Origin of the sequence: Janthinobacterium sp. GW458P (assembly GCF_002127585.1) — a bacterium.
Lineage (GTDB): Bacteria > Pseudomonadota > Gammaproteobacteria > Burkholderiales > Burkholderiaceae_D > Janthinobacterium.
The window spans coordinates 1-51,971 of record NZ_NEGZ01000041.1; the positions used below are offsets into that span (position 1 = coordinate 1).

The following is a 51,971-nucleotide window of genomic DNA, read 5'->3' on the forward strand; positions in this document are numbered from 1 at the left end:
GCCCGCACCGGCACCCGCCGCCAAGGCGCCTAGCCGCTGGAAGGGGCTATTGGGCGGCGCACTGCTGGGCCTGGGCCTGGGCGCCTTGCTGTCGCATTTCGGCCTGGGCGGTGCCCTGGCCAGCATGATCAGCACCTTGCTGATGGTGGCTTTGCTGGCCGGCGCGGCCTTCTTCATCTACCGCATGGTGCGCGGCAAGCGCGACAGTAACAGCAGCGCCGGCAATGCGCCGTTTGCGGGCTTTGGCGGCAACCAGCCGGCACCGGTCAACAACGTGCCCGACATCGGTTCGCGCATCCCGCCGCTGCCGCCGCTGCAGCCCGTCTCGTCCGGCGTAGGCCTGGACAAGCCGGCGCCTGCGGCCGCGCCATGGGGCGTGCCTGCCGACTTCGACAAGGATGCCTTCCTGCGCCACGCGAAAAGCAACTTCATTCGCCTGCAAGCGGCCTGGGACAAGGCGGACATCAACGATATCCGCGAATTCACGTCGCCGGAAGTGTATGCGGAACTGCGCATGCAGATCCAGGAACGGGGCGCGCAGGCCGATTTCACGGACGTGGTCACCATCGACGCCGAATTGCTGGGCATCGAGACCAGTGTCAACGATTACCTGGCCAGCGTGAAGTTTACGGGCATGATCCGCTCCGCGCCAGGCGCGGCGGCGGAACCGTTCGCGGAAGTGTGGAATATGTCGAAACCCGTCAGCGGCAATAGCGGCTGGGTCTTGGCAGGTATTCAACAGTTGGGTTGATGATAATAGTTTCCTGAGTAGCAGCTTAAGCCCACGGTCAATTCGTGGTGCTTGAGGGATATTTCCTGCTGAACTGGTAAGATCGGAACCGCCCGCGTTGTCATACGGGCGGTTTTTTCTTTTTAAGGGCGCGCAAAGCGCAGCACATGATGGCACCACTTTCCGACATCTCCCTGATGACTCCCGTCATCGCGACGATCAACCATTTGCTGGCGCAGGAGCCATGGGCGCGCCAGCAGCTGGCCGTGCACGCCGGCAAGCTGGCCTGCATCGATGCGGGCGCCGTGGCCTTGCGCATGCGCGTCGACAGCGCCGGCCTGCTGGAAAACGCGCCGGCCGACGTGCCTGCCAGCGTCACCATCCGCGTGAAATTGTCCGATGTGCCGCTGATCCTGCAAAACCGCGAGCGGGCGTTTTCCTACGTGAAAATTGAAGGCGATGCCGAGTTTGCCAATGCGATTTCGCAATTGAGCCAGGGCTTGCGCTGGGAAGCCGAGCACGACCTGGAAAAGCTGCTCGGCCCCATCCTCGCCACGCGCCTCGTCGCCGGGGCCAGGGACGCCGTCGCGTTTGTCCGCACGGGCCAGCAAAAGCTGGCGGAAAACGTGGCCGAATACTTTCTGGACGAACAGCCCATGCTGATCCGTCCCACCACCTTGCACGACTATTCCGCCGGCGTGACGCGCGTGCGCGATGACGTCGAACGCCTGGCCAAGCGCCTCGCCCGGCTGGAAAAGGCGGCCGCCGCCGCCCAGCCGCAGCCCTCCTCACCGGATTTGTCTACATGATATTGAAATTCCTGCGCCTGTTTAAAATCATCCGTGTTTCCATCAAGTACGGCCTGGATGAGATAGCGATTTCTGGTCTGCAAGTTCCCCGCACCGCCAAGCTGATCGACACCCTGATTTTCTGGCGCGACCTGTCGTCGCCACGGGGCCTGCGCCTGCGCCTGGCGCTGGAAGAGCTGGGCCCGATTTTCGTCAAATTCGGCCAGGTGCTGTCGACGCGGCGCGATCTGATGCCGCCCGATATCGCCGAGGAACTGGCGCGCTTGCAGGACAGGGTCCCGCCCTTCGATTCCGACCTGGCCATCGCGCAGATCACCAAATCGCTGGGCGCGCATCCCGATCAGCTGTTTGCCCGCTTCGAGCGTGAGCCGGTGGCGTCCGCCTCGATTGCCCAGGTGCATTTTGCTACCTTGAAGGACGGCAAGGAAGTGGCCGTGAAGGTCTTGCGTCCAGGCATGAAAAAGCTGATCGACGAGGACGTGGCGCTGATGCACATCGCGGCCGGCTGGATCAGCCGCCTGTGGGCCGACAGCAAGCGTTTGAAACCGAAGGAAGTCGTGGGCGAGTTCGACAAATACCTGCACGACGAGCTGGACCTGATGCGCGAGGCGGCCAACGCCAGCCAGCTGCGCCGCAACTTCGCCAATTCGGACTTGCTGCTGGTGCCGGAAATGCACTGGGATTATTGCTCCAGCAGCGTCATCGTCATGGAGCGCATGTATGGCATTCCCGTGTCGCAGATCGACCGCCTGGTGGCCGCCGGCGTGGATTTGCGCAAGCTGTCCAGCGATGGCGTGGAAATTTTCTTCACGCAAGTGTTCCGCGACGGTTTTTTCCACGCGGATATGCACCCAGGTAATATTCTCGTGTCGATCGCGCCCGCATCGTTCGGCCGCTACATCGCGCTCGATTTCGGCATCGTCGGCACCCTGAACGACTACGACAAGGATTATCTGTCGCAAAACTTCCTCGCCTTCTTCCGCCGCGACTACAAGCGCGTGGCCGAGGCGCACATCGAATCGGGCTGGGCGCCCAAGGATACGCGCGTGGACGAGCTGGAAGCGGCCGTGCGCGCCTGCTGCGAGCCGATCTTCGACCGTCCGCTGAAGGATATTTCTTTCGGACAAGTTCTGCTGCGGCTGTTCCAGACCTCGCGCCGCTTCAACGTGGAAGTGCAGCCGCAACTGGTGCTGCTGCAAAAGACCCTGCTCAATATCGAAGGCCTGGGGCGCCAGCTGGACCCGGAGCTGGACCTGTGGCAGACGGCCAAGCCGTATCTGGAAAAATGGATGAGCAACCAGGTGGGTCCGCAAGGCTTCATGGAGCGCCTGCGCGCCGAGGCGCCCCGCTATGCGCACATCTTCCCACAACTGCCGCGCTTGCTGCACCAGGCCTTGACCGTGCATGGCGAACCGCGTGAAAACGATGTGGAACTGATGAAAACCTTGCTCGCAGAGCAACGCCAGACAAACCGCTTGCTGAGCTTTATCGTGTACTTCGTGGGCGCCTTTGCGCTGGGCGCGCTGGGCTTGCAAGTGTATATGCGCTGGCATCAATTGCCGTTTTAAAGGCTGAGGACGTAAGTGATGACTGACTTCCATAACCGCGATCCGCTGTCTCCCGCCTTCTGGGACGAGCGCTTCGAAAAGCAATTCACGCCCTGGGACCAGGGCGGCGTGCCCGCGCGGCTGCGCAGCTTCGTGGCAGGCAGCCCGGCGCCGCTGCGCTGCCTGATTCCCGGCTGCGGTTCCGCCTATGAGCTCGCTTTCATGCTGGATCACGGCTGGGATGCCACGGCCATCGACTTTTCGCCGGCTGCCGTGGCCGCCGCGCGCGGGCAACTGGCCGAACGGGCAGGGCAGGTGGAGGAGGCCGATTTCTTTGCCTGGCAGCCGGACGCGCCGCTGGACCTGATCTATGAGCGGGCCTTTTTGTGCGCCATGCCGCGCGCCATGTGGCCCCAGGTGGCGGCCCGCTGGGCGCAGCTGCTGGCGCCGGGCGCCATGCTGGCCGGTTACTTTTTCTTTGACGACAATGCCAAGGGACCGCCGTTCGGAATTTCTCGTGAGCAACTAAACGCCTTGCTGGCGCCGCATTTCGATTGCCTGGCCGATGAAGCCGTCAGCGATTCCATCGCCGTCTTTGCGGGCCGGGAGCGCTGGATGAGCTGGCGGCGCCGGGCGGACTGAGGCGGCAAAGGCCGCGGCCGGGCATTTTCCGCTGGGAATGGCGGAAAAGCTTTATAATTCAGGGTTTTGATGATTTTCTCGGAGTAGAGATGCCGATTTACGCTTACCGTTGTGACGAGTGTGGTTTTGCCAAGGATGTCTTGCAAAAGATCTCCGATCCAGTGCTGACGGTGTGCCTGTCGTGCGGCAAGCCCAGTTTCAAGAAACAATTGACGGCTGCCGGTTTCCAATTAAAGGGCACAGGCTGGTACGCGACCGATTTCCGCGGCGGCACGGCGCCCACCACGGCTATTCCGACGGGCCCGGCCGACAGCACCAAGCCGGCTCCTGCTGCCGAGAGCGCGCCCGTTGCTGCACCTGCGCCGGCGGCCGCCGCCGCTGCGCCGAAAGCGGACTGAAAAGCGCCGCCGAGACGATCCCTTACCGAGAAACCGATGCGTAAATACTTTATTACCGGATTACTGATTTTGGTACCGCTGGCCATTACGGCCTGGGTCCTGAATCTGGTCATCAGCACGATGGACCAGTCGCTGCTGCTGGTGCCCGGCAGTACGAAGCCCAGCGTCTGGTTCGGCCACCAGGTTCCCCCGCTGAGCACCATTCCCGGCCTGGGCACGGTATTGACGGTACTGATCGTGTTCTTCACGGGCTTGCTGACAAATAACCTGGTCGGCAATTACGTGGTGAAACTGTGGGAAAAATTGCTGCAACGCATACCCATCGTCAATTCCCTGTATTCGAGCGTCAAGCAAGTATCGGACACCCTGTTTTCCCCGTCGGGCAATGCCTTTCGCAAGGCCGTGCTGGTGCCGTATCCGCACCAGAACTCCTGGACCATCGCTTTCCTGACCGGCGTGCCGGGCGGCGATGCGGCGAACCACCTGGTGGGCGACTTTGTCAGCGTGTACGTGCCGACGACGCCGAATCCGACGTCAGGCTTTTTCCTGATGATGAAGCGCAGCGATGTCGTCGAACTCGACATGAGCGTCGACGCGGCGCTCAAATATATCGTCTCGATGGGCGTGGTGGCGCCTGCGGAAGTTGTTGCTGTACCGGCCCCGGCAGCCAAAGAATAAAGGCAGGCGTCCCGCGCGGGACGTGGCCGGATTGAACACTCACTAACCTGAACTGAGAATTTTATGTCTATGCGTACTGAATACTGCGGCCTCGTTACCGAAGCCATGCTGGGACAAACCGTCAGCCTGTGCGGCTGGGTACATCGCCGCCGCGACCACGGCAGCCTGATCTTCATCGACTTGCGCGACCGCGAAGGCCTGGTGCAAATCGTCTGCAACCCGGAACAAGCGGAAATGTTCAAGGTCGCCGAAGCCGTGCGCAATGAATTCTGCCTGCGCGTGACGGGTGTCGTGACCAACCGTATCGAAGGCACGATCAACAACAACCTGAAGTCGGGCAAGATCGAAGTGGTCTGCTCGGAGCTGGAAGTGCTGAACCCGTCCGTGCCCGTGCCGTTCCAGCTCGATGACGACAACCTGTCGGAAACGACGCGTCTGACGCACCGCGTGCTGGACCTGCGCCGCCCGCAAATGCAGAACAACCTGCGCCTGCGCTACAAGGTGACGATGGAAGTGCGCAAGTACCTCGACGCGCTGGGCTTCATCGACATCGAAACGCCGATGCTGACCAAGTCGACGCCGGAAGGCGCGCGCGATTATCTGGTGCCGTCGCGCGTGAACGCGGGCAACTTCTTCGCCTTGCCACAATCGCCACAGTTGTTCAAGCAACTGTTGATGGTTGCTAACTTCGACCGTTACTACCAGATCACCAAGTGCTTCCGCGACGAAGACTTGCGCGCTGACCGCCAGCCTGAATTCACGCAGATCGACTGCGAAACCTCGTTCCTGACGGAACAGGAAATCCGCGACCTGTTCGAAGACATGATACGCGTCGTCTTCAAGAACACGCTGAACATCGACCTGCCGAACCCGTTCCCGGTCATGGACTTCGCGACGGCCATGGGCCTGTACGGCTCCGACAAGCCGGACATGCGCGTCAAGCTGGCCTTCACGGACTTGACCGAAGTCATGAAAGACGTCGATTTCAAGGTCTTCTCCGGTGCGGCCAACATGCCGAACGGCCGCGTCGTCGGCTTGCTGGTACCAGGCGGCGGCGCCATGCCACGCTCGGAAATCGATGCTTACACGCAATTTGTCGCCATTTACGGCGCCAAGGGCCTGGCCTACATCAAGGTCAATGAAAAAGCCAAGGGCCGCGACGGCCTGCAATCGCCTATCGTGAAGAACCTGCACGACGCGGCATTGGCGCAGATCATCGAACTGACCAACGCGCAAGACGGCGACCTGATCTTCTTCGGCGCCGACAAGGCCAAGGTCGTCAACGACGCCATCGGCGCGCTGCGCGTGAAGATCGGCCACAGCGATTTCGGCAAGAAAGCCGGCCTGTTCGAGGACGTGTGGAAGCCATTGTGGGTGGTCGACTTCCCGATGTTCGAGCACGACGAAGAAGCGGACCGCTGGACGGCGACCCACCATCCGTTCACGGCGCCGAAAGACGGCCATGAAGACATGCTGGAAAGCAATCCAGGCGCTTGCATCGCCAAGGCCTACGACATGGTCCTGAACGGCTGGGAACTGGGTGGCGGCTCGATCCGTATCCACCGCGAAGAAGTGCAAAGCAAGGTCTTCCGCGCACTGAAGATCGACGCGGAAGAAGCGCAGCTGAAGTTCGGCTTCCTGCTCGACGCCCTGCAATACGGCGCGCCGCCGCATGGCGGCCTGGCATTCGGCCTGGACCGTATCGTGACCATGATGACGGGTTCCGATTCGATCCGCGACGTGATCGCCTTCCCGAAAACCCAGCGCGCCCAGTGTCTGCTGACACAAGCGCCGTCGGAAGTGGACGAGAAGCAACTGCGCGAACTGCACATCCGTTTGCGCGGCGCCGAGCCTAAAGTAGTGTAATGAAGCATGCGGCTGCCCCGGCGGCCGCTGTTTGATCCGCTATGCAAAAAAAGGCGCTGTCGTGGCGCCTTTTTCATTGTTGATATGACTCATAAAATTCCCGTTTCCGTGCTGGTCGTCATTCATACGGCTGATCTTGAGGTCTTGCTGATCGAGCGCGCTGGCCAGCCCGGTTTCTGGCAATCGGTGACCGGTTCCGTCGACGCCGTCGACGAACCGCTGCTGCAGACGGCCGCGCGCGAACTGGCCGAGGAAACCGGCATCGTCGCCGATGGACACGACATCGTGCTGCGCGACTGGAACTTGTCGAATGTGTATGAGATTTACCCGATCTGGCGCCACCGCTATGCGCCCGGCGTGACGCGCAACACGGAACATGTGTTCAGCGTGCAAGTGCCGCGCGACATCACCATCACCCTGAGCCCGCGCGAGCACCTGCAGTATGCATGGCTGCCGTATCTGGCGGCGGCCGACCGCTGTTTTTCTTCCTCCAACGCGGAAGCGATCCTGCAATTGCCGGCCATGACGGGCCTGGCGCGCCCCACCTAATTTCCCTAGAAAGCATTCCATGTTGAACTGGTTACATCTGACTGCGCAGCAAAAACTGCTGGGCACCCTGGGCATCGTTTTTTGCCTGTGCTTTATTTTCCTGTTGTTCAGCTCCACCGTGCCCGGCCGCACGCCGCCCATCGGCATGCCGCTGATGGCGATCGGCTGGCTGCTGCATCCGGGCGCCTTTGCCAAGGGCAAGCGCACGGTGGCCTGGCGCGGCGCACCATTGCTGGTCAAGATCGTCTGGGCGGCCGGTATTACGGCCTTGTGCGTGAGCGTGACGGCGGGCGTGGGCCGCATGCTGGCGTGATTGTGTGCGTTTAGGTGCGAACGCGCACCTACCGGGGCGCCGCGCGGGGGACGTCTGGGAGTAGAATCAATGCATGAAAATCCGCGTAGCAACTTATAATATACACAAGGGTGTCTCCTCCGTGCGAGGCCTGCCCCGCGTGCATGCTTTAAAACAGGCGATTGCCCTGTTCCATGCCGATGTTGTCTTCCTGCAAGAAGTGCAGGGCAAGCATGACCGCAATGCGGCCCGCTATGGTGCCGAGAAAAACGGCCACAAGCATTGGCCGGAAGCGTCGCAGCATGAATTCTTTGCCGGCGCGGAACACCATTCCGCGTATGGCATGAATGCCGTGTATGACCATGGTCACCATGGCAACGCCTTGCTCAGCAAATTTCCCATCGCCTCGCAAACCAACCACGACGTCTCCGACCATGCCTACGAGCAGCGTGGCATCCTGCATTGCGTGCTCAACACGCCGCAGGCGGACGTGCACTGCTACGTGGTCCACCTGGGCCTGTTCGAATCGGGGCGGGGACGGCAGACGCAGGCGCTGATCGACGCCGTAATGGAATCGGCGCCGAACGGCGAACCCGTCATCATCGCCGGCGATTTCAACGACTGGCGCAACACGCTCAGCGACAAGCTGCGCAATGCGCTCGGCGTGGTGGAAGTATTCGACCAGCGCGCGTCGAACTCGGCCCTGGGCGACCTCGTGCGCACCCTGGCGCGGCGCCAGACGAAAACACCCGTGCCCGTGCCGGCGCGCACCTTTCCCGCCGCCTTGCCGTGGTTCCGCCTGGACCGCATCTATGTGCGCGGTTTCCATGTGGAAGGCGCACAAGTGATGCATGGCACCCTGTGGGCGAAACTGTCGGACCACGCGCCGATCGTTGCCGCTTTGAAACTCGCGTAGACTGCCGGCATGCGATCAGTCAATTTCACCGCCCACAACGACATCCAGCTGCTGTATTGCGGCACTGATTACTTCCCAGCCTTGATCGCGGCCATCGACGGCGCGCGCACGGAAGTCTATTTCGAAACCTATATCTTCGCTGACGACGCCACGGGCACCCTGGTGCTCGACGCGCTCAAGCGCGCGGCCGCGCGCGGCGTGCTGGTGTGCATGATCACGGACTGGTTCGGCACCGGCAACCGCCGCGTCAATGCCATGCACGCGCAGCTGGAAGCGGCCGGCGTGCATCACCGCATCTTCAACCCGTGGTTCCGGCGCGGCATCACGCGCACGCACCGCAAGATCTGCGTCGTCGACTTCGAAGTGGCCCTGGTGGGCGGCATCAACATCAACGACGACATGTTTTGCGACTACGACCACAGCATCAGCCTGGAAGCGCCGCGCTGGGATTTCGCCGTGCAGGTGCGGGGCCCGCTGGTGGACGCCATCCATGAGGAAGCGCAGGCGCAGTGGGCGCGCCTGGGCAAGATGAACCTGGTGCGGCGTATCAAGCTGTATCGCAAGATGCGCGTGGTCAGCAAGGAACTGGCGAAGAACCCCGTCGTGGCCGGCTTTGTCGTGCGCGACAACCTGCGCAACCGCCGCACCATCCAGCGCGCCTACCTGCAGGCGCTGGGCCAGGCGCGCAAGAGCGTGATGCTGGCCAACCCGTATTTCGCGCCCGGGCACAAGCTGCGCCAGGCCCTGGCCCAGGCGGCCCAGCGGGGCGTTGACGTGGTGCTCCTGATCGGCGTGGGCGAGTTCCGCATGCAGGATGCCGTGGCGCACTCGTTTTATCCGAAACTGCTGGCCGCCGGCGTAAAGATCGTCGAGTACCGCAAGACGCAGCTGCACGCCAAGGTGGCCGTCGTCGACGATGACTGGGCTACGGTGGGGTCCAGCAATATTGACGCGCTGAGCCTGTTCCTGAACCAGGAAGCCAACGTGGTGATCAAGGACGTTGCGTTTGCGCAAAGCCTGCGCCAGCATATAGAACAGGGCATCGCCGACGGCATCGTGATCCACCAGGATGATTTCAAGCACATTGGCCGTTTCCGTCGCATCGGCTATGAGGCCGCCTTCCTCGTGTACCGGCTGGTGATGCGCATTTTTTCAGTAGGCAAGTACGCATGAATGAAATGACAACGGTCAGGCTGGACAAGTGGCTGTGGGCGGCGCGCTTCTTCAAGACGCGCTCGCTGGCCAGCGAGGCCGTCGACACGGGCAAGGTCAAAGTGGGCGGCGAGCGCGTGAAACCGGCGCGCAGCGTGCGCGTGGGCGACGAGCTGGCCATCGACAATGGCGCGGAGACGTGGGAAGTGGCCGTGCTGGGCCTGTCCGACAAGCGCGGCGCGGCTCCCGTGGCGCGCCTGCTGTATGGCGAAACGCCGGCCAGCGTCGCCCGCCGCGAGCAGCTGGCGCAGGAACGCAAGCTGTTCCGCGAGCCGGGCAGCACCATCAAGGGGCGTCCGACCAAGCGCGACCGCCGTCAACTGAGCAAGGCGGGCGACCTGTCCTGAGGTGCGCTTGTTGCTGTAAGGCAAGGGCGTCCACCGCTTTTGCCTGCCTGACATTGCCATAAACACTTGGCCTAAAAATGCTGCACCGCACCAATAGAACGCCGGCTCTAAAGTTCCCGTTTGACTTTTACGTGGTAGTGGATAATAGTACGAGCGTTCGGATTTTTTCGGAGCGTGCTTTTTTTACCCCGCGTTCCAGTCCGCCAGATCGGCAACATCACTTTTAGAACGGACCTCTTGAATACTTCAGTCAAATTCATGCGCAAGGGCGAACTGACCCGTGCCGCCATCCTCGACGTGGCGCTGGACCTGTCCAGCCGTGACGGCCTGGAAGGCCTGACCATTGGGCTGCTTGCGGACAAAATGAACATGAGCAAGTCGGGCGTGTTTGCCCACTTTGGTTCGCGCGAAGACTTGCAGATGGAAGTGCTGAAGCTCTACCACTACCGTTTCGAGCAAGAAGTCTTTTTCCCCAGCATGAAAGAACCGCGCGGCATCCAGCGTCTGCAATCGATGTTTGCGCGCTGGGTCAAGCGGGTCAGCGTGGAAATCGCTTCCGGCTGCATCTATATCAGCGGCGCCGTCGAGTATGACGACCGTCCCGGTCCCATCCGCGAGGCCCTGGTGGCCATGGTGCGGGCCTGGCAGGGCGCGTTGCTGCGCTGTGTCGAGCAATCGATCGCCACGGGCGACCTGAAGGCGGACACGGACGCGCAGCAGCTGGTGTACGAGATGTATGGCCTGATCCTGGCCCTGCATCATGATGCGCGCTTCCTGCGCGTGCCCGGCAGCATCGAACGGGCGCAGGCAGGCTTTGTGCGCCTGCTGGCGTCGTACCAGAATCCGGCCGCAGTCAGCAAGGAATAAGCAGTCCAGGAATTATCCGCAGCAACGAACAAGCAGTTCACAAGTAAAACACTTTAGCTAAACGCCTTCAGGAGAAAATTATGGGTCAATACGTCGCGCCAATCCGGGATATGCAATTCGTCCTGCACGAGTTCCTGCAAGTGGAAGAAGAACTGAAGCAAATGCCGTCGTACGCCGACGTCGACGCCGACATCATCAACCAGGTGCTGGAAGAGGGCGGCAAATTCACTTCCGAAGTATTGTTCCCGCTGAACCACTCCGGCGACCGCGAAGGCTGCCACCACGACCCCGTCACGAAGAGCGTGACCACGCCCAAAGGTTTTAAAGAAGCCTACAAGCAGTACGTCGAAGGCGGCTGGGCAGCACTGGCGTGCGATCCGGAATACGGCGGCCAGGGCTTGCCTGTCGTGCTGAACAATTCCTTCTATGAAATGCTGAACTCGTCGAACCAGGCCTGGTCCATGTACCCTGGCCTGTCGCACGGCGCCTACGAGTGCCTGAAGGAGCACGGCACCGACCACCAGAAGGAAGTCTACCTGCCGAAGCTGGTGTCGGGTGAATGGACGGGCACCATGTGCCTGACCGAACCGCACTGCGGCACCGACCTGGGCCTGCTGCGCTCGAAGGCATTGCCTGAGGCGGACGGTTCCTGGACCATCACCGGCAACAAGATCTTCATCTCCGCCGGCGAGCACGACATGGCGGAAAACATCCTGCACCTGGTGCTGGCCCGCGTGCCGGACGCGCCGGAAGGCTCGAAAGGCATCTCGCTGTTCCTGGTGCCGAAATTCCTGCCGAACGCGGATGGCACGGTCGGCGAACGCAACCCGATCACCTGCGGCGCCATCGAAGAAAAAATGGGCATCCACGGCAATTCGACCTGCCAGATGAACCTGGACGGCGCAAAAGGCTGGATCATCGGCCAGCCGAACAAGGGCCTCAACGCCATGTTCGTCTTCATGAACGCGGCCCGCCTGGGCGTGGGCATGCAGTCGCTGGGCCTGACGGAAATCGCCTACCAGAACGCGCTGATCTACGCCAAGGACCGCACGCAAATGCGTTCGCTGTCCGGCATCAAGAACCCGGAACTGCCGGCCGACCGCATCATCGTGCACCCTGACGTGCGCCGCATGCTGTTGACGGGCAAAGCCTACGCCGAAGGCGCGCGCGCCTTCACTTCGTACGTGGCGCTGCAGATCGACCGCGAACTGCACCACCCGGACGCCGACGTGCGCAAGGAAGCGGCCGACGAAGTGGCGCTGCTGACGCCCGTCATCAAGGCTTTTATTACCGACAACGCCTGGATCGCCACCTCGGACGCGATGCAAGTGTTCGGCGGCCACGGCTACATCTCGGAATGGGGCATGGAGCAGTATGTGCGCGACGCGCGCATCAACATGATCTACGAAGGCACGAACACGATCCAGTCGCTGGACCTGCTGGGCCGCAAGATCCTCGGCGACAACGGCGCCAAGCTGCGCAAGTTCGGCGAAAAAATCAAGGCTTTCGTCGAAGACAACGGCACCGATGAAGCGATGAGCGAATTCGTCACCCCACTGGGCGATTTGGGCGACAAAGTCACCAAGCTGACCATGGAAATCGGCATGAAGGCCTTCCAGAATCCTGACGAAGTGGGCGCGGCCTGCGTGCCTTACCTGCGCGTCGTCGGCCACATGATCTACAGCTACCTGTTCGCGCAGATGGCCAAGATCGCCCTCGAAAAAGAGTCCAGCGGCGACAAGTTCTACACCGCCAAACTGGCTACCGCACGTTTCTACTTCGCCCGCTTGCAGCCTGAGACGGCAACCCTGATCCGTCAGGCGCGTTCCGGTTCGGCCAACCTGATGGCACTCGACGCAGACCTGTTCTAAGACTTGAGGAAAATATGACCAATTTCATCGTTAAAAAAGTAGCCGTCCTCGGCGCCGGCGTGATGGGCGCGCAGATCGCCGCCCATTGCATCAACGCGAAAGTGCCGGTCGTGCTGTTCGACCTGCCTGCAAAGCCGGAGCATGTCTCCGGCGGGACGGATAAAAACGCGATCGTGCTGCGCGCCATCGAGAACCTGAAAAAGCTGTCGCCTGCGCCGCTGGGCAACAAGGATGACGCCGCGCTGATCCAGGTAGCCAACTACGAAGACAACCTGGACCTGCTGGCCGGTTGCGACCTGATCATCGAAGCCATCGCCGAGCGCATGGACTGGAAACACGACCTGTACCAGAAGGTGGCCCCGCACATCGGCCCGAACGCGATCTTCGCCTCGAACACCTCGGGCCTGTCGATCACCAAGCTGGCCGAAGGCTTCGACGCCGACCTGAAATCGCGCTATTGCGGCGTGCACTTCTTCAATCCGCCGCGCTATATGCACCTGGTCGAGATCATCCCGACCGCGTTCACCAAGCCGGAAATCGCCGACCAGCTGGAAGGCTTTTTGACCACCACCCTGGGCAAGGGCGTCGTGCGCGCCAAGGACACGCCGAACTTCATCGCCAACCGCGTTGGCGTGTTCGGCATCCTGGCCATCGTGCACGAAGCGGAAAAATTCGGCCTGTCCGTGGACGTCGTCGATGACCTGACCGGCTCCAAGCTGGGCCGCGCCAAGTCGGGCACCTTCCGCACGGCGGACGTGGTCGGCCTGGACACCATGGGCCATGTGATCAAGACCATGCAGGATTACCTGCCGAACGACCCGTTCGCCGCCGTCTACAAGACGCCGGCCGTGCTGGCGCAGCTGGTGGAAAAGGGCGCGCTGGGCCAGAAGAGCGGCGCGGGCTTCTACAAGAAGGTCGGCAAGGAAATCCAACGTCTCGATTTTGCCACCGGCGAATACGTGGCCGGCGGCGCCAAGGCAGCCGACATCATCGCCCGCATCCTGAAGGAAAAGGATCCGGTCAAGAAGATGAAGGCGCTGCGCGAGTCGACGAATCCGCAAGGCCAGTTCCTGTGGGCGATCTTCCGCGACGCCTTCCACTACATCGCCATTCACCTCGACACCGTGGCCGACAATGCGCGCGACATCGACTTCGCCATGCGCTGGGGCTTCGGCTGGAACGTCGGTCCGTTTGAAACGTGGCAGGCATCGAACTGGCTGCAAGTGGCCAACTGGGTCAAGGAAGACATCGACGCCGGCCATGCGCTGTGCAATGCGCCTTTGCCTGCCTGGGTCTTCGAAGGTCCGGTCGCTGAGAAGGGCGGCGTGCACACGCCGGAAGGTTCGTATTCCGCCGTATCGAACAGCTTCGTGCCCCGCTCCAGCCTGGCCGTGTACGACCGCCAGCCGTTCCGCGCGCCGGTCTTGGGCAGCGGCGCCATCGACGGCAAGACCGCCGGCACCACCGTCTTCGAAGACGAATCCGTGCGCGTCTGGCATACGGGCGACGACGTCCTGATCATCTCGTTCAAGACGAAGATGCACGTGATCGGCGAAGGCGTGATCAATGGCCTGAAACTGGCCCTGGCTGAAGCCGAGAAAAACTTCAAGGGCCTGGTGATCTGGCATGCCGACGCAGCCGAAGGCGGCGCCTTCTCGGCCGGCGCCGACCTGCAATCGGCCCTGCCGGCCTTCATGCAAGGCGGCGTGAAAGCCGTCGATCCTATCATCGCCGAACTGCAGAACACCTTCATGTCGCTGAAATACGCGAACGTGCCGGTGATCGCCGCGGTCGCTGGCCTGGCGCTGGGCGGCGGTTGCGAGCTGGCGCTGCACGCGTCCAAGCGCGTGGCCTCGATCGAGTCGTACATCGGCCTGGTGGAAGTGGGCGTGGGCCTGATTCCTGCCGGCGGCGGCTTGAAGGAAGCGGCGCAGCGCGCCTACAAGGAAGCCAAGGGTAACGACATCCTGCAATTCCTGAAAACGGGCTTTACCAACGCAGCCACCGCCAACGTGTCGAAATCGGCGCTGGAAGCGAAGAAGATGGGCTACCTGAAGGAAGACGACGTGATCGTGTTCAACGCCTACGAGCTGCTGCACGTGGCCAAGGTCGAAGCGCGCGCCATGTTCGACGCGGGCTTCCGTCCGCAACTGCCGTCGCTGATCCAGGTGACGGGCCGCTACGGCTGGGGCACCATCAAGGCGCAGCTGGTCAATATGCGCGACGGCGGCTTCATCTCGGCGCACGATTTCAAGCTGGGCGAGATGATCGCCGAGATCGTATCGGGCGGCGACGTGGACCAGGGCAGCTTCGTCAGCGAGCAGTGGCTGCTGGATATGGAACGCAAGGCATTCCTGGAGCTGTTGAACCATCCGAAAACCCAGGAACGGATCATGGGCATGATGCAGACCGGTAAGCCGGTACGCAACTAAGCACAACGTCGATGACGATCCTGTCCCTCGTATTTAAAGTACTGCTGCGCGTGAGGCCAAGCATGGTGTATGACCGTATCAAACAACAGATGATGGACACCTTGCCCTTCGTGCGGCTGCTGGGGATCAGCATCGACGAGATCGGCGCCGGCACCTCGAAGGTGTCGCTGCCGGACGATCCCAAACTGCATAATCACCTGGGCACGCAGCACGCGGGCGCCTTGTTTACCCTGGCCGAAACGGCTTCCGGCGCGGCCATGGCTGGCGGCTTTGCCGAGCTGATACTGGGCTTGCGCCCGGTGGCCAAGGAGTCGCGCATCGCCTACCAGAAGGTGGCCCGGGGCGCGACGCGCGCCGAAGGCCGCGTGCCGGGCGACCTGGCCGCACTGAAGGCGCAGCTGGCGCAGGACGGCAAGGTGGCGTTTCCCGTGGCAGTCGATATTTTTGACTGTGAAGGCACGCTGGCGGCACAGGTGACGGTGGACTGGTATTTGTCGCAGAAGCGATAAACCGCCACCCCGGACATTCGACAGAACACGAACCTCGTTCAACATCTTTGAAAGCATAAAATGAGCAAACAACTTCAAGACGCCTACATCGTCTCTGCAACCCGCACCCCGATCGGCAAGGCGCCGCGCGGCATGTTCAAGAACACCCGCCCGGACGACCTGCTGGTGCGCGTGCTGCAATCGGCCCTGGCGCAGGCGCCTGGCCTGGACCCGGCGCTGATCACCGACGCCATCATCGGCTGCTCGTTCCCGGAAGCGGAGCAGGGCTTCAATATCGCGCGTAACTCGGTGCTGCTGGCAGGCTTGCCGAAAACCGTCGGCGGCGTCACCGTCAACCGTTACTGCGCCTCGGGCATCACGGCCATTGCCATGGCGGCCGACCGCATCCGCGTGGGCGAAGCCGACGTCATGATCGCCGGCGGCATCGAATCGATGTCGATGGTGCCGATGATGGGCCACCACCCATCGATGAACCTGGACATGTTCAGCGACGAGAACATCGGCATGGCCTACGGCATGGGCCTGACGGCCGAGAAAGTGGCGCAGCAATGGAAAGTGTCGCGCGAACAGCAGGACGCGTTCTCCGTTGAATCGCACCGCCGCGCCATCGCCGCGCAGCAAGCCGGTTTCTTCAAGGCCGAAACGACGCCAGTGGAAATCATCACGCGCACGCCGAACCTGGCCACCGGCCAGGTTGATGTGAGCCGCCGCACCGTCGACACGGATGAAGGCGCGCGCGCCGATTCGTCGATGGAGTCGCTGGCAAAACTGAAGCCAGTGTTTGCCGCCAAGGGCAGCGTGACCGCCGCCAACAGCTCGCAGATGTCCGACGGCGCCGGCGCGCTCTTGATCGTCAGCGAGAAGATTTTGCGCGAGCATAACCTGACCCCGCTGGCGAAGTTCTCGTCGTTCGCCGTGCGCGGCGTGCCGCCGGAAATCATGGGCATCGGTCCGAAATTCGCCATTCCAGCAGCGTGCGCCGCCGCCGGCATCACGCAAGACCAGCTGGACTGGATCGAGCTGAATGAAGCGTTTGCCGCACAGGCGCTGGCCGTCATCGGCGACCTGGGCCTGGATCCATCGAAGGTCAACCCGATGGGCGGCGCGATCGCCCTGGGCCACCCGCTGGGCGCCACCGGCGCCATCCGCGCCGCCACCGTGATCCACGCGCTGCAGCGCACCAAGCAGAAGTACGGCATGGTGACGATGTGCGTGGGCGCCGGCATGGGCGCGGCAGGCATCTTCGAACGCGTTTGATGACACAGGCGTCGTGACGTCAGTGGTCAGATAAGATTAGTCAGAACCTGGGCGCTGGGGATATCTCGGCGCCCTTTATCTTTTGGAGACGACATGGATATTTTGTGCAGCAAGAGCGAGGGTGTTCTGACCCTGGAATTCAACCGCCTGGAACGCAAGAATGCGATCACGGGCGCCATGTACCAGACCCTGGCCGACGCGCTGGTGGCGGCGGAGACGGACGATGACGTGCGCGCCATCCTGATCTGCGGCAAGCGCGAGATTTTCACGGCCGGTAACGACCTCGATGACTTCATGAAGACGGCGCGTCCGAAGGATGGCTCGCTCGACCATGACCGCCCCGTGTTCCAGTTCATGCGCGCCCTGTATGGCAGCAGCAAACCCGTGGTGGCGGCCGTCTCCGGCCCCGCCATCGGCATCGGCACGACTTTGCTGATGCACTGCGACCTCGTCTACGCGGCCGACAACGCCAGCTTCTCGATGCCGTTCACGCAGCTGGGCCTGTGCCCGGAATTCGGCTCCAGCCTGCTGCTCACGCAACTGGCCGGCTATCCGCGCGCGGCGGAAAAGCTGATGCTGGGCGAAGCGTTCCCCGCCAGCGAAGCGCTGGAAATGGGCCTGGTGTCGAAAGTCGTGCCCCTGTACGAGCTGATGACGTTCGCGCAAGGCCAGGCCGCCAAGCTGGTGGCATTGCCAGCCGCGTCCATCCGCGCCACCAAGCGCCTGATGAAGCAAAGCCGCATGGAGCCGATGAAGGCAGCTATCGCCGACGAAAACAAGCTGTTCAGCGCCATGCTGGGCGGCGCCGAGGCGAAGGAAGCGTTTACTGCCTTCTTTGAAAAACGCAAGCCGGATTTCAAGAAGTTCAATTAAGCGCTTGTGCGCATGCCGGCCAGGATCAGAGAAATCGAGGCGTGCCACCGCGTCTCGCCGGCCGGCCTGCCCGCCAGCGCATAGCCGTGCAAAAAATCGACGAGCGCATCGCGGCCACGCAGCTGGATATTTTGCGGCAGATCAAGGCCCTCCAGGGCCAGCTCGAACAGCGCCGTAAACCGCTCTGCCACGTCGGCTTGCGTCACGAGTCCGCGCGCCATCAGGCGCACGAAATACGGCGTGGCGCTGACCAGTTCCAGGTACAGTGCGCACAGCGCGAGCAGGCGCCGCTGGGGCGTTTGGCGCCGCGTAAACGGCGGCTGGCGCGGATCGAGCGCGGCAAAACGCTGCGCCATCAAGGCCAGCAATAATTCATCTTTCCCCGCATAGTAGTGATACAGGGCCATGGCGTCGACGCCCAGGCTTTGCGCCAGCGCGCGCATGGAAAACGCTTCGCCTTGTTTTTCCAGCAGAGCCAGGGCAGCCTGCAGGATGGTATCGCCGTCCAGCGCGGGCGCGGCGCGGCGGGGGCGGCCCGCGCGGCGCGCGGGATTTTCAATGGCTTGAAGTTTTGTCGATTTCATTGGCATAATTCTACACTGTAGAATTAAATGAAGGCACACCCATGAAAAAAACTTCTGTCAGCGTTTTTCTCGGCATCAGCATCGACGGCTGCATCGCGGGAGAAAACGGCGACCTGTCCTGGCTGGCCGAATTGGCGCCCGATACGCCCGAGGCCACCGGCTACACGGCCTTGATGGCGCAGGTCGATACCTTGCTGATCGGCCGCACCACCTATGACGCCGTGCTGGATTTTTCGCCGTGGCCGTATGCGGGCAAGCGCGTGGTGGTGCTGAGCCACCGCGATTTCGCGCCGCGGCATGGCGAGCAGCGCCGCGAAGGCAGTGTGCGGTCAGTACTGGAGGAACTGGCAGGGGAGGGTTGCCGCCACGTGTATCTCGATGGCGGCGCCGTCATCCGCGCCGGCTTGCGCGAGGGCGTCATCGACAGCCTGATTCTGTCCGTGCTGCCCGTGGTGCTGGGGCGCGGCGTGCGCCTGTTCGAGGACGGCTTGCCGCGCAGCGACTGGCGCCTGGACGGCACGCGCCAGCTGCCCAGCGGCGTGGTACAGCTGCGCTATCGAAAAAATTAAACCGCGCTGGCGATGTCGACGATGAAGCCGGAATCGTAGCGTTCATTTTCCGGCGTGCCGTCGGGACGCTTGTAGCCGCAGGGGTTGCAGACGACGCGGCATTCGCCTATCTGGTAGTCGAGCGAGGCATGCATGTGGCCATGCACCCACAGGTCGGCCTGGGCTACCAGGTCGTCGAGCTGCGAGGCGAAAGCGGGCGAACCGAGGTTCGTCGCATATTGCGCGTCCACCGACAGCATCGATGGCGCCATGTGCGTGATGACGACTGTCTTGCCGGCGAACGGTTGCGCCAGCTGCCGCTCCAGCCAGGAGCGGTGCTGCGCGTGCAGCTGCGCCGTATCGCTGGCGCACAAGAGGCGCGGCGCGTCGCCGCCCGTGCTGATGCGCTTGTAGTCGGGCATGTAGGCTTGCGCCGCCTGCATGGCTTCTTCCTGGCGCTCCGCACCGAAGAGTAAAAAATCCGTCCACAGCGTCATGCCGAGAAAACGCACGCCGTCGAGCACTACGGCGTCGCCGTCGAGCAGGCCGATATTGGCGCCATGGGCATTGGCGCTGGCACAGGCGTCGCGCACGGCGTCCTGCATGTGTTCGAGCTGGTGCCCATAGCCCTCGTGATTGCCGTGCACGTACAGCACGGGCAGGGCGCCGAAAGTGCGCGCGGCCCAGGCGATGGCATTGCTGCCCGTGTCGATGTCGCCGGCCAGGATCACCGCGTCGGGGCGGCTGGCGGCAAGGTCGATGGCGGGCGTGTCGGCACCCCAGACTTCCAGGTGCAGGTCGGACAGGATCAGCAAACGCATGGCAAGAAGGCGGCAGGGCGCGCGGCAGTATAGGGGCCTCTATCGTAGCGCAAGTCGCTGCGCCCGTCCGCTTGACCGCGCGAGGGTAGCGACGTTACCCTGTGGCATCTATTCATACCGCCTATCTTCCTGGAGCCGCATGCCGCCTTTCTTCCTTCCCAAGACCTTGCTCAGCATCGCGCTGGCCGCCATGGCGCTGCCGTTGACGGCGCATGCCGCTACGCCCCCCGTCGATCCGTTGACGCAGCCGATCGCTTCTCCGTATGCGGCGCAGTGGAACCGCCCGCAGCAGCCGGCGCGCATCCACGGCGACACGTATTATGTGGGCGTGGGCGGCTTGAGCGTGGTGCTGATCCACACGCAGGCGGGGCTGATCCTGATCGACGGCGCGCTGCCGCAGTCGGTGGCCGCCATCAAGGAGCATCTCCTCGAACTGGGTTTTCGTGTGGAGGACATCAAGTTCATCCTGAGTACGGAAGCGCATTTCGACCATTCGGGCGGCATCGCCGCCTTGGCCCGCGACAGCGGCGCGCAAGTGGTCGCCAGTCCGCTCGGCGCGCAGGCGCTGCGCGCGGGCTCGGTACTCGCCATGGACCCGCAAGCGGGCGAAATCGACCCCATGCCGGCCGTGGAAAACGTGCGCGAGATCGCCGATGGCGAAACCCTGCAACTGGGCGAGGTGACCATCACGGCGCACTACACGCCCGGCCACACGCCGGGCAGCACCAGCTGGACCTGGGTCTCGTGCGAGGATGCCGAGCGCGAGGAATGCCTGAACGTGGTGTTCGGCGCCAGCCTCACGCCCGTGGCGGCCGACGATTTTCACTACCTGGGCGATGAACGCCATGGAGACCTGACGCCGGCCTTCCGCCGCGTCATGCAGGACTTTGCCAGACTGCCGTGCGACATCCTGATCTCGGCCCATCCCGACCACTCGGGCGGCGACGGCAAGCTGACGCAGTTGCTGGAAGGCGTCACGCCGAACCCCTTCATCGACGCGCAGGCGTGCAGCAACTACGCTGCCAGGAATGAAGCGAAACTCGATGCCCGCATCGCGAAGGAAAAAGAAGCTGCGACAAAATAACAACGTTGGCGTCTTCGCCATGAAAAGGGATTGACGCACTGCAGCATAAGGTGCAGAATCAGCATCCGCAGTTCAGATTAACCAGACAAAAGAAAGGAAACCCATGTTCGAGCAGGCTGGCAGCAAGTTGTACTACCACTAGCCCCGTGCATGACGCTCGGGGCCATCGGCACATTGCCGATCCCGAGCCGGTGTCCTTCAAAACCCCGGTGAGGAAACTCGCCGGGGTTTTTTGTTTTAAACGACCCCGGCATAACGACAATACCAAGGAAGACGTTATGCCCATTCATCAGACACTGCGCGGCGCCCATGTGCCCGTGCATATCTTTACCGACGATATCGACGCGCAGGCGCTGCGCCAGCTGCACAATATTGCCAGCCTGCCCATCGTCCATCCGCATGTGGCGGCCATGCCCGACGTGCATGCCGGCATCGGCGCTACCGTCGGCAGCGTGATTCCCACGCGCGCCGCCATCATCCCGGCCGCCGTTGGCGTCGACATCGGCTGCGGCATGAACGCCGTGCGCACGACCCTGACGGCCAGCGACCTGCCCGACAACCTGGCGCGCCTGCGCAGCGCCATCGAAGCGCAAGTGCCCGTCGGCTTCGAGCAGCACGAATGGAGCCGCGTGCAAGGCTCGCGCCAGGCGCGCGCCGTGCGGCCCCTCGGCGACCGCCTGGCGCGCATCGTCGAGCGCCACCGGGGCATCGCCAAGATGCTGCGCCAGTTCGAGCGCACGTGGATTTGCCAGGCCGGCACCCTGGGGGGCGGCAATCACTTCATTGAAATCTGCATCGACGAGGAGCAGCGGGTGTGGATCATGCTGCATTCGGGTTCGCGCGGCATCGGCAACGTGATCGGCCGTTATTTTATCTCCGCCGCGCAGAAGGATATGCGGCGCCACCAGCTGCAGCTGCCGGACGCGGACCTGGCGTACCTGAGCGAGGGCTCCACGGTATTTGACGACTACGTGGACGCGGTGGATTGGGCGCAGGATTACGCGCTGCTCAACCGCAGCGAAATGATGCGCCGCGTGCTCGACGTGCTGGCGCAGTTTGCTCCGCCGTTCCGGCTCGACGGGGAAGCCATCAACTGCCACCACAACTACATCGCGCGCGAAACGCATGGCAATGAGGATTTATATGTGACGCGCAAGGGCGCCATTTCGGCGCGACAGGGCGAACTGGGCATCATCCCCGGCAGCATGGGCGCGCGCAGCTTCATCGTGCGTGGCAAGGGCAATCCGGAATCGTTCTGCTCCTGCTCGCACGGGGCGGGGCGTAGCATGAGCCGCAGCGAGGCGAAGCGCCGCTTCAACCGCTTCGACCTGGCCGAGCAGACGGCCGGCATCGAGTGCCGCAAGGATGGCGGCGTGATCGACGAAATCCCCGCCGCCTATAAAAATATCGACGCCGTCATGGCGCATCAGCGCGACCTGGTGGAAGTGGTGCATACCTTGCGCCAGGTCGTCTGCATCAAGGGCTGAAAGGAGTGGCCATGAAGATCAAAGTGAAAGCCCCGTCCAAGCCGCGCAATCCGCTGGTGGCGGCCGCCAGGCTGCGCGGCGGCGCCGGCGCGCACCAGTCAGAGGCGTCGCCAAGGGCCGCGCGGCGGGCCGGCAAGCACCGCCTGCAGCAACTGCTGGCGGGGCGTCTGAAGCCCGAGGATTAGCGCGGGGCCAGTTCGACGATGAAGTTCGGATCAAAACGGGGATTTTGCGGCGTGCCGCTGCGCGTCTTGTAGCCGCAGGGGTTGGCTACGACGCGGCACGGGCCGATGCGGTAGTCGCGCGAGACGTGAATGTGGCCATGCACCCACAGGTCCGCCTGCGCGGCCAGCTCGTCCAGGCGCGAGGCGTAGGCGGGCGCGCAGCCCTCGCTGCCGTAGGCGTCGTCGACTGACTGCAGCGAGGGCGCCATGTGGCTGATGACCACCGTGCGGCCGTCGAAGGGCTGCGCCAGTTCGCGCGCCAGCCAGGCTTTTTGCTGCGCATGGAACATGGCCGTGTCGGCCGCGCGCAGCTTGCGAAAGCCCATTTTGGCCAGGCGGATGCGCCTGTAGTCGTTCATGACGGCTTCCGCGTCGCGCATGGCGGCCAGGCGCGTATCTTCGCCCAGCAGGCGGAAATCCGTCCACAGGGTGGCGCCCAGGAAGCGCACCGGCTTGCCTGCCTGGTCGGTGATGACGTGGCTGTCGGCGTCGAGAAAATGCACGTTGTCCGTGGCGGCGCAGGCGCTGCGCAATTCCTGGCGCACCTTGTCGAGGTGGTGGCCATAGCCTTCGTGGTTGCCGTGCACGTACAGCACGGGCAGGCCCGCAAACGCCGTGGCGGCCCAGGCAACGGCGCGCGCGCCCGTGTCGATGTCGCCGGCCAGGATCACGGCGTCGGGACGGCTGAGCGCAAGATCGCCTTGCGGCGCATCCTCGCGCCATAACTCATGGTGCAGGTCCGACAGAATCAATAAACGCATGCGGTGTCCAGGCGATTGGCGAGTACGTCATCGTACCTGAAAACCCTCATTCTTCCTCCAGCGCGGCGAAGCTGTGCGCCAGGTAGTCGATCAGCGCGCGCACGGCGGGCAGCAGGCCGCGCCGCGACGGGAAGACGGCGTGGATGATTTCGCGCTGCGGCCGCCACTGCGCCATCAGTGGCAGCAGGCTGCCATTGGCCACCTGCTCGACGATCATCATGGTCGGCAGCTGCACCACGCCCACGCCGGCCGCGGCCGCGTCGCGCAGGGTCAGCATGTCGCCCGTGACGAAGCGCGGCGTGTGGCGCAGCTGGGCGCGCGCGCCGTCCGGGCCATGCAAATCCCACTGGTAGTGCTGCTGCGGCGTGCCCAGGGCCAGGCTGGGCCAGTCGGCCAGGTCGGCCGGCGCCTGCGGCACGGGCGCGCCGGCGAACAGCAGCGGGCTGCCCACCATGCACTGGCTGCGTTCGGCCAGCACGCGCAGCACCAGGTCGCTGTCGGGCAGCGGCGGCGGACGCACGCGGATGGCCACGTCGATGCCCTCGGCCACCAGGTCGACGCGGCGGTTGCTCGCTTCGAGCAGCAGGGTCACCTGCGGATGGTCGCGCATGAAACCGGCCAGCATGGGGCCCACCAGTGCATGCAGCAGGGCGATGGGGCAGGACAGGCGCACCGTGCCGCGCGGCGCGGCCCGCGTCAGGTCGATCGCTTCCTGCGCCGCTTCCGCTTCCACCAGCATCGCCTTGCAATGCTCGTAAAACGTCTGCCCCACGTCGGTGACGGAGAAATGCCGCGTGGTGCGCTGCAGCAGGCGCGCGCCGAGGCGCTCTTCCAAGAGGGCGATGCGCCGGCTCAGTTTTGATTTCGGCATGCCCAGCGCGCGCCCGGCCGGCGCGAAGCCGCCATGGTCGACCACCTGCACAAAGTAATACAAGTCGTTCAGGTCCTGCATGCCGCCTCCTTGATCGTTCTATTTTTGGAACGCTGAAGGCCTATTTTACCGTCTACCGCGTTGATCGTTGCGAGTCTATTCTGTCTCCATCGTAATGCAAACCCCAACAGGAGATCGAGATGAACACAGTCACAGGTATCTACAGCGCACCGCGCCAGCACTGGGTCGGCGACGGTTTCCCCGTGCGCTCGATGTTTTCGTACAACGGCCATGGCAAGCAGCTGAGCCCATTCCTGCTGCTCGACTATGCCGGCCCCGCCGAATTTGCGCCCGGCACGCGACCGCCCGGCGTCGGCTCGCATCCGCACCGCGGCTTTGAGACGGTGACCATCGTCTACAAGGGCGAAGTGGCGCACCGCGATTCGACGGGCCAGGGCGGCGTGATCGGCCCCGGCGACGTGCAATGGATGACGGCCGGCGCCGGCATCCTGCATGAAGAGTTTCACTCGCCTGCCTTCACGCAGTCGGGCGGCACGCTGGAAATGGTGCAGCTGTGGGTGAACCTGCCGGCGAAAGACAAGATGACGGCGCCCGGCTACCAGGCCATCACCAGCGACACGATTCCCACGGTGGCGTTGCCGGACGATGCAGGCTCCGTGCGTGTGATCGCCGGCGAATTCGGCGGCCAGCATGGCCCGGCCCGCACGTTCTCGCCGATGCAGGTGTGGGATGTGCGCCTGGCCCAGGGCAAGCTGACGGAACTGCCCGTGACCAGGGGCTGGAGCACGGCGCTGATCGTCCTGCACGGCACGGTGCTGGTCAATGGCGAGAGCGCGCTGCGCGAAGCGCAGATGGCGCTGTTCGGGCGCGATGGCGACAGCATCACCGTCGAGGCGAACAACGACGCCGTGGTGCTGCTGCTGAGCGGCGAGCCGATCGACGAGCCCATCGTCGGCCATGGCCCGTTCGTCATGAACACCGAAGCGGAAATCGTGCAGGCGTTCGAGGATTTCAACAGCGGCCGCTTTGCCCGCATCGAGAAGTAATCGACGTTGTGCAGCAGGCAGCAAGCAATAACCCATGCCGCACCCGGCGGCATGGGCATTCAACCGGCGCCGCCAGGCGGCGCCACCTTCAGGAGACTACCATGAGCACCCCCGCCAACTTCCAAGGTTTGCCACCGATGATCGATCCCGACGACGCCGTCATGCTGCTGATCGACCACCAGAGCGGCTTGTTCCAGCTGGTGCGCGACATCGAGCAGCACGTGCTGCGCGGCCACGTCACGGCGCTGGCCAAGCTGTCGCGCCTGGCGAACATGCCGACTTTTACCACCGCTTCCGTGCCGGACGGCCCGAACGGCCCCCTGATCCCGGAAATCCACCATTTCAACCCGGAAGCCGTCTACATCCCGCGCACGGGCCAGATCAACGCCTGGGACAATCCGGCCTGGGTCGAGGCCATCGAAAAGACGGGCCGCAAGACCTTGCTGATCGCCGGCACGCTCACCAGCGTATGCATGGCTTTCCCCACCATCAGCGCGCTGGCGGCCGGCTACAAGGTGTTTGCCATCATCGACGCCTCGGGCAACTGGTCGAAGATGGCCACCGATATCACTATGGCGCGCGTGGCGCAGGCCGGCGCCGTGCCGATCGATACGTATGCGGTGCTGGCGGAAGTGATGAGCACCTGGAACCGCGCCGATGCGATGGAGTTCGCCGCCATCATGACGGACCACATCGTGCCGCCGTACCGCGCCCTGATCGAAAGCTACGACAAGGCGCAGGGCGTGCAAAAGAATGGCCGCGAAACGAAGCTGGAAATCCTGGAAGCGGCTGCCAAGGGCTGATCGCCTTACGGCGCGTCGTAGCTGGCGCGGATCGCCGCCAGCGCGCCGCGCTGCTCCAGGTGCGTGATGGCGGCGTTCAGGCGGGCCAGGTCGGCGGCGCTGGTGCTGTGCGCATTGAGCATCAGGTGCACGGGCGCGCGCAGCGCGAGGAAGGGCAGGGCGCTCAAGGCGACGCCCTGCTGGCGCGCCTCGTGGCGCACGGCCAGCACGTCGCCCATCAGCAGGTCGGCGCGGCCCGCGTCGAGCATGCGCACGCCTTGCTGGAAGGTGCCGAACGCATTCAGGCGGCCGGCCTTTTCCAGCGCCGGGCGGGCCGCCGCGTATTGCGCGCCATACCAGCCCACTTTGGGCGCCAGCAGGGTGGCCTTGCCGCGCGCGAGCTGCGCGACGCTGGCGATCTGGCGCAGGCCGTCGGCATGGCCGGACTTGCTGAAGATGCCCACGGCTTCATCGCGATACGAAATGGAAAAGCGGGCATACGACTGGCGCTCCGGCGTTTCGGACGCGGCCAGCATCAGGTCCAGTTTCCCCTTCTGGAACAGCAGTTCGCGTCGCGCCGTGGGCAGTTCCGGCAAGGTGACCAGGGTGCAGCGGGCTTCCTTGAAGATGGCGCGCAGCAACTCCAGGTCCAGGCCCGTGTAGCGGCCCTCGGCGTCGCGGTAGACGTACGGCGGCCACTGCTCCAGCGCCATCGTCATGCGGCAAGCCAGGGCTGGCAGGGCCGATACGCCGAGCACTGCCGCAAACAGGAGATGGCGCATGCGCATACGGGTGCTTCCATAGAGTTTCAACTTGATATTCAATTTGCCAGAATGGCCAGGGAAGTCAAGGGTTGCTGCTGCTGAAGGCCTGCCTGGCGTGTTTTTCCTGGACTTTTGCGCGGTTTTCGCCGCCTGCCCCCCTTGCAATTGCCTCTGGCGCGCAGGACACCGGGCAGTGTATTCGGCTATAGTGGCGCCGTGCATCCAACCACTGCCCCGCAAAGGAAGACCGCTTGACTCCCCCACTCGAGATCGCCGCCAACGTGCTGATGACCGTTTCCATCGTCCTGGCCGGACGCAACAATATTCATTCCTGGTGGATCGGCATGGTCGGCTGCGTGCTGTTCGCCGTGCTGTTTTTCCAGGTCAACCTGTACGCCGACGTGCTGCTGCAGCTGTTTTTCATCGTTACCTGCGTCATCGGCTGGCTGCAATGGCGGCGCGGCGCAAGCGGCCAGCCGCTGCCGATCACGCGCACGGGCTGGCGCAGCCTGGCCTGGGTGGTGCCGGCCGGTTTTGCCGCCGTGTTCATCTACGGCATGCTGCTGCACCGCTTCACGAATGCCTACGCGCCCTTCATCGATTCTGCGGTGCTGGTATTTAGCGTCATCGCGCAATTCTTGCTGATGAGCCGGCGCATCGAAACCTGGGGTTTCTGGCTGCTTGTCAACACGGTGGCCGTGCCCTTGTACTACAGCCGCGGCCTGTACCTGACGGCCGTGCTGTACGCCGCCTACTGGGTCAATGCGCTCATCTCCTGGTACTGGTGGCGCCTGCAGGCGCGCCGCGCGGCGGCGGCCCCGCCGGCGGCCATCGCCGATGCCTGACGGCGCGCCATCGGCAAGGCCTTAGATTCAAATCATATATACAATCAATTTTTAATTCGTTCACGCCATAAAGACGCCGCGATATAGTGGCATTTCCCCGCTTACCGGTGTCTTTTATGTTGCGCTTTACTCTTTCTGCCATTTTTTCCGCCACCCGGCACCAGCTGACCATGCAATCCATGGCGCAGTGGATGCCGATGCGTGCGCGTCCACGCATCCCGTAATTCCTGCATTCCCCCCGTTGTCGTAATTCCCGCAGGCCCATCCGGCCCGCGTGCCCCTGCTCGGCTTTTTTTATCTGAAGAAGGCCGCAATCCCAATAAGAGGAAACCATGTTCAAACCACTCGCCATCAGTCTAGCCATCGCCGCCGCCTTTCCTGCCTTCGCCCATGCCGAGGAGGAAATGCTGCGCGTCAACGTCACCGGGTCGAATATCCGTGTCAGCGAAAAGGAGGGCGCCAGCGCCGTCCAGGTCATCACCGCCAAGGAATTGAAAGCCAGCGGCAAGACCAGCGTGTCGGACGTGCTGCGCGCGATTTCCGCCAACAGCGGCAACAGCTACAACGAGCAATATACGGGCAGCTTCTCGGCCGGCACCTCGGGCCTGTCGCTGCGCGGCATCGGCCAGAAAAATACCTTGATCCTGGTCAATGGCAAGCGCGTGGCCAGCTATGCGACGGCGCAAAACCTGCAGGAAACCTTTGTCGACCTGAACAGCCTGCCGATGGCGGCCGTGCAGCGCATCGAGGTGCTCAAGGACGGTGCTTCGTCCGTCTATGGTTCCGATGCCGTGGCCGGCGTGGTCAACATCATCCTGTACAAGGAATTCACGGGCACGGACATTACGGCGCAGTGGGGCGGTTCGACCGAAGGCACGGGCCAGCATGAAAAGAGCGCGGCGCTGCAGACGGGTTTCGGCAAGCTGGAAGAAGACGGCTACAGTCTGGTCTTCTCGGTCGATGCGCAGCAGCGCGACAAGCTGCAGCAAAGCGACGTGGCGTGGATGCGCGATGCGGACTTCCGCAAGCAGCAGCGGGGCAGCCTGGGCTGGGCCATCACCAACTATGCGGGCACGGACCCGACGAAGACCCTGGGCGGCGTGCGCGGGCCATTGCAACTGGTCAATTATGGCGACATCACGCCCGGCAAGACGGGGCAAGTGCTGGCGTACAACCCCTCGCCATACAAAACCCTGATTCCCGGCATCCAGCGCATCCACTCGGCCGCGCGCGGCACCCTGAAGCTGAATGCGGACACGGAAGCGTATGTCGATTTGCTGCACAGCTACTCGCGCGCCGACCAGACCTTCAGCGCGCCCTTGACGGTAAATAATGCCACGCGCGTGTGGAACAACGCCACCCAGGCGCTCGACACGATACCCGTCGTGCTGCCCGTGGGCCATCCGAACAATCCGGGCGCCACGCCCCTGCCGTTCACGGCCACCCTGTTCGACCTGGGACCGCGCCTGAAGCAGGACAAGGTGACGTTCTACCGCGCCCTGGCGGGCGTCAAGGGCACCTTGGCGGGCTGGGACTGGGACGCGGCCGTGGGCCACTCGAGCAGCAAGCTGGAAGAAACCGTGCAGAACTTCGTCAACCGCTACGAATTCCAGAAAGTGCTGGCCGACGGCAGCTATAACTTCTTTGATCAGGCGCAAAACAGCGAAGCGGTGCGCAACCGCCTGCGCCTGTCGACCCTGCGTCCGGCCGAATCGACGCTCGACACCGTCGACTTCTCGGCCGCGAAGGACCTGTGGCAGTTGCCGGCCGGTCCGCTGGGCTTTGCCGCCGGCGCGCAATGGCGCCGCGAAAAGATGGATTCGCAGACCTCGACGGCCGTGCTGTCCGGCACCGAGCTGCGCCCGGCGATTAACATCATCAACGGCTCGCGCAGCGTGTCGGCCCTGTTTGCCGAATTCAACGTGCCGGTGGTAAAAGACCTGTCCGTCAACCTGGCGGGCCGCGCCGACCATTACAGCGATTTCGGCAATGCGTTTTCGCCGAAAGCCAGCGCCCGCTACCAGGCGGCGCCATGGCTGCTGGTGCGCGGCACCGTCTCGCGCGGCTTCCGCGCGCCGTCCCTGCCGGAAATCACGCAAAGCACGGCCGTCAGCTATGTCAGCGTGCTCGATCCGCGCGATCCGATCACGCCGACGCAGACGCGCGGCGTGACGGCCATTACCATCGCCAACACCGCCTTGCGTCCGGAACGGTCGAATAACCTGAACCTGGGCGTGGTGGTCTCGCCGACCAGCAGTTCGAGCATCGGCCTCGATTACTACCGCATCAAGCAGGATGGCGTGATCGGCACGGAAAGCGCCACCACCACCATCGCCAACGAAGCGTCGGCGCCGCAAAAGATCACGCGCGACGCCGATGGCCGCATCACGACCCTGTACCGCCAGTACCGCAACCAGGGCCAGCGCGAAGTGTCGGGCATCGATCTGGACCTGCGCCAGCGCTTCGTCGACAAGGACTGGGGCAAGCTGACCCTGGCCGGCCAGCTGAGCCGCGTGCTGCGCTTTGCCGAACCGCTGTCGGACGGCGCGCCGCTGACGGACGGCGCCGGCACCAATTATTTCGGCTCCATCCCGAAATGGCGCGGCGTCAGCTCGGCCACCTGGGAACAGGGCAAATGGTCGTCCACGCTGACCTGGAACTATGTCGGCAGCTATGCGCAAAACACGCATCTCGATGAATCCGTGGCCGCCTTCAGCACGTTTGACGTGACCACCAGCTGGCAGGTGACGCCAGCGGCGAACGTCACCTTCATCGTGCAGAACCTGGCCAACAAGCGCGCGCCGTGGGATTACTCGGCCTCGGGCTTTGACTATACGCAAGCCGATCCGCGCGGCCGCTTCGCCTCGCTCAAGCTGAACTACAAGTTCTAGGGTGCGGGGGGCATGCGTGCCCCTCAGTGCCCGTTCGACACCTGCCGCTGGCCCGTCTGCTCCTGCAGGCGCTGGCGGTAGGCGCTGGGCGTGATGCCCATGCGCTCGCGGAAGGCCGTGGCGAAGTTGCCCGCGTTGTGGAAGCCGATCAGCAGGGCGATATCCTGCACGTCGATCTCGGTCTGCTGCAGCAATTCCACGCCGCGGGCGATGCGCGCCTCGCGGATGAAGGCGAAGACCGTCATGCCCGTCTGTTCGCGGAACATCAGGGTGAGCTTTTCGCGGTAGGTGCCCACGCTGCGGGCGATTTCGGACAGGTTGGGCAGGCTGCCCAGGTTGTCGAGAATAAGTTGCTTGACGGCATTGACGAACACCAGGTCGGGATGCTGCTGGCGCTCGCTGGCCGGCGACGCGGCGGGCAAGGTGCTGTTGCTTTTACGCATCAAGCCCAGGTGGATATGGATGCGCGCGGCCAGTTCCTCCGGTGTAAACGGCTTCGAGATGTAATCGACGCCGCCTACCTGCAAGCCCATGATGCGTTCCTTGGCGGCATCGGCGCCGCTGAGAAAAATCACGGGGATCGGTTCCGTTTCGGGATTCGCCTTGAGCAAACGGCACGCCGTGTAGCCATCCATTTCCGGCATGCGCACATCGAGCAGGATCAGGTCGGGATGCGTGGCCAGCGCCAGTTGGTAGCCCTGGTAGCCGTTGAAAGCGATGCTGAAACGGTACGGTTGCTCGCTCAGCAGTTCCATCAGCATGCGCTGCTCGAACGCGGAATCGTCCACGATCAGGATGTTTTTTTTGATGGGTTCGCTGGTCAATGGCATGGCATGGATGACTTAACCAAATAGCAAGTTGTGGCTTATTATGCCCTGCTTTTTCTTTTTTTTCTGCTTTTCTCGTGTTTCAAAAGAGGTTTCTCCGCGAGAAGAAGCGCGGATTTCCCAGATGGCTAATAATTCACTCATGCATTGATTTTAAGCAATGTCGCTTGCCAAAAAATCTGTTTTGCAAATGCTGCAAAAAATGCTGGAGTCCCTGGCTTCCTGACTCTCGGCGCAAGTATTTTGTCGTCCTGGTTTGCGTGCCCCAGAAAACGCCGGCAATACCGTGACTATCCTCGAAGCCCTTCAGCCGATGGGCGCATTAATGATGTCCCGTCATCAGGAGGTATCATGTTGCGAGTTATTTCACCCCGCTTGACCGCTGCCGCCAGTGTCGTCCTTGCCGCTGCGGCCTTCCTGCCTGGCTATGCCGATGCCGCCGTGTATCTGAACGGCAGCAACACCACGACCTTTGACGTGACCCTGAAAATCATCGCCAATTGCACGATTGCGGCGGCCAATCTCGACTTTGGTCAAAGTCAGGGTGTACTGGCTACTGCCGTTAACGTCAATACGACCGTGGATGTCACCTGCACCAATACCACGCCGTACAACGTGGGCCTGACGGCGGGCACGGGTACGGGCTCGACCGGCACCACGCGTTATCTGAGCGGCACCGGCGGCAACCTGGGAACGGTGCAATTCAACCTGTTCCAGACGGCGGGCAGCACCTTGTGGGGCGATACGCAGGGCACGAATACGGTCGGCGGCACCGGCAACGGGAGCTCTCAGCCGATCACCGTGTACGGCAACATTCCGCCGCAGGCGACGCCGGCGCCCGACACTTACAAGTCGACCATCACGGCCACCGTTTACTTTTAAGCCGGGCGACGCATGAAGGCCGCTGCCGCCTCCCTGATCTGGCCCTGGCTGGCGCTGCTGGCGTGCGGTGCCGCGGGCGTGCAGGGCGCCAATCTGCAGATTTCGCCGGTGACGCTCAACTTCCGCGCCGAACAGGGCGCGGCCGGCATCAACCTGCAAAACCTCGGCGACCAGCCCATGTATGGCCAGGTGCGCGTGTTCGCCTGGGACCAGCGCGACGGCGAGGAAACGCTGGTGGCGACCCAGGAACTGGTGGCCAGTCCGCCCATTGTCGAGATCGCTGCGAACAGCCGCCAGACCATCCGCCTGGTGCGTGCCCAGGCCGGTCCCGTCGCGCAGGAAAAGACGTATCGCGTGCTCATCGACGAAGTCAGCCGCGACGATGACACGGGCCGCAGCGGCGTCGATATCCGCTTGCGCTATTCGGTGCCCGTGTTCGTGCTGCCGGCCGGCGCGCCGGGCAAGGAAGCGCTCGACTGGCAAGTGTTCCGCGACAAGGGCGAGTGGATGTTGCGCATCCGCAACAGCGGCAATGTCCATGCGCAGATCGGGGCGATGACGTTGACGAACCCGGCCGGGAAGGAGTTTGTGATCAGCAAGGGACTGTTCGGCTATGTCCTGGCGGCACGCATGCGCGTATGGCGTCTGCCTGTCACGGGCCAGGCTGAACTGGATGGACCGCTGAGCATCGCGGTGAATGTGAATGCGAAGGCGCTCATTGCCAAGACTTCGACACCTTGACGATTGCCGCCATGGCGGGCGCAACTGGCCTGAACCATGACACGCGCGCTGACGGCGTTGCTGCTGGCCATGGCGCCGCTGCACTGGGCCGATGGCGCGCCCGGCGTGACGGGCGCCGACCCGGGGCCGGCCAGCTTGTCCAGCGATCCGGCGGCGCCGAATGAACTGTATCTGGAGGTAACCTTGAATGCTGAATCAACCGGGCTGATCTTGCGCTTTACCCAGGTGGGCAAAGGCTTGCGCAGCAGCGTGGCGACCTTGCAGCAGCTGGGGCTGGACCCGGCTCGCCTGGGCGCGCCCGGTCAGGCCGAGGTGGCGCTCGACGCCATTCCAGGCCTCAGCTACGACTATGACGCGGCGCGCCAGAGCGTGTCGCTGCGCGTGGCGGACGACTTGCGCGCGCCGTACCGCATCAGCGCGCGCCCGGAGGCGCAGACGCCGCCGTCGCAGGTCACGCCAGGCGCCGTGCTCAATTACGAAGCCTATGCGGAACTGGGACAGACGCGCCGCGCCGCCCTGTTCAACGATGTGCGCTACTTCAATGACAGCGGCGTCTTCAGCAATACCGGCACGGTGAACCTGGGCGCGGGCCAGCGCAAATACATGCGTTTTGACACGTTCTGGAGCCATGCGGATCCCGCCACCCTGCAAACGTGGCAGGTGGGCGACCTGATTTCCTCATCGCTGAGCTGGAGCCGCGCCGTGCGCGTCGGTGGCTTGCAGTGGCGCAAGAATTTCCAGCTGCGCCCCGACCTGCTGACCTTCCCCGTCGCCGCCGTCGACGGCACGGCGCTGGTGCCATCGTCGCTGAGCCTGTACGTCAATGGCGTACAGCAATACTCTGCCAGCGTACCCAGCGGTCCATTCATCCTGAACCAGGTGGCCGGCGTGAATGGCGCGGGCCAGGCCACCATCGTCACCCGCGATGCGCTGGGGCGCAGCGTGACGACCGTGCTGCCCCTGTACGTCGATACGCGCATGCTGGCCGGCGGCTTGAGCGATTACTCGGTCGAGGCGGGAGCCGTGCGGCGCGATTATGGCCGCCGCCTGTTCGGCTATGAACGGCAACTGGTCGCCAGCGCTTCCGGCCGCCATGGCGTCAGTGACCGTCTCACCGTCGAAGGCCATGCGGAACTGGCGGCCGGCCTGTATCAGGCGGGGGCGGGCGCGTTGTGGCGGCTGGGCCAGGCGGGCGTGCTCAACGGTTCGCTGTCGGCCAGCGCCGGCCGCAGCCGCGGTGCGCAGCTGGGCGCCGGTTATCAGTACCTGGGGCCGCGCTTCAGCATCGATGTGCAAGGCGTGCGCGCCGGCGCCGGTTTTGGCGACCTGGCCTCGCGTGATGGCAGCCCCGTCGTGCGCGCGGCAGACCGCCTCACGGTCAGCCTGCCATTGCCGGCCGGAAGCAGCATCAGCGGCAGCTATATCCGTTACCGCACACTGGGCGCGCCGCCGTCGAAGATTGCTACCGTGGGCTATGCGGCCACCCTGTTTCACGGCCTGTTCTTCAGCGCCAGCCTGTTCCAGGACTTGCGGCAACGCGATAAACGGGGTTTCTACTTCGGCCTGAGCATGGCCTTCGACAACAATCTGGCCCTCAGCGTGAACGGCAGCCGGCAAAACGGCGAGAGCGGCCGCAGTGTCGGCGCGCAGCGCGCGGCGGACTTTGGCGGCGGCTTCGGCTGGAGCGTGCAGGCCGGCACGGCGGGCGGCAACGCTTACCGCCAGGCGCAAGTGGAATACCTGGGCAATGACGGCCGCGTGAGCGCGCGCACGCAAAACAGCCGCAGCGGCACTGTCTCTTCGCTGGGCGCGGCCGGCGCGCTGGTGCTGATGGATGGCCACCTGGAGGCGGCGCGCCAGGTGGGCAACGGCTATGCGCTGGTGTCCACGGGCGGCGTGGCGAACATTCCCGTGTTGCATGAGAACCGCCAGATCGGCGTGACGGGCGGCAGCGGCTATCTGCTGGTGCCGAATCTGAATCCGTATGGCAGTAACCAGATCAGCATCGCGACGGATGAACTGGGCGTCGATGCGCGGGTGCCCGTGACGCATATCAATGTCGTGCCGCGGCAGCTGGCCGGCGTGCTGGCCGCCTTTCCCATCGGGCGCTACAGCGCCGCCACCGTCATCGTGCAGGACGGCGACGGCAAGCCGCTGGCCACGGGCTTGCCCGTGCTGCATGTACAAAGCGGCAAGCGCACGGTGGTGGGATTTGACGGCATCACCTTTATCGACGACTTGCTTGAGCAAAATCAATTACAGATTGGCGAAGGCGACAGCACCTGCACGGTGCGCTTTGCCTATGCGCGCCCGGCGGCGGGCGGCTTGCCCGTGATCGGCCCGCTGCGCTGCGCTGCCGGCGCCGGGGGAGGCCGCTGATGCGCCGCCTGCTGCCATGTCTCGTCTTGCTGCTGGGCTGTGCCTGGGGCAATGCGGCGCGGGCGGCCGATACCTGCACGGTCAGCATGACGAATATCGATTTCGGTCAGATCAGTCCGATTTCCGGCGCCGATTACGTGGCGCAGGCAACGGGGACCTTCAGCTGCCTGTTTTCATCGCTGAACCTGGGACAGTTGCTCACGCCCAATGCGCAAGTGTGCATCTCGCTGGGGCTGGGCACGAATTCCACCTCGGCCCTGCCGCGCAAGCTGGGCAACGGCGCCAACCGCATGGAATACAACGTGTACGTGGACAGTTCATATGCGACGGCGAAGATCTGGGGCGGCGCCGGCGTGGCCGGTGCGCCATCGACGTTCGACATGGTCCTGTCGGCCGGCTTGCTGGCCCCGCCCGGCACGTATTCGATGACGTTCACCGTGTATGCGAAGATTCCTGCCGGCGCCGCCCTGGCGGCCGTGCCGACGGTGGCCAACGCCAATACCGTCTATACGTCGAGCTTTGCCGGCGTGGGCACCTACACCTACACCACGTATGGCCTCGTCAACTTGCAGGGCTGTAGCGCCAGCAGCGGCAGCTTCGGCTTTACGGTGAATGCGACGGCCGTCAACGATTGCACGATCACGGCCACGCCGATGGCGTTTGCCAACGCCTCCATCCTGACGGGCAACCTGCGCAGCACCAGCACCCTGTCGGTGCGCTGCGTGAACAACAATGCGTATCAGATTGCCCTGAACGGCGGCAGCGTGGCGCTCAATGTGGCCAACCGGCAAATGAAGAACACCGTGACCACCGACAAGGTCAGCTATCTGCTGTCGTCCACCCTCGATGGCCCGCCATGGGGCGACGGCACGGGCGGCACCGCCATGGTCACGGGGACGGGCACGGGCGCGAGCGTGCCGCTGACGATTTACGGCCGGGTTCCGGCGCAGGTGTCGCCGCGCCCCGGCGACTACAAGGACACGGTGACGGCGACGATTTATTTTTAGAAGCTGACGGTGAGCATGTCCGCGCCTGCCGGGCTCTGGCCGGGCTGTACCTGATAGGGGGTCGCATGGCGGCATTGCACCTGGGCCTGCGCAAGGTGCGAGCGTATCGTGCAGGCCTCGCTGATGACGAAGGTGGCCTGGAACGAGGCGGAGGAGACGGTGGCGGCGGCGGTGGTCTGGCAGAGGGAGAGGGCGAGCAACATTGGCAGGACGGCAAATTTCAAAGGAGTCATCGTAAGCGTATCAGGTGAAAAACGGACGGGAAGCAACATTCTCTGACGCCGTTTCGCACACCGGGACGGGAGAAGCTGGACTGGGCATGATTGTACTGGAGCAAGAAAAGTGTGAGTTTTCGCGTATTTTCAAGCCCTCGCCGGGGCGGGAAACGGCTTGCAAAGCGATAGTAACTAAATTTTTGTGTGGCAACTGCAAGATTTTTTTTGATTGTTGTGTTGGATCAACGTGAGGAGATGGTCATGAAACATACCAACTTTAATAATTTGCCATGCCCGATTGCCCGCAGCCTGGGCAAGGTGGGCGAATGGTGGAGCATCCTCATCCTGCGCGAAGCGTTTTACGGCAAGACGCGCTTCGATGAATTTGAAAAAAGCCTCAAGATTGCCCCCACCATCCTGACGCGCCGCCTGGCGGACCTGGTGGAAGGGGGGCTGATGACGCGCCGCCTGTATTGCGCCAAGCCGCCCCGCTATGACTATGTGCTGACCAAGCCGGGCCGCGCATTCAAGCCCGTCCTGCTGGCCTTCATTGCCTGGGGCAATGAGAACTTCGCCCCGGAAGGCGCCAGCCTCGTCATCGCCAGCCGCGACACGGGCCTGGCCGCCGATCCGGTGCTGGTCGACGCCATGACGGGCTTGCCCATCAATGACGAGTACTACGCGTTCGCGCCGGGGCCGGCCGCCAGCGACAGCATGCGCAGCATCATCCTCGATGCGGAAAAAAGCAGCGGCATCGCGCCCAAGCCGAAGGCGCCGCCCGCCAACCGTGGCTGGGTGGCCGAAGGCCATCTTGCCTGAACGGGGCGCGGCGGGGCGCGCAGCAAGTTTGGCGCAAAGCAAAGCGGACTCGGCGGGATGGCGTTACTGTCGCACTACAGCAAGATTTTTTTGCGCGAGACACGGCGCAGGCCCGCTTGTGCGGGAGGGCGCCATCCGTAAGCCGATGTCCGTTGAAGGAGAACTGCGATGAGCACATTGCCAAACCACGTACGCCGCGCCGCCACCGTGCTGGCGCTGGCCACCCTGCTGGGCGCCTGTTCCCATGGTCCGCATCACCCGGGCGGCCATGACGTGACCCTGACGGGCGCGCAGGAAGTGCCGGCCAATACCAGCACGGCCAGCGGCCACAGCGATATCCGCGTGGCGCACGACCGCAGCGTCAGCGGCGGCGTGCGCTACACGGGCATGGTGGCCACCGTCGCGCATATCCACGAAGCGCCCGTCGGCGCCAACGGCGCTGTCATCGTGCCGCTGGTGCAGACCAGCGCCGGCATGTTTGCCGTGCCGGCCGGCGCCATGCTCACGCCGTCCCAGTATGCGAGCTACCAGGCCGGCAACCTGTACGTGAACGTGCACAGCGCCGCCTACCCGGCCGGCGAGATCCGCGCCCAGCTCAAGCCGTAGCCGGCCGCCAGCATTTTCCCGGCAAGCGCCTATCGTCTGGAGCACGACGCTGCGCGCATCGCCCGCATCATCCTCGTGTCGACGGCGCTGTCGTTCCTGACGTTTGCGGCGGCCGTCAGCTCGCTGAGGTGACGTTGGCGGCGATCAGCGCGCCGAGCGCCCGGGCGGCGCCCGGCTGGGCGTCCAGCGCCAGGCCATGCGCCATGCTGGCCTGGTCCTGCATGCTGCGGTTCTGCCCCAGCTTCCATTTGCCCGTGATGCGCGTGAGGGGAATCTCGATGCCGACGATGGCTTTCAGCATTTTGTCGATATAGCCGGCCGGCGCATCGCCCACCTGCCACGGTGCGGCTTGATCCGCCTCGTGGCGCGCCGTCAGCCGCGCCACCAATCCCAGCAGCCATGCCGCATCGTCGATGGTGCGCAGGGGGCCGTGCGCGTGTACCACCGCATAGTTGAAGGTGGGGACTTCCTTGCCGCTGCGCTGTTTTTCCGCATACCAGGCGGGCGTGATGTAGGCGTGCGGCCCCTGGAAGATCACCATGCAGTCATCGTCCGCACCGGCGGCGCGCCACAGCGGATTGGCGCGCGCCACGTGGGCGCGCAGGGTGCCGAATGGCGCATCAAGCGTGGGCGCGGCGATCTCGAACGGCAGATGGTCGGCGCACAGGCCATCGGCGCCGTGGCGCACCAGCGCGCCCAGCGGATGCGTGGCCATCAGGCCATGCAGCACGTCGAGGCGCTCTTCGCGGAAGGTGGCGGGCGTGTACATCTAGTGCGCTCCTTGCACGACCACCTCGGCCGTCAGCGAATTGGCGATGTAGCAGCGTTCGTGGGCGTCATGGTGCAGGGCGGCCAAGGCCTCGGGCGTGGGCGATGTTCCCGCGAAGGCGATGCGCGGACGCAGCACGATGCGCGTCATGGCCAGGCGGCCTTGTGCATTCTTGCCCAGCTCGCCGATGGCGGCGTCGCGGTAATCGTCGATGACGTAGCCGCGCTGCGCTGCCAGCGACAGGAAGAACAGCATGTGGCAGCTCGACGCGGCGGCCACCAGCGCCTCTTCCGGGTCGATATTTTCCGCCACCGACATCGGCAGCGGCACGGACAGGGGCGACGACGAGGCGGGGACCGTCAGGCCGCCGTCGAACCGCCATTCATGGCCGCGGCTGTAGCGCTGGCCGGCGAAATCCTGGCCGTCGCGCTGCCAGGCCACGGTGGCGAAAAACTGATGCATGGGTACTCCGCAAGAATAAAGGGGATGCGCCATCTTAGCGCCAGTCTTGGCTATTTAAAACAGCCAATAAGTGCTATCTTGAAGCTACCAATTCAAGAGCCATCCCGTCATGCCAGCCTCCCACCTGAACCCGATCATCGCCACCTTGCCGCTGCAGCGCGGCGCCGCCGAGCCGCTGTTCCGCCAGCTGTATGCGGCCATCAAGGCCGCCATCCTCGATGGCAGGATGAGCCCCGGCATGCAGCTGCCGCCCACGCGCGATTTTTGCCGCCTGCTGGCCGTGTCGCGCCAGACGGTGCTCAATGCGTATGCGCTGTTGACGGCCGAAGGCTATCTTGATGGCGCCGTCGGGCGCGGCACCTTTGTCAGCCGCGAGGTGCCGCTGCCAGTGCCGCCGGCAGCTACGCCCGGCCTGCTGCGGCCCCTGTCGGCGCGCGGGCAGGGCGTGGTGGCGGCCATGCGCCAGGTGGCGTTCCACCGGGGGCCGCTGCGCGCCTTCCGCGTCGGCATGCCGCGCATCGACCATTTTCCGTTTGACGTGTGGAACCGGCTGGAGGGGCGGCGCCGGCGCCGTCCCGACCACCAGTTCGGCTACGGCGACCCGGCCGGCTTCCTGCCGCTGCGCGAGCTGCTGTGCGTGTACCTGAAGGCCTCGCGCGGCGTCCAGTGCACGCCGCAGCAGATCGTCATCACGTCCGGCTCGCAGCAGGCGCTGTTTTTGCTGTCGACCATCCTGCTGGCGCCCGGCGATTGCGCCTGGATGGAGTCGCCCGGCTACCGGGGCGCCAGCGGCCCGCTGCGCGCGGCCGGCGCGCGCGTCTTTCCCGTCCCCGTCGATGCGCAGGGGCTGGACGTGGCGTATGGCGTGGCGCACTGCCCGCAGGCGAAGCTGGCTTACGTGACGCCGTCGCACCAGATGCCGCTGGGCGTGAGCATGAGTTTACCGCGCCGCCTGGCCCTGCTGGCCTGGGCCGCGCGCAACAAAGCGTGGCTGGTGGAAGACGATTACGACAGCGAATACCGCTACACGGGCGCGCCGCTGGCGTCGCTGCAAAGCCAGGACCGGGCCGGCTGCGTGGTGTACGTGGGCACCCTGTCGAAGGTGCTGTTTCCGGGGCTGCGCCTGGGCTACATGGTGGCGCCGCCCGCGCTGGCCGAGGCGCTGGTGCAGGCCAAGGCCGTGATGGACCGCCACACGGCCATCGTGCCGCAGATGGCGCTGGCCGACTTCATCGCCGAGGGCCACTTTGGCCGGCATATCCGCCGCACGCGCGACAGCAATGCCGAGCGGCGCGACCTGCTGTTGCGCGGCATCGCGCGCGAGCTTGACGACCAGCTCGCGTGCGGCCCGGCCGACAGCGGGCTGGAACTGTGCGCGTATTTTCGCGGCGATCACGACGAAGAGGCGGTGGCCGGCGCGGGACTGGCGCGCGGCATCGAGTTGCGCCCGCTGGGCCACTATGCCGATCCGGCAGCGGGCCCGGAGTGCGCCACGCCGCCGGGGCTGCTGTTGGGCTTTGCGGCCATTCCCCCGGCCGAGATGGCGCACGGCTTGCTGGAACTGGGGCGCCTGCTGCGCGGCCGATAATTTATACTGTACCTCCGCTTCCCCTACGAAGAACATGCCATGACCATTCTCCGCTGCGCCTGGGCCAATCCGGCCAATCCCCGCTATGTCGAGTACCACGACACGGAGTGGGGCGTGCCCTGTCACGACGAGCGCCGGCTGTTCGAGATGCTGAACCTGGAAGGGGCGCAGGCGGGACTGAGCTGGGAAACCATCCTCAACAAGCGCGACACTTACCGCGCCGCTTTTGACGACTGGGATGCGGAAAAGATCGCCGCATACGGCCCGGACAAGGTGGCGCAGTTGCTGGCGGACCCCGGCATCGTGCGCAACCGCCTGAAGGTGGCGGCGGCCATCACGAATGCGCAAGCCTATCTGCGCCTGCGCGCGGAAGGGCACACGCTCGACAGCTTTTTGTGGGCCTACGTCGATGGCCAGCCCATCGTCAACAGCTGGCAGCCCGGCGAGTTCCCCGCCAGGACGGCCCTGTCGGACCGCTTGTCGAAAGACCTGGGCAAGCGGGGCTTCAAGTTCGTCGGCTCGACCATCATCTACGCCTACATGCAGGGCATCGGCATGGTCAACGACCACGCGCCCGCCTGTTTTTGCCGCGCGGGGCGCTGACGATGAAGCCCCTCGTCACGCTCGACACGGATTTCGACGGCGCGCGCTTTCACGCGGCCTGCGCCCGGCATGGCGGGCGCAGGCTGCATTACATCGCGCTGGCGCCCCGTCCCGTCGACGCCAGCCAGTTGCCCGAGCCGTGGCGCAGCCTATGGCCACCCTGCGTGCCGGGCCTGCACCGCCTGGCCTCGCGCGACGGCCTCGTCATCCTCGACGTGCTGATCGGCGAGCCCGATGCCTGCCTGGCGCAGCTGTCGGCGAGAGTCGATGAAGTGCACCTGGCCTGGGCGCCGCCGGCCACGCCGGTGCTGGCGCGCCTGATGGTTGACGGCGCGCGCCTGCATGCCGTGCACCTCGACGAAACGCAGCGCGCGGCGCTGCAAAAGAACGGTTTTGTCTTCGACGAGAGCCGCTTGCGCGCCGTGTTCTATGCCCGGCGCGGCGACAGCGTGGGCACGGCGGCGCCGGAGCGGCGCGCCATCGTCATCGGCGCGGGCGTGGCCGGCGCCGCCGCCTGCGAACGCCTGGCCGCGCGCGGCTGGAAAGTGACCTTGGTCGAGCGCCACGCGCAGCCGGCAAGCGAAGCGTCGGGCAACCTGGCCGGCATCTTCATGCCGCAGCTGTCGAAGGACGACAATATCGCCACGCGCCTGGTGCGCGCCGCCTACCTGTATTCGCTGCGCTACTGGAGGGGGCTGGGCGGCATCGGCGCCGCCTTTGACGGCGCGCAATGCGGCGTGCTGCAACTGGCGCGCGATGCAGAACATGCGCAGGTGCAGCGGCAGATCGCCGCCGGCGGCCAGTATCCGCCCGGCTTCGCCCGCTGGCTGGAAGCGCCGCAAGCGGCCGCCATGCTGGGCGCGCCGGCGCCCGACGGCGCCTGGTGGTTCGCACAGGGAGGCTGGGCGCGCCCAGCCTCTGTCTGCGCGGCCATGCTCGACGCCTGCGGCAGCCTGCTGACGCGGCGTTTTTCCAGCAGCGCGCTGCGCCTGGAGCGCGGCGACGGCGAATGGCTGCTGCGCGATGCGCAAGGCGCCCTGATCGCGGCCGCGCCCACCGTCGTTTTGGCCGCCGGCACGGGCGCGATCGATTTTGAACAGGCGGCCGGCCTGCCGCTCGACGCCGTGCGCGGCCAGGTCACGCACCTGGCCGAAGCCAGCCTGCCGTCCGTGCCCTTCGTCGTCTGCCGCGAAGCCTATATGACGCCGGCCTATCAGGGCGTCGTCTGCGTGGGCGCCAGCTACGATGCGGACGCGGACGCCAAGCTGCGCCCGTCGAGCCAGCAAGAAAATATCGGGAAGATCGCCGACATTCTGGGCGTGGCCCCGTTCGACGCGCCGCTGGCCGGGCGCACGGGCTTTCGCTGCGTGGCACCGGACCGCCTGCCGCTGGCGGGCGCCTTGCCCGATCCGGGCGTGCCGGGCCGCTGCGAGCGCCTGCGCGACGTGCCCCGCTGGCCCGGCCTGTTTGGCTTGCTCGGCTATGCCTCGCGCGGCCTGATCTGGGCGCCGCTGGCGGCCGAGCTGCTGGCCTGTCAGCTCGAGGGCGAGCCGCTGCCGCTGGAGAGGCAGTTGGCGGAGGCGCTCGACCCTGCGCGTTTCTTGCTGCGCGAGCGCCGCCGCGCTGGTTGAGCGTTGGCGCAGAGCAGGCGAGGGCTGGGGGCAGACCCCCAACACAGCTGACGCAAAGCCTGGCGCCAACGCGCGTGAGGGTCTGACCCCATATGCGGACGCTCCACGCGTAGTCCCCATATGTGTTTTTCAGCTTTCCAAACTCTTTTTAATTTGTTTTCCGAACAACATAAGTTCGCTACAGTGGACGCGTGCTGGATTTTGACGACGGAATCAAGAGGTGGAAAGATGGCTGCTGCAGAACTGATTTTCGATCCCCGCGCCGCGCACGGCGAGGCGGCGTTTGACGAAGTACTCCATCTGGCCCGCGCCCAGGCGCAGGCGCAAGGCTTGCCGTATGCGGGCGTCGTCAGCGCGCAGGATGCCTGGCAGCTGGTGCAGGCCGGCAAAGCCGTGCTGGTCGACGTGCGCACCAGCGAGGAACGCACCTTCGTCGGCTACGTGCCGCACTCGCTGCACGTGGCCTGGGCCACCGGCACGGCCATGCACCGCAACCCCCGTTTTACCCGCGAACTGGAAGCGAAGGCGGGCGGCAAGGAGGCCGTCGTGGTGCTGCTGTGCCGCAGCGGCAAGCGCTCGGCGCTGGCCGCCGAAGCGGCCGCCAAAGCGGGGTTTACGCATGTCTTTAATATCGCACAAGGCTTCGAGGGCGACCTTGACGCACATCAGCAGCGCGGCCACAGCGGCGGCTGGCGCTGGCACGCACTCCCCTGGCTGCAAGACTAATTCACCTTTCAGGACCACCATGAACCAGCGAGCCTTGCCTCCCGTCTCCCTCGCCGCGCAGCCGCAGTGGGAATTGCGCCAGATCGTCGATGAATTGCGCGCCGTGCGCGAGCGCTGGCGCGACGGCTTGATGAGCAGCCGGGAGTGCGGCGCGCGCGAATTCCCGTCGCGCCAGCACTTGCGCGACATCGTCGACGCCCTGTGCGCGGCCCTGTTTCCCATGCGCCTGGGCCCGCTCGACCTGCAGCAGGAGAGCGAGGATTTTTTTGTCGGCCACACGCTCGACACGACCTTGACAAGCCTGCACGAACAGGTGCGGCGCGAACTCAGTTACCACGCGCGCCAGCACGGCTTGCAGCAGACGGAGCCGGTCGAACAGCAGGCGCTGGCCATCGTGCAGCGCTTTGCCCGCGCGCTGCCGCGCATCCGCGCCCAGCTCGACACGGACGTGGCGGCCGCCTTCCATGGCGATCCGGCCGCGCACAGCGTTGATGAAGTGCTGCTGTGCTATCCGGGCATCCTGGCCATCATCCATTACCGCCTGGCGCACGCGCTGTATGCGCTCGGTGCGCCGCTGGTGGCGCGCATCATCGCCGAAGTGGCCCATTCGCAGACGGGCATCGACATCCACCCGGGCGCCGTCATCGGCAGCAGCTTTTTCATCGACCATGGCACGGGCGTGGTGATCGGCGAGACGGCCATCCTCGGCGAACGGGTGCGCATTTATCAAGCCGTCACCCTGGGCGCCAAGCGTTTTCCAGCCGGCGCCGGCGGCGTGCTGAAAAAGGGACTGGCGCGCCACCCCATCGTGCAGGACGACGTGGTGATCTATGCGGGCGCCACCATCCTCGGACGGGTGACCATCGGCCAGGGTTCCGTCATCGGCGGCAACGTCTGGCTGACCCGCAACGTGGCGCCCGGCAGCAACATCACGCAAGCGCACAACCAGCAGGAGGCGCCGGACTTGCCGGCGCCATCCCACCCCGCCTTTGCCCACCACCCATGAGGACAGCATGTTGATCAAACAGTTTGGACTGGCCGTGCGCCAGTTGCGCGAAGGGCATGGCTGGTCGCAGGAGCGGCTGGCCGAAGCGGCCGACTTGAACCGCTCGTTCATCGGCGAAATCGAACGGGGCGCCGCCACGCCGTCGCTGCTGACGGTGGAAAAACTGGCCATCGCGCTGGGCGTCGGCCTGGCGGGATTGATGGCCCGCTGCGAGCCGGAGCTGGTGGATTAAAGCGGGTCGATTCAGCGCCACGATGATGGCGATAGCATGTTGAGAGAAGAGGGGAGACGCCCGATACTTTATTTGTTTTTCAGATAAGCATATTCATTTTTCTCATCAGGAGTCGTCATGGCAGAAGTAACAGAGAGCCAGTTTGCGCTGGGCGATAACGCCGCGCGCCAGCTGGCCAATGCAAGCAAGAGCGTCCCCCAGCTGTCCACGATCACGCCGCGCTGGCTGGTGCACCTGCTGCAATGGCTGCCCGTGGAAGCGGGTATCTACCGCCTGAACCGGGTGAAAAACCCGAAGGACGTGCGCGTGGCCTGTTCGCAGCGCGACGAGTCGGAACTGCCGCAAACCTTCGTCGACTACGACGAGCAGCCGCGCGAGTATTTTCTCAACGCCGTCAGCACCGTGCTCGACGTGCACACGCGCGTGTCGGACCTGTACAGCAGCCCGCATGACCAGATCAAGGAGCAGCTGCGCCTGACCATCGAGACGATCAAGGAGCGCCAGGAAAGCGAATTGATCAACAATCCCGATTACGGCCTGCTGGCCAGCGTGCACGACGACCAGCGCATCTTTACGCTGACGGGCGCGCCCACGCCGGACGACCTCGACGAACTGCTGACGAAAGTGTGGAAGGAGCCTGGCTTCTTCCTCGCCCATCCGCTGGCCATTGCCGCCTTTGGCCGCGAATGCACGCGCCGCGGCGTGCCGCCACCCACCGTCAGCCTGTTCGGTTCCCAGTTTCTCACCTGGCGCGGCGTGCCGCTGGTGCCGTCCGATAAGCTGCCCATCGAGGACGGCAAGACGAAAATCATCCTGCTGCGCGCGGGCGAGCAGCGCCAGGGCGTGATCGGCCTGTTCCAGCCTGGCCTGGCGGGCGAGCAAAGCCCGGGCCTGTCCGTGCGCTTCATGGGCATCAACCGCCATGCGATTTCGTCCTATTTGATTTCGCTGTATTGCTCGCTGGCCGTGCTGACCGACGATGCGCTGGCCGTACTGGAAGACGTGGAGATCGGTAAATACCATGACTACCCAGACACCTACAAGTGATGGCGCGGCGGCCCTGGCGCCGCCGTCCTTCCTGCCCGACGAGGCGACCCTGAACCGCCTGGCCGGTGAATTTTTCGCGCGGCTGCCCGGTCCGGATAAATCCCCCAGCCTTGGCGGCTCGGGCAGCGTGCTCGATGCGGCGCCCCGCTATGTGCACCGTGCGCCGCCGCAACCCGGCCCTTCGTTCGCGGCCATCGCTCCCGGCGTGGCGACGGCGCAGGTGCCGCCCGTGACGGCGCCATTGGCGTCTCCGCTCGCACCGGCGCCCGCCTCCGTGCCGACGCCGCGCTTGTCGGCGATCAACGCGCCCGCTGCGCCATCGCCGTATTATTTTATCGGTGGCGCGCATGGTTATCCCGCGTCAGGCAGCAAGCTCGATGGCCTGGCGCAGCAGGGGCTGGGGCAGGCCGCTCCCGAAGATCTGCGTGGCTGGCTTGCCGCGCCAGAGCGCTCGCCTGCGCGCCAGCTGCCGGTGACGCCGGCCAGCAGCCAGCCCGCGTTCTATTTCCAGACCGAGCTGCCCGCGCGGCCAGCGGGGACCCAGCGGGGCGACGGGCAGACGCCGGCGCCGTTCGACGTGCACGCCGTGCGGCGCGACTTTCCCGTGCTGGCCGAACGGGTCAACGGCAAGCCGCTGGCCTGGTTCGACAATGCGGCCACCACGCACAAGCCGCAGTCGGTGATCGATCGCATCGCATATTTTTATGCGCACGAGAATTCGAACATCCACCGCGCGGCCCATGCGCTGGCGGCGCGCGCCAGCGACGCGTACGAGGCCGCGCGCGCCAAGGTAGCGAGTTTTCTCGGCGCCGCTTCTCCCAATGAAATCATTTTCGTGCGCGGCGCCACGGAAGGCATCAATCTGATCGCCAACACCTTCGGCCGCAAGTACATCGGCAGCGGCGACGAGATCATCGTTTCGCAGCTCGAACACCACGCCAATATCGTGCCATGGCAGCAGCTGGCGGCGGAAAAGGGCGCGATGCTGCGCGTGATTCCCGTCGACGACAGCGGGCAGATCATCCTCGACGAGTTCCGCAAGCTGCTCAACGGCCGCACCCGGCTGGTGTCCGTGACGCAGGTGTCGAATGCGCTGGGGACGGTGACGCCCGTGGCGCAGATCATCGCGCTGGCGCATGCGGCCGGCGTGCGCGTGCTGGTCGACGGCGCGCAGGCCGTGTCGCATTTGCGCGTGGACGTGCAGGCGCTGGGGGCCGACTTTTACGTGTTTTCGGGCCATAAAGTGTTCGGCCCGACGGGCATCGGCGCCGTGTATGGCAAGGCCGACTTGCTCGAGCAGCTGCCGCCGTGGCAGGGCGGCGGCAACATGATCGCCGACGTGACGTTCGAGCGCACCGTCTACCAGGGCGTGCCGAACCGTTTCGAGGCCGGCACGGGCAATATCGCCGACGCCGTGGGCCTGGGCGCGGCCATCGATTACGTGCAGCGCATCGGCCTGGAAAACATCGCCGCCTACGAGCACGCGCTGCTGGCATACGCCACGCACCACCTGCAAGCGATTGCCGGCGTGCGCCTGATCGGCACGGCGCTGGACAAGGCCAGCGTGGCTTCTTTTGTGCTGGCCGGCCATGCGCCGGCGGAAGTGGGGCGCGCGCTCAACGACGAGGGCATCGCCGTGCGTTCGGGCCACCATTGCGCCCAGCCGATTTTGCGCCGCTTCGGCGTGGAAGCGACGGTGCGCCCGTCGTTTGCCTTCTACAACACGTACGAGGAGATCGACCGCATGATCGCCGTGGTGCGCCGCCTGGCGGGCGCGCGCCGCTGATCTTGTCTGCTTGGCAAGCTGATGCCGTCCCTGCGCCAGCGGGGGCGGCATTGTTGCGTCATGTCACGGACTTTGCGCGCGGCTGGCAGGCGGCCGCAGGCTGGCGGTATAATTTATCCTTGGCAATATTCAAGCCGCGGCGCCGTGCCGCCGGCGCCCGAGGAGATATCCGGTGGAAGATCAACACAGCTCGCCCGAGCTATTCCTGTTCCTGGCGTCGACCGTGCACGACATGAAGAATTCGATCAGCGTCGTCAGTGGCACTTTGGAGTCGCTGCTGGCGGCCGAGCAGGCCAAGCCCGCGCCGCAGGCCGATCCCGCCTACCTGCAGATGGCGCAGATGCTGTACCAGACCAAGCGTCTCAACGATAACCTGATCCAGCTGCTGGCCCTGTACAAGGAAGTGGGCAAGCCCGGCTACCCCTTCGACGTGCAGCCGCAGCTGGTGAGCCAGGTCATCGACCAGGTGGTCGACCAGGAAAAGATCCTGCTGGCCTCCAAGGGCATACGCCTGGAAACGGCCTGTCCGCCTCAGCTGATCTGGACCCTCGACGAAGACCTCGTCATCGGCGTGCTCGCGCATGCCATCAACAACGCCATCCGCTATACGCAGGACACCATCCGCCTGTCCGTGCAGGAGCGCGACGGCATGCTGGAGCTGCGCGTGGAAGACAATGGCGACGGCTATACGCAGGCCTTGCTCGACGCGGGCAGCGCGGCCATGGACGGCATGGCCTCCGGCGTGAATTTTTCCACCAACAGCACGGGCCTGGGCCTGTATTTTTCCAGCGAAGTGGCGAAGATGCACAAGCACCGGGGCCAGAGCGGCAGCATCGCCCTGGCCAATGGCGGCGCCCTGGGCGGCGGCTGTTTCACCCTGCGCCTGCCCTGAGCGAGGACACCATGACCGACAGCCACGCCACCGCCGCCGAAGCGGGCAGCACCGACTGGGCCGACAAGCATTATCTGCTGGTCGACGACTTCATCGGCATCCGCATCCTGCTGCGCGAATCGCTGCGCAACCTGGGCGCGCGCCATATCGACCAGGCGGCCAGCGGCGGCGAAGCCATGAAGCTGCTGGCCAAGACGCGCTACGACGTGGTGCTGTGCGATTACAACCTCGGTGAAGGCAAGAACGGCCAGCAGGTGCTGGAAGAGACGCGCGTGCGCAACCTGACGGCGCCGTCCAGCGTGTGGCTGATGGTGTCGGCCGAGAAAAGCGTGGAATCGGTGATGGGCGCGGCCGAGCACCAGCCGGACGCCTACCTGATCAAGCCCATCACGGAAGGCGTGCTGCTGACGCGGCTGAACCGCGTCTGGCACAAGAAGCAGGTCTTCCGCGAAATCGACCAGGCCTGCATGGAAAAGGATTATCTGCGCGCGGCCAAATTGTGCGATGCGCAGATCGAAGTCAACAAGCTGCACGAGCTGGAATTGCTGCGCATGAAGGCGAGTTTGCTGCTGAAAAGCGGCGAGCCGGAAAAGGCCCGCGCCGTGTACGAAAAAGTGCTGGCCGAGCGCGATTACAGCTGGGCCAGGGCGGGACTGGGCAAGATCCGCATGAACAATGGCGAACACGAGGTGGCGCGGCAGATCTTCCAGGGCGTGATCGTCGAAAACAAGTATTACATCGACGCCTACGACCAGATGGCCGTCGCCTACCAGCTGATGGGCCAGCACGAAGAGGCCTGCGGCGTGCTGGAAAAGGCGGCCCGCCTGTCGCCCAATTCCGTGCCGCGCCAGCGCAACCTGGGATTGGCGGCCCTGAAAGTGGGCAATGTCAGCATGGCGGAAAAGGCTTTCCGCAAGTGTATTTCCATCGGCGAGTTTTCCGTCATGAAGACGCCGGACGCCTACCTGGGCCTGGCGCGCGTGTGCGGCCTGAAAAAGGATGCCAAGGAGGCGCTGCAATGGCTGCTGCTGGCGCAGCGCGAATTCTCGCCCGAGCAGATCGGCCTGCGCGCGAAGATCACGGAAGGCATGGTGCACCACGAAACGGGCGATTACCGGCGCGCGCGCAAGTGCGGCGACGAACTCGAAGCGATGCTGGCGGAAGACCCGGCGCGGCCCGAGAAAAACATCTGCATGGAGCTGGCCACCCTGCTGTTTGCCGTCGGCGTCAAGGATGCGCCGGCCGGCCTGCTGTGCTACGTGGTGAAGAATAACCACGACAACCAGGTGGTGCAGGACGAGGTGCAAAAGATTTTCGACAAGGCCAAGATGGGCGACGAAGGCACCAGCCTGATCATCGCCTCGCGCAAGGAAGCGTCGGATCTGATGAACAAGGGCGTGCTGCTGTGGAAGACGGACAAGCTCAACGAAGCGGTGGCCTGGATGCGCGCGGCGCGCGAAAAGCTGCCGAACAATCTGCGCATCCTGTTCAATTCCGCGCAAATCATCGTTTCCTTCCTGCAACAACGCGGCTACCAGGCGGACTTGGCGGCAGAGGCCATGGAAGTGTTGTTGTATGTAGACAAAATTGCACCAGGACAACAGCGCTTCGCCCAGTTGATGGAGCAACTGGTGCAACTGACGCCGCCGCCGGCGCCGGAAGGGGAGGCCGTGGTGGTGGAAAATACGGAGGCCGCGCCGGAAAAACCCGCAAAACCGGTGCGCGAGCGCGGCGGATGATAAACTAGGGGTCAGCGTGGGCGCGCCTGCGCTTGAGTTGCTTTACAACAATAAGGAAGAAAATATGCGTGATGTGGTCAATGAAGTGTACAAAAAAATGAAAGTCGGCGCCGTTGCCTGGGTACGCCCGGTTGCCGCCAAGGGAGACACGCTGGAAACATTCCAGACTTCGTACGAGCACGCCAAGGCGCTGGCCGACGAAGGCCTGATCACAATCGGTGACGTTAAACGCCAGGCCGACAACATGATCGAGGCGATCCGCATTCATCGTATCGCCTGATCATATCGCCGCCACGGGACGTCAGGCCTTGCCTGCCGTCCTGGCTTTGGGCGCCGCGCGTTTCGCGGGCGCCTTGCGCACCGGAGCCTTGGCTGCCGTGCCTGCCTCTGCAGGTTTGCCCGGCTTGCCGGCCGCTGGCTTGGCGTTGACGGCGCCGCCGAAACTGGCCGCCGCCGCATCGGGCGACATCGCCGTCGACACCGCCTGTTTGAATTGATCTTGTAACAAATTCCACCAAGCACTTGGATTGGCCAGCTGGGCCGCTGCATGGCCCGCCGCGTCGCCGGGCGCCGCTGCCGCAGGTTCCGCCGCCGGGGCAGGCGCGGGCGCCGGTTCAGGGGCGGCCGGTGTTGGCGTTGCTTGTTGGAAAAATGCGGAAGCGTAGGGTGCGGATTCGAACAGCGGCTTGTCGCTGGCGCCCGGCTGCTTGATGGCCGCCGCCAGCGAAGCGCCCATCGATTGCAGAGTGGCGATGGTGCCGCGCTGCACTTCCAGTGCCTGGATGCTGCCGCGCAGCATGCTGGTATTGAGGTTCAGCCACGCTTCGACGGCTTTCAGGTCGCTGATTTTCTTGTCCAGTTCTTCCACCGACATGGTGGGCGCCGTGATGCCGGGCATGCCCATGCCGGGGACGCTCATGCTGCCCCACAGGTTTTTGACGAAGTCGAGCGTATCGGTCACAACTGCTGCGCCCGGAATGTGGGGCATTTGCGGATTTGCCATGCTGAGTCTCCTGGTAGGTTCGTTCCTGCCCTTAGCGTAGCAGATATCAGCTTGCAACTGACGCAATGCCGCCAACATTTTCTTACATAAAACATCAGAAGTTGAGCGCGGGCAAGGGGCAGCAGTGGGGCGAAAGCGGTACACTAGCGCCCATGATGCCCGCTTCCTTCTTTTCGCCACCGCGCCGCCGTACCGTCGTCATTGTCGCGGTCATCGGCGTGCTGCATTACATGGCGCTGGAATGGCTCACTTCGCATGCGGACACGGTGCCGCCGGGACTGGACAGGCAGCAGGTGGTCAGCATGGCCCTGATCGCCGAAGCGCCCAAGCCCCTGCCGGTGGCGCCGCCGCCCAAGCTGCAGCCCGTGCCCGAGCCCCGCTTGCCGCCACCGCCGCCGCCGACGGCGCTGCCATCGAGCGTGACGGCCCAGTTGACGGCGCCTGCCAGCGATGTGCCGGAAGGGCCGGTCGCGCCCGCGGCGCCGGC

Annotated in this window: 54 protein-coding genes and 1 pseudogene; 44 read left to right on the top strand and 11 right to left on the bottom strand. The window is 64.4% G+C overall.

What is annotated here, in order from left to right; genetic code table 11:
• The 18 genes from CBW50_RS19775 to CBW50_RS19860 all read left to right on the top strand — a co-directional run.
• Nucleotides 1-751 (top strand): Tim44 domain-containing protein (locus tag CBW50_RS19775; RefSeq protein WP_086147177.1); only part of this gene is annotated, 751 nt, incomplete at its 5' end.
• A gap of 149 nt (nucleotides 752-900) precedes the next feature.
• The gene (locus CBW50_RS19780; RefSeq protein WP_226936332.1) at nucleotides 901-1,539 is read left to right on the top strand and encodes an SCP2 domain-containing protein; all 639 of its coding nucleotides are present in this window, start codon (nucleotides 901-903) and stop codon (nucleotides 1,537-1,539) included.
• A complete protein-coding gene (gene ubiB, locus CBW50_RS19785) occupies nucleotides 1,536-3,107 on the top strand; it encodes a ubiquinone biosynthesis regulatory protein kinase UbiB (protein WP_086147133.1) in 1,572 nt (523 codons plus the stop codon). Before CBW50_RS19780 ends, ubiB begins: the two co-directional genes overlap by 4 nt.
• Before the next feature lie 18 nt (nucleotides 3,108-3,125).
• Nucleotides 3,126-3,728, top strand: coding sequence for a methyltransferase (locus CBW50_RS19790; RefSeq protein ID WP_086147134.1), 603 nt, complete (start codon nucleotides 3,126-3,128; stop codon nucleotides 3,726-3,728).
• 89 nt (nucleotides 3,729-3,817) lie between these two features.
• The gene (locus CBW50_RS19795; RefSeq protein WP_086147135.1) at nucleotides 3,818-4,126 is read left to right on the top strand and encodes an FmdB family zinc ribbon protein; all 309 of its coding nucleotides are present in this window, start codon (nucleotides 3,818-3,820) and stop codon (nucleotides 4,124-4,126) included.
• Between the two features lie 36 nt (nucleotides 4,127-4,162).
• Complete coding sequence (locus tag CBW50_RS19800) at nucleotides 4,163-4,804, top strand: DUF502 domain-containing protein (protein ID WP_086147136.1); 642 nt, start codon at nucleotides 4,163-4,165, stop codon at nucleotides 4,802-4,804.
• A gap of 63 nt (nucleotides 4,805-4,867) precedes the next feature.
• Entirely contained in the window at nucleotides 4,868-6,670 is a 1,803-nt protein-coding gene (gene aspS, locus CBW50_RS19805; protein ID WP_172404828.1) for an aspartate--tRNA ligase, read from the top strand.
• Between the two features lie 84 nt (nucleotides 6,671-6,754).
• The gene (gene nudB, locus CBW50_RS19810) at nucleotides 6,755-7,219 is read left to right on the top strand and encodes a dihydroneopterin triphosphate diphosphatase (protein WP_086147138.1); all 465 of its coding nucleotides are present in this window, start codon (nucleotides 6,755-6,757) and stop codon (nucleotides 7,217-7,219) included.
• A 19-nt stretch (nucleotides 7,220-7,238) separates the two neighbouring features.
• Nucleotides 7,239-7,532: a hypothetical protein gene (locus CBW50_RS19815; protein ID WP_086147139.1), complete on the top strand. Its 294-nt coding sequence runs from the start codon at nucleotides 7,239-7,241 to the stop codon at nucleotides 7,530-7,532.
• Nucleotides 7,533-7,605: 73 nt separating this feature from the next.
• Nucleotides 7,606-8,427, top strand: coding sequence for an endonuclease/exonuclease/phosphatase family protein (locus tag CBW50_RS19820; RefSeq protein WP_086147140.1), 822 nt, complete (start codon nucleotides 7,606-7,608; stop codon nucleotides 8,425-8,427).
• A 9-nt stretch (nucleotides 8,428-8,436) separates the two neighbouring features.
• Entirely contained in the window at nucleotides 8,437-9,600 is a 1,164-nt protein-coding gene (gene clsB, locus CBW50_RS19825; protein ID WP_086147141.1) for a cardiolipin synthase ClsB, read from the top strand.
• On the top strand, nucleotides 9,597-9,986 hold the full coding sequence (locus CBW50_RS19830; RefSeq protein WP_086147142.1) for an RNA-binding S4 domain-containing protein: 390 nt from the start codon (nucleotides 9,597-9,599) through the stop codon (nucleotides 9,984-9,986). Before clsB ends, CBW50_RS19830 begins: the two co-directional genes overlap by 4 nt.
• Nucleotides 9,987-10,244: 258 nt before the next feature.
• Entirely contained in the window at nucleotides 10,245-10,853 is a 609-nt protein-coding gene (locus tag CBW50_RS19835) for a TetR/AcrR family transcriptional regulator (RefSeq protein ID WP_086147143.1), read from the top strand.
• An 80-nt stretch (nucleotides 10,854-10,933) separates the two neighbouring features.
• Nucleotides 10,934-12,724, top strand: a complete 1,791-nt coding sequence (locus CBW50_RS19840; protein ID WP_034753387.1) for an acyl-CoA dehydrogenase C-terminal domain-containing protein — start codon at nucleotides 10,934-10,936, stop codon at nucleotides 12,722-12,724.
• Nucleotides 12,725-12,738: 14 nt separating this feature from the next.
• A complete protein-coding gene (locus CBW50_RS19845) occupies nucleotides 12,739-15,156 on the top strand; it encodes a 3-hydroxyacyl-CoA dehydrogenase/enoyl-CoA hydratase family protein (protein WP_086147144.1) in 2,418 nt (805 codons plus the stop codon).
• Between the two features lie 11 nt (nucleotides 15,157-15,167).
• A complete protein-coding gene (locus CBW50_RS19850; protein ID WP_226936302.1) occupies nucleotides 15,168-15,665 on the top strand; it encodes a PaaI family thioesterase in 498 nt (165 codons plus the stop codon).
• 60 nt (nucleotides 15,666-15,725) lie between these two features.
• The gene (locus CBW50_RS19855) at nucleotides 15,726-16,922 is read left to right on the top strand and encodes an acetyl-CoA C-acyltransferase (RefSeq protein ID WP_077398997.1); all 1,197 of its coding nucleotides are present in this window, start codon (nucleotides 15,726-15,728) and stop codon (nucleotides 16,920-16,922) included.
• Nucleotides 16,923-17,015: 93 nt separating this feature from the next.
• Complete coding sequence (locus CBW50_RS19860; protein ID WP_086147145.1) at nucleotides 17,016-17,795, top strand: enoyl-CoA hydratase; 780 nt, start codon at nucleotides 17,016-17,018, stop codon at nucleotides 17,793-17,795.
• Here CBW50_RS19860 and CBW50_RS19865 read toward each other — a convergent pair.
• Complete coding sequence (locus tag CBW50_RS19865; protein ID WP_172404829.1) at nucleotides 17,792-18,379, bottom strand: TetR/AcrR family transcriptional regulator; 588 nt, start codon at nucleotides 18,377-18,379, stop codon at nucleotides 17,792-17,794. The genes CBW50_RS19860 and CBW50_RS19865 overlap by 4 nt on opposite strands.
• A 41-nt stretch (nucleotides 18,380-18,420) precedes the next feature.
• Here CBW50_RS19865 and CBW50_RS19870 point away from each other — a divergent pair, with 41 nt between their 5' ends.
• Complete coding sequence (locus CBW50_RS19870; RefSeq protein WP_086147147.1) at nucleotides 18,421-18,948, top strand: dihydrofolate reductase family protein; 528 nt, start codon at nucleotides 18,421-18,423, stop codon at nucleotides 18,946-18,948.
• Here CBW50_RS19870 and CBW50_RS19875 read toward each other — a convergent pair.
• The gene (locus CBW50_RS19875) at nucleotides 18,945-19,748 is read right to left on the bottom strand and encodes a metallophosphoesterase family protein (protein ID WP_086147148.1); all 804 of its coding nucleotides are present in this window, start codon (nucleotides 19,746-19,748) and stop codon (nucleotides 18,945-18,947) included. The two genes, CBW50_RS19870 and CBW50_RS19875, sit on opposite strands and share 4 nt — an antisense overlap.
• 139 nt (nucleotides 19,749-19,887) lie before the next feature.
• Here CBW50_RS19875 and bla point away from each other — a divergent pair, with 139 nt between their 5' ends.
• The 3 genes from bla to CBW50_RS19890 all read left to right on the top strand — a co-directional run bounded on the left by bla (nucleotide 19,888) and on the right by CBW50_RS19890 (nucleotide 22,504).
• Nucleotides 19,888-20,832, top strand: a complete 945-nt coding sequence (gene bla / locus CBW50_RS19880; RefSeq protein ID WP_086147149.1) for a subclass B3 metallo-beta-lactamase — start codon at nucleotides 19,888-19,890, stop codon at nucleotides 20,830-20,832.
• 278 nt (nucleotides 20,833-21,110) lie between these two features.
• The gene (locus tag CBW50_RS19885; protein WP_086147150.1) at nucleotides 21,111-22,319 is read left to right on the top strand and encodes an RtcB family protein; all 1,209 of its coding nucleotides are present in this window, start codon (nucleotides 21,111-21,113) and stop codon (nucleotides 22,317-22,319) included.
• A gap of 11 nt (nucleotides 22,320-22,330) precedes the next feature.
• Complete coding sequence (locus CBW50_RS19890; RefSeq protein ID WP_226936303.1) at nucleotides 22,331-22,504, top strand: hypothetical protein; 174 nt, start codon at nucleotides 22,331-22,333, stop codon at nucleotides 22,502-22,504.
• Here the strand turns inward: CBW50_RS19890 and CBW50_RS19895 are convergent.
• Together CBW50_RS19895 and CBW50_RS19900 are read right to left on the bottom strand one after the other, a co-directional pair.
• Complete coding sequence (locus tag CBW50_RS19895; protein WP_086147152.1) at nucleotides 22,501-23,304, bottom strand: metallophosphoesterase; 804 nt, start codon at nucleotides 23,302-23,304, stop codon at nucleotides 22,501-22,503. The genes CBW50_RS19890 and CBW50_RS19895 overlap by 4 nt on opposite strands.
• A gap of 46 nt (nucleotides 23,305-23,350) precedes the next feature.
• Entirely contained in the window at nucleotides 23,351-24,256 is a 906-nt protein-coding gene (locus CBW50_RS19900) for a LysR family transcriptional regulator (RefSeq protein ID WP_086147153.1), read from the bottom strand.
• Between the two features lie 119 nt (nucleotides 24,257-24,375).
• Here CBW50_RS19900 and CBW50_RS19905 point away from each other — a divergent pair, with 119 nt between their 5' ends.
• Entirely contained in the window at nucleotides 24,376-25,242 is an 867-nt protein-coding gene (locus tag CBW50_RS19905) for a pirin family protein (protein ID WP_086147154.1), read from the top strand.
• 101 nt (nucleotides 25,243-25,343) lie between these two features.
• Nucleotides 25,344-26,045: an isochorismatase family protein gene (locus CBW50_RS19910; protein ID WP_216356380.1), complete on the top strand. Its 702-nt coding sequence runs from the start codon at nucleotides 25,344-25,346 to the stop codon at nucleotides 26,043-26,045.
• A gap of 5 nt (nucleotides 26,046-26,050) precedes the next feature.
• On the opposite strand, the gene CBW50_RS19915 is transcribed toward CBW50_RS19910, so the two are convergent.
• Nucleotides 26,051-26,806: an ABC transporter substrate-binding protein gene (locus tag CBW50_RS19915; protein ID WP_226936305.1), complete on the bottom strand. Its 756-nt coding sequence runs from the start codon at nucleotides 26,804-26,806 to the stop codon at nucleotides 26,051-26,053.
• Between the two features lie 233 nt (nucleotides 26,807-27,039).
• Between CBW50_RS19915 and pnuC the strand changes: the two genes are divergently transcribed.
• Both pnuC and CBW50_RS19925 read left to right on the top strand, forming a co-directional pair.
• Entirely contained in the window at nucleotides 27,040-27,633 is a 594-nt protein-coding gene (gene pnuC / locus CBW50_RS19920) for a nicotinamide riboside transporter PnuC (protein WP_086147157.1), read from the top strand.
• Nucleotides 27,634-27,965: 332 nt separating this feature from the next.
• On the top strand, nucleotides 27,966-30,524 hold the full coding sequence (locus CBW50_RS19925) for a TonB-dependent receptor (RefSeq protein ID WP_086147158.1): 2,559 nt from the start codon (nucleotides 27,966-27,968) through the stop codon (nucleotides 30,522-30,524).
• A gap of 23 nt (nucleotides 30,525-30,547) precedes the next feature.
• Here the strand turns inward: CBW50_RS19925 and CBW50_RS19930 are convergent, their stop codons facing one another.
• Both CBW50_RS19930 and CBW50_RS30225 read right to left on the bottom strand, forming a co-directional pair.
• Nucleotides 30,548-31,354 carry a response regulator gene (locus tag CBW50_RS19930; RefSeq protein ID WP_086147159.1) on the bottom strand — a complete coding sequence of 269 codons (807 nt, stop codon included), beginning with the start codon at nucleotides 31,352-31,354 and terminating at the stop codon, nucleotides 30,548-30,550.
• 12 nt (nucleotides 31,355-31,366) lie between these two features.
• A complete protein-coding gene (locus CBW50_RS30225; protein WP_264296508.1) occupies nucleotides 31,367-31,495 on the bottom strand; it encodes a hypothetical protein in 129 nt (42 codons plus the stop codon).
• 207 nt (nucleotides 31,496-31,702) lie between these two features.
• On the opposite strand from CBW50_RS30225, the gene CBW50_RS19935 reads away from it, so the two are divergent.
• Genes CBW50_RS19935 through CBW50_RS19950 form a run of 4 tightly spaced genes read left to right on the top strand, consistent with a single transcriptional unit; the run spans nucleotide 31,703 to nucleotide 36,360 of the window.
• Complete coding sequence (locus tag CBW50_RS19935; protein ID WP_086147160.1) at nucleotides 31,703-32,233, top strand: spore coat U domain-containing protein; 531 nt, start codon at nucleotides 31,703-31,705, stop codon at nucleotides 32,231-32,233.
• A gap of 12 nt (nucleotides 32,234-32,245) precedes the next feature.
• Nucleotides 32,246-32,974: a molecular chaperone gene (locus CBW50_RS19940; protein ID WP_086147161.1), complete on the top strand. Its 729-nt coding sequence runs from the start codon at nucleotides 32,246-32,248 to the stop codon at nucleotides 32,972-32,974.
• A 36-nt stretch (nucleotides 32,975-33,010) separates the two neighbouring features.
• A complete protein-coding gene (locus tag CBW50_RS19945) occupies nucleotides 33,011-35,353 on the top strand; it encodes a fimbria/pilus outer membrane usher protein (protein WP_086147162.1) in 2,343 nt (780 codons plus the stop codon).
• Complete coding sequence (locus CBW50_RS19950) at nucleotides 35,353-36,360, top strand: spore coat U domain-containing protein (protein ID WP_086147163.1); 1,008 nt, start codon at nucleotides 35,353-35,355, stop codon at nucleotides 36,358-36,360. The genes CBW50_RS19945 and CBW50_RS19950 overlap by 1 nt, the downstream gene beginning before the upstream one ends.
• On the opposite strand, the gene CBW50_RS19955 is transcribed toward CBW50_RS19950, so the two are convergent.
• Nucleotides 36,357-36,593 (bottom strand): hypothetical protein, encoded by a 237-nt coding sequence (locus tag CBW50_RS19955; protein ID WP_139842576.1) that lies wholly within the window; start codon nucleotides 36,591-36,593, stop codon nucleotides 36,357-36,359. The genes CBW50_RS19950 and CBW50_RS19955 overlap by 4 nt on opposite strands.
• 243 nt (nucleotides 36,594-36,836) lie before the next feature.
• Here CBW50_RS19955 and CBW50_RS19960 point away from each other — a divergent pair, with 243 nt between their 5' ends.
• Nucleotides 36,837-37,394, top strand: coding sequence for a helix-turn-helix domain-containing protein (locus CBW50_RS19960; protein ID WP_076565423.1), 558 nt, complete (start codon nucleotides 36,837-36,839; stop codon nucleotides 37,392-37,394).
• A gap of 168 nt (nucleotides 37,395-37,562) precedes the next feature.
• Nucleotides 37,563-38,000 carry a CHRD domain-containing protein gene (locus CBW50_RS19965; protein ID WP_086147165.1) on the top strand — a complete coding sequence of 146 codons (438 nt, stop codon included), beginning with the start codon at nucleotides 37,563-37,565 and terminating at the stop codon, nucleotides 37,998-38,000.
• 115 nt (nucleotides 38,001-38,115) lie between these two features.
• On the opposite strand, the gene CBW50_RS19970 is transcribed toward CBW50_RS19965, so the two are convergent.
• Both CBW50_RS19970 and CBW50_RS19975 read right to left on the bottom strand, forming a co-directional pair.
• On the bottom strand, nucleotides 38,116-38,769 hold the full coding sequence (locus tag CBW50_RS19970) for an FMN-binding negative transcriptional regulator (RefSeq protein WP_086147166.1): 654 nt from the start codon (nucleotides 38,767-38,769) through the stop codon (nucleotides 38,116-38,118).
• A complete protein-coding gene (locus tag CBW50_RS19975) occupies nucleotides 38,770-39,231 on the bottom strand; it encodes an OsmC family protein (protein WP_086147167.1) in 462 nt (153 codons plus the stop codon).
• 109 nt (nucleotides 39,232-39,340) lie between these two features.
• Between CBW50_RS19975 and CBW50_RS19980 the strand changes: the two genes are divergently transcribed.
• The 11 genes from CBW50_RS19980 (at nucleotide 39,341) to CBW50_RS20030 (ending at nucleotide 50,761) form a co-directional block, all read left to right on the top strand.
• Nucleotides 39,341-40,819, top strand: a complete 1,479-nt coding sequence (locus CBW50_RS19980) for a PLP-dependent aminotransferase family protein (RefSeq protein WP_086147168.1) — start codon at nucleotides 39,341-39,343, stop codon at nucleotides 40,817-40,819.
• Between the two features lie 39 nt (nucleotides 40,820-40,858).
• A complete protein-coding gene (locus CBW50_RS19985) occupies nucleotides 40,859-41,422 on the top strand; it encodes a DNA-3-methyladenine glycosylase I (protein WP_086147169.1) in 564 nt (187 codons plus the stop codon).
• A 2-nt stretch (nucleotides 41,423-41,424) separates the two neighbouring features.
• On the top strand, nucleotides 41,425-43,053 hold the full coding sequence (gene mnmC, locus CBW50_RS19990; RefSeq protein ID WP_086147179.1) for an FAD-dependent 5-carboxymethylaminomethyl-2-thiouridine(34) oxidoreductase MnmC: 1,629 nt from the start codon (nucleotides 41,425-41,427) through the stop codon (nucleotides 43,051-43,053).
• Between the two features lie 228 nt (nucleotides 43,054-43,281).
• Entirely contained in the window at nucleotides 43,282-43,779 is a 498-nt protein-coding gene (locus tag CBW50_RS19995; RefSeq protein ID WP_086147170.1) for a rhodanese-like domain-containing protein, read from the top strand.
• Nucleotides 43,780-43,798: 19 nt separating this feature from the next.
• On the top strand, nucleotides 43,799-44,785 hold the full coding sequence (gene epsC, locus CBW50_RS20000; RefSeq protein ID WP_086147171.1) for a serine O-acetyltransferase EpsC: 987 nt from the start codon (nucleotides 43,799-43,801) through the stop codon (nucleotides 44,783-44,785).
• A gap of 7 nt (nucleotides 44,786-44,792) precedes the next feature.
• Nucleotides 44,793-45,017 (top strand): helix-turn-helix domain-containing protein, encoded by a 225-nt coding sequence (locus CBW50_RS20005; RefSeq protein WP_086147172.1) that lies wholly within the window; start codon nucleotides 44,793-44,795, stop codon nucleotides 45,015-45,017.
• A 117-nt stretch (nucleotides 45,018-45,134) separates the two neighbouring features.
• The gene (locus CBW50_RS20010; protein ID WP_076565434.1) at nucleotides 45,135-46,064 is read left to right on the top strand and encodes a family 2A encapsulin nanocompartment shell protein; all 930 of its coding nucleotides are present in this window, start codon (nucleotides 45,135-45,137) and stop codon (nucleotides 46,062-46,064) included.
• The gene (locus CBW50_RS20015; RefSeq protein WP_086147173.1) at nucleotides 46,039-47,850 is read left to right on the top strand and encodes a family 2A encapsulin nanocompartment cargo protein cysteine desulfurase; all 1,812 of its coding nucleotides are present in this window, start codon (nucleotides 46,039-46,041) and stop codon (nucleotides 47,848-47,850) included. Before CBW50_RS20010 ends, CBW50_RS20015 begins: the two co-directional genes overlap by 26 nt.
• Nucleotides 47,851-48,022: 172 nt before the next feature.
• Nucleotides 48,023-48,742: a sensor histidine kinase KdpD gene (locus CBW50_RS20020; protein ID WP_086147174.1), complete on the top strand. Its 720-nt coding sequence runs from the start codon at nucleotides 48,023-48,025 to the stop codon at nucleotides 48,740-48,742.
• Nucleotides 48,743-48,753: 11 nt separating this feature from the next.
• Nucleotides 48,754-50,481 (top strand): tetratricopeptide repeat-containing response regulator, encoded by a 1,728-nt coding sequence (locus CBW50_RS20025; protein WP_086147175.1) that lies wholly within the window; start codon nucleotides 48,754-48,756, stop codon nucleotides 50,479-50,481.
• A 16-nt stretch (nucleotides 50,482-50,497) separates the two neighbouring features.
• Nucleotides 50,498-50,761: a hypothetical protein gene (locus CBW50_RS20030; RefSeq protein ID WP_253251964.1), complete on the top strand. Its 264-nt coding sequence runs from the start codon at nucleotides 50,498-50,500 to the stop codon at nucleotides 50,759-50,761.
• A gap of 21 nt (nucleotides 50,762-50,782) precedes the next feature.
• Here the strand turns inward: CBW50_RS20030 and CBW50_RS20035 are convergent, their stop codons facing one another.
• Nucleotides 50,783-51,484, bottom strand: coding sequence for a PhaM family polyhydroxyalkanoate granule multifunctional regulatory protein (locus tag CBW50_RS20035; RefSeq protein WP_086147176.1), 702 nt, complete (start codon nucleotides 51,482-51,484; stop codon nucleotides 50,783-50,785).
• Nucleotides 51,485-51,636: 152 nt separating this feature from the next.
• Here CBW50_RS20035 and CBW50_RS20040 point away from each other — a divergent pair.
• A pseudogene (locus CBW50_RS20040) lies at nucleotides 51,637-51,971 on the top strand (hypothetical protein); the annotation flags it as partial.

What these genes read in the sequence shown, in the direction of transcription:
- CBW50_RS20005 (WP_086147172.1), top strand. Translation starts at nt 44,793, where the DNA reads ATGTTGATCAAACAGTTTGGACTGGCCGTGCGCCAGTTGCGCGAAGGG.
- CBW50_RS19895 (WP_086147152.1), bottom strand. Translation starts at nt 23,304, where the DNA reads ATGCGTTTATTGATTCTGTCGGACCTGCACCATGAGTTATGGCGCGAG.
- CBW50_RS19820 (WP_086147140.1), top strand. Translation starts at nt 7,606, where the DNA reads ATGAAAATCCGCGTAGCAACTTATAATATACACAAGGGTGTCTCCTCC.
- CBW50_RS19835 (WP_086147143.1), top strand. Translation starts at nt 10,245, where the DNA reads ATGCGCAAGGGCGAACTGACCCGTGCCGCCATCCTCGACGTGGCGCTG.
- CBW50_RS19935 (WP_086147160.1), top strand. Translation starts at nt 31,703, where the DNA reads ATGTTGCGAGTTATTTCACCCCGCTTGACCGCTGCCGCCAGTGTCGTC.
- CBW50_RS19985 (WP_086147169.1), top strand. Translation starts at nt 40,859, where the DNA reads ATGACCATTCTCCGCTGCGCCTGGGCCAATCCGGCCAATCCCCGCTAT.
- CBW50_RS19980 (WP_086147168.1), top strand. Translation starts at nt 39,341, where the DNA reads ATGCCAGCCTCCCACCTGAACCCGATCATCGCCACCTTGCCGCTGCAG.
- CBW50_RS19860 (WP_086147145.1), top strand. Translation starts at nt 17,016, where the DNA reads ATGGATATTTTGTGCAGCAAGAGCGAGGGTGTTCTGACCCTGGAATTC.
- CBW50_RS19915 (WP_226936305.1), bottom strand. Translation starts at nt 26,806, where the DNA reads ATGCGCCATCTCCTGTTTGCGGCAGTGCTCGGCGTATCGGCCCTGCCA.
- CBW50_RS19885 (WP_086147150.1), top strand. Translation starts at nt 21,111, where the DNA reads ATGCCCATTCATCAGACACTGCGCGGCGCCCATGTGCCCGTGCATATC.
- CBW50_RS19790 (WP_086147134.1), top strand. Translation starts at nt 3,126, where the DNA reads ATGACTGACTTCCATAACCGCGATCCGCTGTCTCCCGCCTTCTGGGAC.
- CBW50_RS19925 (WP_086147158.1), top strand. Translation starts at nt 27,966, where the DNA reads ATGTTCAAACCACTCGCCATCAGTCTAGCCATCGCCGCCGCCTTTCCT.
- CBW50_RS19965 (WP_086147165.1), top strand. Translation starts at nt 37,563, where the DNA reads ATGAGCACATTGCCAAACCACGTACGCCGCGCCGCCACCGTGCTGGCG.
- nudB (WP_086147138.1), top strand. Translation starts at nt 6,755, where the DNA reads ATGACTCATAAAATTCCCGTTTCCGTGCTGGTCGTCATTCATACGGCT.
- CBW50_RS19800 (WP_086147136.1), top strand. Translation starts at nt 4,163, where the DNA reads ATGCGTAAATACTTTATTACCGGATTACTGATTTTGGTACCGCTGGCC.
- CBW50_RS19940 (WP_086147161.1), top strand. Translation starts at nt 32,246, where the DNA reads ATGAAGGCCGCTGCCGCCTCCCTGATCTGGCCCTGGCTGGCGCTGCTG.
- CBW50_RS19815 (WP_086147139.1), top strand. Translation starts at nt 7,239, where the DNA reads ATGTTGAACTGGTTACATCTGACTGCGCAGCAAAAACTGCTGGGCACC.
- CBW50_RS20010 (WP_076565434.1), top strand. Translation starts at nt 45,135, where the DNA reads ATGGCAGAAGTAACAGAGAGCCAGTTTGCGCTGGGCGATAACGCCGCG.
- CBW50_RS19970 (WP_086147166.1), bottom strand. Translation starts at nt 38,769, where the DNA reads ATGTACACGCCCGCCACCTTCCGCGAAGAGCGCCTCGACGTGCTGCAT.
- CBW50_RS19900 (WP_086147153.1), bottom strand. Translation starts at nt 24,256, where the DNA reads ATGCAGGACCTGAACGACTTGTATTACTTTGTGCAGGTGGTCGACCAT.
- CBW50_RS19890 (WP_226936303.1), top strand. Translation starts at nt 22,331, where the DNA reads ATGAAGATCAAAGTGAAAGCCCCGTCCAAGCCGCGCAATCCGCTGGTG.
- CBW50_RS20015 (WP_086147173.1), top strand. Translation starts at nt 46,039, where the DNA reads ATGACTACCCAGACACCTACAAGTGATGGCGCGGCGGCCCTGGCGCCG.
- CBW50_RS19910 (WP_216356380.1), top strand. Translation starts at nt 25,344, where the DNA reads ATGAGCACCCCCGCCAACTTCCAAGGTTTGCCACCGATGATCGATCCC.
- CBW50_RS19955 (WP_139842576.1), bottom strand. Translation starts at nt 36,593, where the DNA reads ATGACTCCTTTGAAATTTGCCGTCCTGCCAATGTTGCTCGCCCTCTCC.
- ubiB (WP_086147133.1), top strand. Translation starts at nt 1,536, where the DNA reads ATGATATTGAAATTCCTGCGCCTGTTTAAAATCATCCGTGTTTCCATC.
- CBW50_RS19995 (WP_086147170.1), top strand. Translation starts at nt 43,282, where the DNA reads ATGGCTGCTGCAGAACTGATTTTCGATCCCCGCGCCGCGCACGGCGAG.
- aspS (WP_172404828.1), top strand. Translation starts at nt 4,868, where the DNA reads ATGTCTATGCGTACTGAATACTGCGGCCTCGTTACCGAAGCCATGCTG.
- CBW50_RS19905 (WP_086147154.1), top strand. Translation starts at nt 24,376, where the DNA reads ATGAACACAGTCACAGGTATCTACAGCGCACCGCGCCAGCACTGGGTC.
- CBW50_RS19870 (WP_086147147.1), top strand. Translation starts at nt 18,421, where the DNA reads ATGAAAAAAACTTCTGTCAGCGTTTTTCTCGGCATCAGCATCGACGGC.
- CBW50_RS19840 (WP_034753387.1), top strand. Translation starts at nt 10,934, where the DNA reads ATGGGTCAATACGTCGCGCCAATCCGGGATATGCAATTCGTCCTGCAC.
- CBW50_RS19795 (WP_086147135.1), top strand. Translation starts at nt 3,818, where the DNA reads ATGCCGATTTACGCTTACCGTTGTGACGAGTGTGGTTTTGCCAAGGAT.
- CBW50_RS19850 (WP_226936302.1), top strand. Translation starts at nt 15,168, where the DNA reads ATGACGATCCTGTCCCTCGTATTTAAAGTACTGCTGCGCGTGAGGCCA.
- CBW50_RS19930 (WP_086147159.1), bottom strand. Translation starts at nt 31,354, where the DNA reads ATGCCATTGACCAGCGAACCCATCAAAAAAAACATCCTGATCGTGGAC.
- CBW50_RS19855 (WP_077398997.1), top strand. Translation starts at nt 15,726, where the DNA reads ATGAGCAAACAACTTCAAGACGCCTACATCGTCTCTGCAACCCGCACC.
- CBW50_RS19845 (WP_086147144.1), top strand. Translation starts at nt 12,739, where the DNA reads ATGACCAATTTCATCGTTAAAAAAGTAGCCGTCCTCGGCGCCGGCGTG.
- mnmC (WP_086147179.1), top strand. Translation starts at nt 41,425, where the DNA reads ATGAAGCCCCTCGTCACGCTCGACACGGATTTCGACGGCGCGCGCTTT.
- CBW50_RS19780 (WP_226936332.1), top strand. Translation starts at nt 901, where the DNA reads ATGGCACCACTTTCCGACATCTCCCTGATGACTCCCGTCATCGCGACG.
- epsC (WP_086147171.1), top strand. Translation starts at nt 43,799, where the DNA reads ATGAACCAGCGAGCCTTGCCTCCCGTCTCCCTCGCCGCGCAGCCGCAG.
- CBW50_RS19975 (WP_086147167.1), bottom strand. Translation starts at nt 39,231, where the DNA reads ATGCATCAGTTTTTCGCCACCGTGGCCTGGCAGCGCGACGGCCAGGAT.
- clsB (WP_086147141.1), top strand. Translation starts at nt 8,437, where the DNA reads ATGCGATCAGTCAATTTCACCGCCCACAACGACATCCAGCTGCTGTAT.
- CBW50_RS19960 (WP_076565423.1), top strand. Translation starts at nt 36,837, where the DNA reads ATGAAACATACCAACTTTAATAATTTGCCATGCCCGATTGCCCGCAGC.
- CBW50_RS20025 (WP_086147175.1), top strand. Translation starts at nt 48,754, where the DNA reads ATGACCGACAGCCACGCCACCGCCGCCGAAGCGGGCAGCACCGACTGG.
- bla (WP_086147149.1), top strand. Translation starts at nt 19,888, where the DNA reads ATGCCGCCTTTCTTCCTTCCCAAGACCTTGCTCAGCATCGCGCTGGCC.
- CBW50_RS19830 (WP_086147142.1), top strand. Translation starts at nt 9,597, where the DNA reads ATGAATGAAATGACAACGGTCAGGCTGGACAAGTGGCTGTGGGCGGCG.
- CBW50_RS19945 (WP_086147162.1), top strand. Translation starts at nt 33,011, where the DNA reads ATGACACGCGCGCTGACGGCGTTGCTGCTGGCCATGGCGCCGCTGCAC.
- CBW50_RS20035 (WP_086147176.1), bottom strand. Translation starts at nt 51,484, where the DNA reads ATGGCAAATCCGCAAATGCCCCACATTCCGGGCGCAGCAGTTGTGACC.
- CBW50_RS19950 (WP_086147163.1), top strand. Translation starts at nt 35,353, where the DNA reads ATGCGCCGCCTGCTGCCATGTCTCGTCTTGCTGCTGGGCTGTGCCTGG.
- CBW50_RS19865 (WP_172404829.1), bottom strand. Translation starts at nt 18,379, where the DNA reads ATGAAATCGACAAAACTTCAAGCCATTGAAAATCCCGCGCGCCGCGCG.
- CBW50_RS30225 (WP_264296508.1), bottom strand. Translation starts at nt 31,495, where the DNA reads ATGAGTGAATTATTAGCCATCTGGGAAATCCGCGCTTCTTCTCGCGGA.
- CBW50_RS19875 (WP_086147148.1), bottom strand. Translation starts at nt 19,748, where the DNA reads ATGCGTTTGCTGATCCTGTCCGACCTGCACCTGGAAGTCTGGGGTGCC.